Origin of the sequence: Azospirillum melinis (assembly GCF_013340935.1) — a bacterium.
Classification (GTDB): domain Bacteria; phylum Pseudomonadota; class Alphaproteobacteria; order Azospirillales; family Azospirillaceae; genus Azospirillum; species Azospirillum melinis.
In genome coordinates this window covers 1-55,768 of record NZ_WHOS01000002.1, presented here as the reverse complement: position 1 = coordinate 55,768, position 55,768 = coordinate 1, and the positions used below count along the sequence as shown (strand labels likewise).

The window sequence follows — 55,768 nt, the reverse complement described above, 5'->3', positions numbered from 1 at the left end:
ACCTCCAGCCCGTCGATGCCCGGCAGCCCGAGATCGAGGACCAGCAGATCGGGGGAGCGCCGCCGCACCTCCTCCAGGGCCTTGGTCCCGTCCTCCGCCTCGACGATGTCGTATCCCTGGGCGGTCAGGCTGGTGCGCAGAAAGCGCCGGATCGGCGGTTCGTCATCGACGACGAGCACGCGCAGCGGGATGGAGTCCGATTTCATGCGGCGGCTTCCTCTTCATATCCGGACATGTCGGCTGCCTTGGGGAGGGTCAGGGTGAAGACGGCGCCGCTCCGGTCGCGGCGGTTGCCGGCCGTGACCGTCCCGCCCATCGCCTCGACGAAGCCCCGGCAGATCGCCAGCCCCAGCCCGGTGCCGGCGCGCTGCCGGTCCTGGGCATGGACACGGTAGAACTTGTCGAAGATGCGCTCCACATCCTCGGGCGGAATGCCGCCTCCCTCGTCCAGCACCTCGATGCGGACGAGGGTGCCATCCTGCCGTCCGCGCACCGTGATCGTCGACCCGGCCGGCGCGTATTTGCCGGCATTGTCGAGCAGGTTGAACAGCGCCTGTTCGATCAATACGGCATCGATGTCCACCATCGGCAGGCCGGCGGCAAGATCGACCTCGACCCGATGGCCGGCGAGGATGCGGGACACCCGCTCCAACGCGCTGCCGACCACCTCGGACAGGTCGACCGCACCTGTGCGCGGCCGGATGGCCCCGGATTCCAGCCGCGTCATGTCCAGCAAATTGGCGATGAAGCGGTTGAGACGCTCCGCCTCCTCCTGGATGGTCGCCGCGAGGTCGCGCCGGTCGTCCTCGTCCATCATCGGTCCATAGCCGACGAGGCTGGTCGCCGAGCCCAGGATGGAGGCCAGCGGCGTGCGCAGGTCATGCGAGATCGAGGTGAGCAGGGCCGAGCGCAACCGTTCGGTTTCCGCCGCCAGCTTGCTGCGGTCGACATCTTCGGCAAGCGTCACCCGTTCGATCGCCAGGGCGGCCTGATCGATCAGCGCGTCGAGAAGCCGGCGCTCATCCGGCGTCAGGTAACCGCCGGTCCGCCCCTTTCCGCCGCCGGTGTCGATGCCGACCACCCCGACGACGCCCCGCCCGGTGCGCATCGGCAGGAACAGCCACTTGGCGCCGGGAAGCGTGTCCGCGCCCTTGCCGGTCGGCCGGTTGTTTTCCCATGCCCAGACCGCCGCGGCCAGATCGGCGTCCTCGATGACGTCCTCCGGCGGATAGCCGGCCCTGACCGCAACACTGCCATTTCCTGGGCCCTTCCCGGCACCATCCCCAGGTCCATTCTCGGGCAGCAGCAGAACGACATGGACCTTCAGCATGGCGGCGATCTGGTAGGCGGTGGCCCACAGCAAATCGTCCATGGTCACCACGCCGGCCAGCTTGCGGCTGAACTGGTAGAGGTCTTCCGTCGTCTTGGCGCGGAGCCTCGCGGTCACCGCCTGGGCGCGGACGCGGGCGGTCAGGTTGCTGGCGATCACCGAGACGACGGCGAAGACCAGCAAGGCGACGATGTTCTCCGGATCGGAAATCGTGAAGGTGTAGAGCGGCGGCAGGAAGAAATAGTTGAAGGCGAGGACGCTGATCACGCTGGCATAGAGCGACGGGGCCAGCCCGCCGGTGACGGCGCTCGCCAGCACGGCGGTCAGGAAGACCAGCGCCATGTTGTTGAGGGCCAGCACCCGGTGTAGGACATGCCCGGCGCCCAGCGCCGCCGCGACATAGCCCGTGCTGGCGACGTAGGGCCACCATGCGAAGGCCCGCTGCCGGGCCGCCTCCGTCCTGACCGTCCTGGCGGGAAGCGGGGTGCCGGAACTGGCGGCGATGACATGCACGCTGATGTCGCCCGCCCGGCGGATCAGGCTGTGCGCCACGGAGCCGTTCAGCAGTTCCGACCAGCGCGGACGGGTGGATTTGGCGATGACGATGTGCGTGACGTTGTTGGTGAGCGCATAGTCGACGACGGTGTCGGCGACATCGCTGCCGGGCAGCGTGACCGCCTCGCCGCCCAACCGCTCCACCAGACGCAGCGTGTCGGCGATGCGGTCGCGGTCGGCCTCGCTCAGGCGCAGCGCCCGGCTCGTCTCGACATGGATGGCGCCCCAGCGGGCGCGCAGCCGCTCGGCCTGACGGCGGGCGTAACGGACCAGGGCGCCGCCGCTGGCGTCCTCGTTGATGCAGACCAGCAGCCGCTCGCCGGCAGCCCAGGGGCCGGAGATGGCATGCGCCTGCATGTGGGTCAGCAGCTGCTCGTCGACGCGGTCGGCGGTGCGCCGCAGCGCAAGCTCGCGGAGTGCCGTCAGGTTTCCGGGCGAGAAATAATGCCGGATCGCCCGCTCGGCCGTGCGCGGGACATAGACCTTGCCCTGCTGGAGGCGCTGGATCAGGTCGTCGGGCGCGATGTCGATGACCTCGATGTCGTCGGCCCGGTCGAGGATCGAATCGGGCACCGTCTCGCGGACGCGGACGCGGGTGATCTTGGCGACGACGTCGTTCAGGCTTTCGACATGCTGGATGTTCAGGGTGGTGTAGACGTCGATGCCGGCAGCCAGCAGCTCCTCGACGTCGAGATACCGCTTCGGATGGCGGCCGCCGTCGGCGTTGGTGTGGGCCAGCTCGTCGACCAGCACGATTTTCGGGCGACGGGCGAGGATGGCGTCCACATCCATCTCGGTCAGGACATGGCCCTTGTGCTCGATGGTGCGGCGCGGAACCACCTCCAGCCCGGCGACCAGCGCCTCCGTCTCGCGCCGTCCGTGGGTTTCGACCACCCCGACGACGATGTCGACGCCATCGCGGCGCTTGGCCTGGGCGGTTTGCAGCATCTCGAAGGTCTTGCCGACGCCGGGGGCGGCCCCAAGAAAGATCTTGAGCCGTCCCTGCGCCTCCTTCGCCGCCTGGCGCAGCAGCGCGTCGGGAGATGGCCGGCCGGCGCGGTCGCCCTGGATGCGGTCGCCCTGTTCGTCGGTCATGGCATCGTCCCTTTCCGCTCCCGCCGCTCCAGATGCGGTCCCAAACCCGGCCTCAAGCCCGGCTATGGATTACTCCGCCGGCCGTTGCGGAGGATAGCCGATTCCGACGGTCCCATTGCACAGCACCGGCCGGCTACTTGCCTCCTGCTGCTTTGCCGGCTGCTTGGTCCAGGGCGAGGTTGAGCGCCAGGACGTTGACGGTCGGCTCGCCCAGGAAACCGAGCGGGCGCGGTTCGGTTGTATCGGCAACCAGCTTGCGTACCGCATCTTCCGTCAGGCCGCGGGCCTTGGCGACGCGAGGCACCTGGAAGTCGGCGGCTGCCGGCGACAGATCGGGGTCGAGACCACTGCCCGATGTGGTCACCAGCTCCACCGGAACCGGGACGCCGGGATTTTCGGCCTTCAGCTTTTCGGCGTCGGCCTGAACGCGGTCGACCAGTGCCTTGCTGGTCGGGCCGAGGTTGGAGCCCATCGAGTTCGCCGCGTTGTAGGGAGACGGCACGGTCTTGGCCGGGTCGGCGGGGTCGGCGCCGGTGGTGGCCGAGGGGCGCGGGTGGAAATAGCCCGCGCCGGTGAAATCCTGCCCGATCAGGCTGGAGCCGACGATTGTCCCGTTCCGTTCGATCAGGCTGCCGTTGGCCTGGTGCGGGAACAGGACTTGCGCGGCGCCGGTGACGGCCAGCGGGTAGGCGAGTCCGGTGATGGCCGTCAGCGCGACGGTCATCACCAGGGCGGGACGCAGATCCTTCAACATGACAGGCTCCTCAAACAAGACCGGCGGCGGTGACGATCAGGTCGATCGCCTTGATGCCGACGAAGGGCACCACGAGGCCGCCAAGGCCGTAGATCAGCAGGTTGCGGCGCAGCAGCGAGGCGGCACCGACGGCGCGATAGCGCACGCCGCGCAGCGCCAGCGGGATCAGCGCCACGATGATCAGCGCGTTGAAGATGATCGCCGACAGGATGGCGCTTTCCGGGCTGTGCAGCCCCATCACGTTCAGCGCCTGGAGCTGCGGGTAGAAAGCGAGGAACATCGCCGGGATGATGGCGAAATACTTCGCCACGTCATTGGCGATGGAGAAGGTGGTGAGCGCGCCGCGGGTCATCAGCAGCTGCTTGCCGATCTCGACGATCTCGATCAGCTTGGTCGGGTCGCTGTCCAGATCGACCATGTTGCCGGCCTCGCGCGCCGCGACGGTGCCGGTGTTCATCGCCACCCCGACATCGGCCTGGGCCAGTGCCGGCGCATCGTTGGTGCCGTCGCCGCACATGGCGACCAGCTTGCCCTTCGCCTGCTCGTCGCGGATCAGCTGGAGCTTGGCTTCGGGCGTCGCCTGGGCGAGGAAATCGTCCACCCCGGCCTCGGCGGCGATGGCGGCAGCGGTCATCGGGTTGTCGCCGGTGATCATCACCGTGCGGATGCCCATCTGGCGCAGGGCGGCGAAGCGTTCGCGGATGCCGCCCTTGACGATGTCCTTCAGGTGGATGATGCCGAGCAGCCGGCCGTCTCGGGCCACCGCCAGCGGCGTGCCGCCGGCCTTGGCCACCCGTTCCGCGATGGCGAGGATTTCCCGCTCCGCCGGGCCGGCGGCCGGGTGCAGCGCGGTGACGCCGCGGCCGCCGGCCACCGCGACGCGCTGCGCCCCGTTCACATGGGCCAGCACCGCGTCCACCGCACCCTTGCGGATCACCGTGCCATCGGTGTCGATGCCGCTGATGCGGGTCTGGGCGGTGAAGGGGACGAAGTAGGCGTGCATCTCCTCCATCCTGCGGGCGCGGATGCCGTATTCCTCCTTGGCGAGCACGACGATGGACCGGCCTTCCGGCGTCTCGTCGGCCAGCGAGGCGAGTTGGGCGGCGTCGGCCAGCTCTTCCTCGCCGACGCCGGCGACCGGCAGGAACTCGGCCGCCTGGCGGTTGCCCAGCGTGATGGTACCGGTCTTGTCGAGCAGCAGCGTATCCACGTCGCCCGCCGCCTCCACCGCCCGGCCTGACATGGCGAGCACGTTGAAGCGGACGAGGCGGTCCATGCCGGCGATGCCGATCGCGGACAGCAGAGCGCCGATGGTGGTCGGGATCAGCGTGACGAACAGCGCCACCAGCACCAGCACGCCGACCGACCCGCCGGCATAGGCGGCGAAGCTGGGGATCGTCGCCACCGCGATGACGAAGACGATGGTCAGCCCGGCCAGCAGGATGTTCAGTGCGATCTCGTTGGGGGTCTTCTGGCGCTGGGCGCCCTCCACCAGCGAGATCATGCGGTCGAGGAAGGTCGAGCCGGGGGCGGCGGTGATCCGGACCTTGATCTGGTCGGACAGCACCTGGGTGCCGCCGGTGACGGCCGAGCGGTCGCCGCCGCTCTCGCGGATGACGGGGGCGGATTCGCCGGTGATGGCGGCCTCGTTGACCGAGGCGACGCCTTCCACCACCTCGCCGTCGGACGGGATGATGTCGCCGGCCTCGACCAGCACGAGGTCGCCGGGCTTGAGATCGGTGGCGGGCACCGTGCGGACGGTGCCGTTCTCCAGCTTCCTGGCGCTGGTCTCGGTGCGGGTCTTGCGCAGGCTGGCGGCCTGGGCCTTGCCGCGCCCTTCCGCCACCGCCTCGGCGAAGTTGGCGAAGATCAGCGTGAACCACAGCCAGACGACGATCTGCACGGCGAAGCCGGAGACCCCGGCGCCCGTGACCGCATCGCGCAGGACCAGCAGGGTGGTGAGCGCCGCCACCACCTCGACGCAGAACATCACCGGGTTGCGGATCATCTGGCGCGGGGAGAGCTTGGCGATGGAGCCGCCGATGGCCGGCACCAGGATGGCGGGATCCAGCAGGGTGCTGGCCGCCGATCTTGCTGGCGTGCGGCCGGACCGTTTGCTTTTGGCATGCATGGGAGCGTTCCCGATCAGAAGAGGGTGCCGGCGGTCATCGCCAGATGCTCGACCACCGGGCCGAGGGCGAGAGCCGGGAAGAAGGTGAGGCCGCCGACGATCAGGATGACGCCGACCAGCAGCCCGACGAACAGCCCGTCATGGGTGGGGAAGGTGCCGGCCGAAACCGGGGCGCGGGCCTTGGACGCCAGGGAGCCGGCAATCGCCATCATCGGCACGATGACCAGGAAGCGGCCGACCAGCATGGCGACGGCCAGCGTGACGTTGTACCAGGGCGTGTTGCCGGTCAGCCCGCCGAAGGCGCTGCCGTTGTTGGCGGCTCCCGAGACATAGGCGTAGAGCGCTTCGGAGAAGCCGTGCGGCCCGGCATTGGCCATCGACGCGGTGCCGGTGTCCAGCACCACCGCGACGGCCGTGAAGCCCAGCATCATCAGCGGCAGGCAGAGGATGGCGAGCATGGTCATCTTGACCTCCTTCGCCTCCAGCTTCTTGCCGAGATATTCCGGGGTGCGGCCGACCATCAGACCGGCGACGAACAGTGCCACGATGGCGAACAGCAGCATGCCGTAGAGGCCGGCGCCGACGCCGCCGACGATGATCTCGCCCAGCATCATGTTGATCATCGGCACCATGCCGCCCAGCGGCATGAAGCTGTCGTGCATGGCGTTCACCGCGCCGCAGGAGGCAGCGGTGGTCACGGTGGCGAAGAGGGCCGTCGCGGCGATACCGAAGCGGGTCTCCTTGCCCTCCATGTTGCCGGCGCTGCCGTCGATGCCCAGCGCGGTGATGGCCGGGTTGGCCTGGGCCTCGGCCCAATAAGCGACGGCGACGCCGGCGACGAACAGCACGCCCATGGCGGCGAGGATCGCCCAGCCTTGGCGCTCGTCGCCGACCATCCGGCCGAACAGGTTGGTCAGTCCGGCGCCCAGCGCGAAGATCGACAGCATCTGGACGAGGTTGGTCAGCGCATTGGGGTTCTCGAAGGGATGGGCGGAGTTGGCGTTGAAGAAGCCGCCGCCGTTGGTCCCCAGCATCTTGATCGCCTCCTGCGAGGCGACGGGACCGAGCGAGATGGTCTGCTTCGCCCCCTCCAGCGTGGTGGCGTCGACGGCGCCCGCCAGCGTCTGCGGCACGCCCTGCCAGACCAGGAACAGCGCATAGACGAGGCACAGCGGCAGCAGGACGTAGAGGGTGCAGCGGGTGAGGTCGACCCAGAAATTGCCGACCGTGCGGGCCGAGGTGCGGGCGAACCCACGAACCAGGGCGACCGCCAGCGCAATGCCGGTGGCGGCCGAGACGTAGTTGTGGAAGGTCAGCCCGGCCATCTGAACCAGATGGCCCATGGTGGTCTCGCCGCCGTAATTCTGCCAGTTGGTGTTGGTGGTGAAGCTGGCCGCGGTGTTGAAGGCGAGATCGGCCGGCACCGCCGCCATGTCCTGCGGGTTCAGCGGCAGGACATCCTGGAGACGTTGCAGGGCATAGAGCAGCAGCATGCCGGCGGCGCTGAACAGCAGCAACGACACGGCGTAGGTCACCCAATGCTGCTCGGTGCGCTCGTCGACGCCGGCCAGACGGTAGAGGGCGCGTTCGACGGGCCCCAGGATGGGGGAGAGCAGCGTGCGCTCGCCGGTGAAGACGCGCGTCATGAAGCCGCCCAGGGGCCGCGTCATCGCGACGACCAGGGCGAGGAAGACCAGGATCTGGATCCAGCCGTTGACGGTCATGGGATGGATCTCCTCAGAACCGTTCGGGGCGGATCAGGGCATAGACCAGATAGACCAGCAGTCCGGCGGTCACGAGGCCGGCCAGGGCATAATCGAGGGACATGGCGCGGCTCCCCTCACAGCCGGTCGCAGGCATGGACATAGGCGACCGCCGCGGCGAAGAAGCCGACGGTGAGCGCAAGAAACAGCAGGTCGAGCATCGTTGGGGTCTCCGGAATTGCGTCCCCCTCGCCGTCATGGTGGCGGGGGAGGTCCGACCCTGTGAGGGTGCGCCGGAGCCGCGTATAGATTCGATGGGGGGCGGCAGGGCCGGAAAATATAAGGTTTATATATACGGCTGGCCGTGCCGGCGCCCGCGGGGCGGCCTTTGCCGGTCAGGCCCCGATCCACAAGGCCAGCACCTGCAGCGCAAATGCGATCAGCAGGAAGACGGCGATGGTGACTGCCGCCTCGCCCAGCACCGCGCGCGGAGAGGGGAACGTCTCATGGCGGGGGTCGGCCGGTGATTGCGGATCCCAGTCTTCCACCAGCGCCGGGGCAGGCATGCCCCGGTCGAGCAGTGCGTGAGGCGATTTTCCTTGCATGACAGCCTCCCAGTCCAGGGGCGGCCAATGGCCGCTATCCCACTGAGAAGAAGGCTGCGGGGCATATAAATGCGATGGGGCGCGTGATGCCTGGAAATATACGGCCGTATACGCGGCCCCGGCTCCGTTATCCGCGTCCCGACGCAGCCCGTGCCAAGCCGGCATAGTGGCGCACGTCGAAGGCGATGAACTCCACCTCGGCGTCGGTGACGTTGCGCAGATGTCTGGCCGGGCTGCCCGCCCAGAGCTGGCGGCCGGGGACGCGCTTGCGCGGAGTCAGCACCGCACCGGCCGCCAGCATGGCGCCGCTTTCCACGACCGCCCCGTCCAGCACGATTGCGCCGATGCCGACCAGACAGCCGTCCGCCAGCGTACAGCCATGCATCCGCACGCCATGGCCGATCACCACGTCGGCGCCGATGATGGTCGGGTACTCGTTCAGCATGACGTGGATGATGGTGCCGTCCTGGATGTTGGTGCGCGGTCCCACCGTGATGCTGTGGTCGTCGCCACGAAGGACGCAGCCATACCAGACGCTGGCCTCCGCCCCGATGATGACGTCGCCGACCACCACCGCGCCGGGGGCGATGTAGGCGTCGGCGGCGATGCGCGGCCATACTCCCTTGACGGGCTGGATGACGGCGCCGGGATGGCGGGCGAGCAGGGCCTCCCCGGTTTCGAAGGCCCCGGTTTCGAAGGTCGTTTCAGTTGCGCTCTCGGTGGTCATTGGTTCCTGTCCTTTTTGGCCCTGCCGGGTCTTGGTTCCGGTCGGGAAACAGCCGGTCGATGTCTGCCCGAGTGTAGCCCAGTCCGGCCGGCAGCGTCGCGCCCCGCCGGTCGCAAGCGGTCAGTCTTTCTCCCTCGGAAAGAGAAGAATCTTGCAAATGAGAATCAGTATCATTATCAAGGTTGGTGCCGTGCGGACCGTGCCGGGGGCGTCGGCATTTTGGCAGGCACAATGGCAGGGGGACCATCGCGATGAAGACTGCCGGGCAGTCCGGACGGGTTGAGGGACGGGCTGCGCCGCCGCGCCTGCGCACCGCCGCACGCGTGACGGCGGCGGTATTCGGTGCCTATGGCTTCGCCTGGGGCCTCGCCGCCTTCGGGGCGGAGTTGGGGGCGCTTGCGGGCATGGCGCCGGCGGAGGCGGTCACCGCCTCCAGCCTGCTGGCCCTGGTGGTGTTGCCGGTGGCGTCGCTGTGGGCCTTCGCGGTGCCGCGGGTCACGGTCGGCTGGGCGGTGTTGGGCGGCGGCGGGGTGCTGCTGATCGCGGCCTCGCAGTTTGCCGGGATCGTCGGGCCATGACGGCGAAGACGCGCAAGCTGATCAGCCCGGCCCTGCGCGCCGCCATGCTGTGGCCGCACACCTGGGCGGGAGTGACGCTCGGTGGGCTGCTGATGCTGATCTTCTTCATGGGATCGCTGGCGGTATTCGCATCGGAGATCGACCGCTGGATGATGCCCGCCACCCGCGTCGGTGCGGTGGAGACCGGGCCGGCCTCGCTCGACCATGCGGTGCTGCCGGCGGTGGAGAAACTCGCCGCCGGGCGGGTGGTGCGCGACTGGTATGTGCAGTTGCCGGACGAGCGGCGGCCGGTGATGGCGCTTCAGGTACGGACCGAGACCGGCAATGCCGGCGGCATGGCGACCGGCGACGGCCAGCTGCTGCCGCCGGTCGGGACGCTGGGAGGCACCTACTTCTTCTATCCGCTGCACTACAGCCTGCATCTGCGGGCGGGCTTCATCGGCTATTGGATCGTCTGCTTCGCGTCGGTGGCGATGCTGGCCGGGCTGATTTCCGGCGTCATCATCCATGCGCGGATCTTCAAGGATTTCTTCACCTTCCGCAGCTGGGGGCAGTTTCGCCGCTCCCTGCTCGATCTGCACAATCTGACGGGCGTGCTGGTCCTGCCCTTCCATCTGATGATCACGATCACCGGGATCGTCATCGTCCTGCCCATCGTATTGCCGGCCGGCGTCCAAGCGCTGTATGGCGGCGATGTGCGGCGCTTCTACGACGAGGCGCTTGGCAACTACAGCCGTCCGCGCAGCGGCATCGCCGCCCCGCTGGCGCCGCTCGATCCGATGGTGGCGGAGGCCCGCCGGCTGTGGGGCGGGGGAGAGCCGGCCGTGGTGTTCGTCTACAATGCCGGCGATGCCGCGTCGGTCGTCCGCATCAACCGCGCTCTGCGAGACCGCATCAGCCTGGATGTCCAGCCGGTCTTCTTCGACGGCGTCACCGGACAGGTGCTGAAGTACCAGCCGCCGGGGCCTGTGGTGGCGATCCACCGCGTCCTGTCGGGGCTACACTTCGCCGCCTTCGACCATTGGCCGCTGCGCTGGCTCTATTTCCTGTTCGGGCTGTCCGGCTGCGTGCTGATCGGCACCGGCATGCTGTACTGGATGGAGAAGCGGCGGGTTGCCCATGGCGTGAAGCCCGGCCCCGGCTGGCGCAGCGTCGCCGCCATCGCCTGCGGCAGTACCTCCGGCCTGCTGATCGCCACGCTGGCAATGATGGCGTCCAACCGGCTGCTGCCGGCCGGCATCCCCTCGCGGGAACTGGTCGAGGTCGGCCTCTTCTTCCTGATCTGGATCGGAAGCGCCGTCCATGCCGCCGTCCGCACCCGGACGAACCCGCCCTGGAGCGAGCAATGCACCGCGGTCGCCCTGCTGGCCGCGGCCTGCGTGGCGCTGAACTGGATCACGACGGGGGAACATCCCATCCGTGCCGTGGCCTCCGCCGACTGGGCGGTGCTGGGCGTCGATGTGGTCCTGGCGCTGACCGCCTTTGCCGCATGGCGGGTGTCGCGGCGGCTGGCCCAGCGGCCCGATCCCGAACTCTCAACCCTGGTGAAGGTGACCGACCATGCCTGATGCCCTGATGCTGCCCGGCTTGTTCGGGCTCTGCTACTTCGCCTTCGCCGCCCTTGCTCTATCGGTGGAGCGGCATTGGCGCGACCTCGTCGATCCCAGGCGGGGGCCGCCGCGCCGAACGGTGTTCCGGCTGCGGCTGGCGGCGCTGCTGTGCCTGGCGGCGGCGCTGTCGGTCGCGGTCCGCCATGACGGGACCGGCTTCGGCATTCTGCTTTGGGCACTGGCCTTGAGCGCGGGTGCGCTGGCCGTCGCTGCGACCGTCACCTGGAGGACGCGGTCCGTCCGCGGCTGAACGTCTTAACGGTGGGGCGCCGGACTCACATGCGCATCATGCGGAAAATGGCGATGAACATCACGACCACGCCCACCTCGGCGGCGGTGGCGAGCCAAGCCGGGTGAAAGAGGATGCCGAACGGCACGATCAGCAGCAGGATCAGCGACGGAAACACGATGTAAGGGGACTCGAACCGGCGGAACTTCGTCTTCGCCGCGGTGCCATCTTCTTCTAACAGGGACGGCTGCGCCAATTGCGTGGACATCGGATCGGAACCTTCGGTCTTCGGTTTGGATAAAGCCGATCCTAGGCAGCGTTATTCATCGCAAAAAGCGAAATAAACCGATGTGTTTCATCGGTTTTTTCGAAGTTATTCGCGTCTCTCCGCCGGTTCGCCCAGGATGGCCTTCAATCCGGTGAGTGCGGGGTCGATGATGGCGTCGTCGGCATCGGTCGGGTAGGCGGCGTAGATGGGTAGGCTGAGCGGCCGGGCTTCCGGCAGGATTTCCCCCTTGCCGGCATCGATCAGCGGCTGGACGAGCTGCCGGGGGAAATGCCCGGTACCGCCGCACTGTTTGACATAGTCGAGCCCAAGCGTGCCGACGCCGATCGACAACGGGGCGGCCTGCACGTCCGGGCGATGCAGCCGTACATTGCGGCGGAAATCATCGCCCCAGTCGATGTGGACATAGGGTTCCTCCAGGTAATCCGCGACCGCCGGCATGCGGAAGAGGACCAGTTCCTCCTCGAGCAGCAGGCGGATCGACAGGCCCGGCAGGGCGCGCGGCGAATAGAGGACGGCGACGTCCAGCGTCCCGTCCTGAAGCCCTTGCAGCAGCCCGTTCGGCAGGCCGACATCGCAGCGCAGGGCGATGTCGTTGGCGTTGCGCCGCATCCAGGGGATCCAGCGGTACAGCAGGCGGTTCCACAGGCCGGCCTCGCTGCCGATGCGCAGCAGCGCCTTGTGGCCGGCGGGCAGGGTGGCCTCCTGCCGGGCCTGCTCCCACAGGCGGAGGATCGCCGCGGCATGGCGCTGGAAACGCAGGCCGGCGCTGGTCAGCGTGGCGCCGGTCTTGTTGCGCACGAACAGCCGGCAGCCAAGCTGCTGCTCCAGCTGTTGAATGCGCGTGCTGACGGTCGACTGGGTCACATGGAGCCGGTCGGCCGCCGCCATGAAGCTGCCCGCCGCCGTGACCTCCAGAAATGTCCGGGCCATTTCCGTATCCATGATACCTCGCTCGAAACCCCGCCTCCACAGACGGGGAGCAAGACCTACGCCATCGGCAGCTTGATCGCGACCAGCCGGTGTGAGACGATTCGCCGCATCCACTGGATGCAGCCGCGACCGGCGGTTCTCCTAATGCGGCAGGATCGTATCGGAAAAACCGATGACAACCATCGGGTAAATTCGCTTCCTGGCCTCATTGGCCGCCATTAGCTTCCGCCTGCTCGCCGGAAGGAAGCCCGACCAATTTTCTCGGTTGGCCGGAGACAACGTTGAGAAATGGGAGTTCCGCTGTGTCCGTCATGCGCAAAATTCTGTTGGCCTCCGTCATTCTGATTTCCGGTGGAACCGCCGCCGCGCAGGCCGCGGACGGCGATGCGGCAGCAGGCAAGTCGGTGTTCAACACCTGCAAGGCCTGCCACACCATCGAGGCCGGCGGCCCCAACCGCGTCGGCCCGAACCTGCATGGCATCGTCGGCCGCAAGGCGGGCAGCGTCGATGGGTTCAGCTATTCCACGGCGGTGAAGGATGCCGGCTATGACTGGGACGAGCAGAAGCTCGACACCTATCTGAAGGATCCGAAGGCGGCGCTTCCCGGCAACAAGATGGCCTTCGCCGGCGTCAAGGACGACGCCAAGCGCGCGGACCTGATCGCCTATCTGAAGAGCGAGTCCAAGTAACCGCGGGTCTGGCTGAACCATCGTCCTGTCTGTCGCCACAGCCCCGCCGATGCGGGGCTGTGGCTGTTTCAGGATGGGCGCGCCAGCAGCCCCTCCGCCAGGGCGCGGAACGCCTCGACCGCCTTGGCGAGAACGTCCTGAGGATCGGGGCTGGCGGCCACCCAGAGCGCGGCGTTCAATGCCGCCCCATTCAAGAGCCGGGCGGCCGCTTCGGGGTCGATGGGCCTGACAACCCCCTGCGCGATCAGCCGTTCCACCGTTTGCCGCGTCATGTGAAGGCAGCCGTTCTGGCTCGGCCATTGCGAGGGATCGCCCAGGAAGGCCGGTCCGTCGAGCAGGACGATGCGCTGGACCTCGGGCTCCAACGCCATCTCGATATAGGCCACACCTTCCGCCAGCAATCCGTCCCAGCCGGTCCCGGCCCGGGCGCCGATGTCGTGTGCACGCTGCGCCATCTCGGTGTCGAGCTGGTCGACCACCGCCTGCAGAAGCCCGCGCTTGTCGCCGAAATTGTGATAGAGGGCGCCCCGCGTCAGCCCGGCCTCGGCCGTCAGATCGTCCATCGATGCGGCGGCGAACCCCTGTTCGGCGAAGGCCTTACGGGCGGACGCGATCAGCTTGGCGCGGGTTTCCTCCATCATCTCGGATCGCTTTTTTGCGGCCATGGGCCTTCTCCGGAAATTTCTACATACGTCGCGTATGTGAATTGACATACGCGACGTATGTGTGATGTGGTTCGCATACGCGGCGTATATCAACTTGCAGCCGCGCTGTGAAGCCCGATGCCGGCCATTCCGGCAGTCAAGGAGGACCACGACCATGGCCAAACGCGACGCGATCACTCCGGCCAACCGGCATGCGCTCTACGAAAAGCACCGCTATTCGGCGGCGATCCGTTCGGGCGATCTCCTGTTCGTATCGGGGCAGGTCGGCAGCCGCGCGGACGGTTCGCCGGAACCCGACTTCGAGCAGCAGGTGCGGCTGGCCTTCGACAATCTCGCCACTGTGCTGAAGACCGCCGGTTGCACCTTCGACGATGTCGTCGACGTCACCACCTTCCACACCGATCCGGCCAACCAGTTCGATGCCATCATGAAGGTGCGGGAGACGGTGATCGGCGATGCGCCCTATCCCAACTGGACCGCGGTCGGGGTGAACTGGCTGGCGGGGTTCGATTTCGAAATCAAGGTCATCGCCCGTATCCCCGAGCAGGCATGAGTTCTCGCGGCTTTTCGCCCGCCACTGTGGGCCCGCTCACAGCGGCGGTCGGATGGCCAGCGGCAGGATGGGGCCATGCCGCCCCTGGCCCCGTTCGCAGAGGAAAGCCCCGATGCGCAGCCTTGCCGCCGTTACCCTTTGCCTTTCCGTTCTCGTTGCGATCACCGCCCTTGTCCGGCCGGCCGCCGCGTTCGAGGTGCAGTCCGGTGGCGTGCCGCTTTCCGCCGCGGCGGTTTCCCTGCTGGGGAACCGGGTCGGCAACGCGCCGCCCAATGCGGCCGGTCCCGTTGGCGCTTTTCCACCCTGGATGGGGAACGGCCGGACGAACGGCCCGGCCCTGGCGAACGGCGCGATGGGCGGCGGACTGCCGCTGCCGGGGCGGGCCGGCGGTGTGGCAACTGCGGACCGGGCGGCGATGAACGAGCAACTGTTCGGGATCAAGCGCTGAAAAGGTCGCCTGCCTGTCTTCCCTGAGCCGTCCTCCCCCGCAATGGTGGGGATGGAGGCGGCGATTGTCCGCCAATTCGGAAGGGTGTGGCGCAGGAGCGGGTTGTTTTTCAACGGGATGGGATTACCCAAGAATTCGGGGGAACCCTGCTTCGCGGTCGAAGACTAAGATCGATGGCATCGGACAAAGGGCAATGAAGAATACAGGGGGAAATCATGCTGCGGACTGCCGTGATCGCAGTCGGCGCCCTGCTGCTTCTGCCGCTGTTTCTGGCTGGGCAGGGAATGGCCGACCGGGCGAAAGCACCCGATGACGCGCGTGCCTATATCCTGTGGCCTTCCAACGGGACGGTCATCACTGGCGGAAAATTCTGGGTGCGCATGGGGCTCCAGAACATGGGGATCGCACCGGCGGGTATAAGCCACGCCGACACCGGGCACCATCACCTGCTGATCGACACCGAGCTGACGAACCCGGACGAGCCGATCCCCAACGACAAGCAGCACCTGCATTTCGGCGCCGGCCAGACCGAAGCGCGGCTGGAGCTTCCGCCCGGAACCCACACGCTTCAGATGGTCCTGGGCGATGCCGACCACATTCCGCACAACCCGCCGGTGATGTCGGAAAAAGTGACCATCACCGTCCGCTGACCGGAGCCGTTCGCTTCGTCCCTGCCAGGGAGGGCACCATGACATCGAATTCGTGCGCGCTTACGACCGCTCGCCGCCTGCAACCGGTTCTGGGCGCGGTGTCTTGCGCGGTGCTGTGGGGAGTGCTGTCGCTCGCGCCGTTGACGGTCACGGCGACGCCCGCGGCTGCGGCGGATGCATCCGCCCAACAGACGACCGGCCAGAAGGACAGCCAGAACAACCCTGCCGCCACGCCGCGGACGCCCGGCCGAAAGGATGCATGGCTCTATATCGGCTGGCCCAACAACGGGCAGGTGGTGGGGACGCGCTTCAAGGTGTGGTTCGGGCTGCGCAATTTCGGCGTCGCGCCGGCCGGGGTGCGCAAGGACGGCACCGGGCACCATCATCTGCTGATCGACACCGATCTCAAGAATTTCAACGAGCCGATCCCCAGCGACAAGCAGCACCTTCATTTCGGCAAGGGCCAGACCGAAACGGTCCTGGAACTGCCGCCCGGCCGCCACACGCTGCAACTGGTCCTGGCCGATGCCGACCATGTGCCGCACGACCCGCCGATCATGTCGAAGAAGATCACCATCACGGTCCGCGCCGACCGCAGCCCGCAATTGTCGGCGCGGTGACCGGTCCCGAGCCGGCCTGACGGCGCAGGCAGCAAGCCGGACCACAACCCCACAGGAGACAGCGCCGATGAGCATGGTCCGGTTCCTTGGTTCCGCCGTGGTTTCCGTCGGCCTGACGCTGGCGCTCGGCGGCTGCTTCACCTCCGGCGAGATGGCGCGCGTGGTGCAGCAGCCGAAGACCCCGGCCGTCCGCACCATCAGCAGCTTCAGCGAGGCGCTGCGCTGCATGGACACGCTGCTGTGGACCCATGGCAAGCACGACATCTACATCACCGCCAACGGCCTGCCCGACGCCACCGGCCGGGTTGCCGGCGGCACGAAGGAGATGCTGATCACCGCCGTCTCGCGGATGTCGGAAACCTCCAGCGCCTTCCGCTTCGTGGATTTCGAGCCGGCGCTGGACGACGTCAACGCGCTATACTGGATGATCGGCGTGCAGCCGAACTTCCGCGCGCCCTCCTACTACATCCGCGGCGCCATCACCCAGCTGGACGACAATGTGGTCAGCGAGGCGGCGGGAGCCGGGCTGTCGCTACCCAAGCTGGACCTCAGCGTGTCGGCCGATCAGGTGGTGTCGATGGTCTCGGTCGACCTCAATGTCGGGGAACTGGTGACGCGCCAGATCATCCCGGGCATGTCGGCGTCCAACACGCTGGCGGTGGTGTCGTCGGGACGCGGAGCCGATGCTGGCGGGGTGATCGGCAAAGCCGGCCTGTCCTTCAACATTTCGCTGAACCGGTCGGAGGGGCTGCACCAGGGGGTGCGCACGCTGGTCGAACTCAGCACCATCGAGGTGCTGGGCAAGCTGACCCGCGTGCCCTACTGGCAATGCCTGGGCATCGACCAGACCAATCCCGCCTTCATGGCGGAGGCGCGCGGCTGGTTCGACGGCATGGCTCCGTCGGAGCGCGTGACCTTCACCCAGCGCGCGCTGTCGGCGCAGGGCTATTACGACGGGCCGGTCAACGGGCAGCTCGACCAGCGGACCGCCGAAGCGGTCGGCCGCTTCCAGGCTGACAGCGACCTGATCGCCACCGGCCGCATCGATTTCGACCTCTACCAGCGCCTGCTCGCCAAGCCGCCCGGCCAGGGTGGGGCACCGCCGGCCCGGCTGCAGAGCGTCAGCAATGCCGGGGGCGAAGGGTTGCCCCGCGCCCAGCCGTCGCCGTCCCGGCTCGACCTGCTGCTGTCGTCGGACCGCGGGCCGGCACCGCGCTACCGCGCCGGCGAAGCGCTGGTGGTGCGGATGCGGCCGACGGCGGACGGCTTCGTCTATTGCTACTACCGCGATGCCGCCGGCACGGTATCCCGCATCTTCCCCAACCGCTTCCAGCCCGACGCCTTCGTCGAGGCCGGCCGGCAGGTGGAAATCCCGCCCGGCGTGCAGAAGCCCTTCAACCTGCGCATGGACCGGCCCAATGCCGAGGAGACGGTCGCCTGCGTCCTGTCGCACGACGAGATCGGCGTGCGGATCCCCGAAGCGTTCAAGAGCGAGGATCTGCAGCCCATTCCCGGTGCCGCCCTGGATGACGTGATCAATGCCTTCGCGACCGCCAAGGGCAGCGATGCCCGCGCCAAGCGGCTGACGGTGAAGGTGCTGCCCGGCACGCTGGCACAGGGGGAGTAACCTCGGGCGAACCGCCGGAATCGGGGGCCGACTGTTGTCCGGCTCACAGCGCGGGGCAGGGTGGTGGCGATAGAACCAGGGCAACGCCGTTCCTTCTCCTGCTCATGGAGCCTGACATGACCAAGTCCATCCTGTCCCACGCCCTGGCCCATACGCTGGTCGCCACCCTGCCGATTCTGGCCGCCGCCTGGGCCGGTCCGGTATCCGCCCAGACGGTGGAAGGGTCGGGTTCGTCGAAGGTGATGATGTTCGACCGGCCGCCCAGCGTGGAGGAACTGCGCGAGGTGGTGGCACCGGAACCCAAAATCCGCACCCGCAGCATCGAGATCATCGGCGGTGCGGCCGGTGCCGCCGCCAAGCGGCCCCGGCCCATCGACGAAATCAACTACGGCACGGCACCGATCCCGTCCGCAGCGCAGCCGGCTCCCCAGCCCGAGGTGCAGCCCGTGGCCCAACCGGCGTCCCAACCCGCTCAGCAGGCCAGCCGCCCGGTCCACAAGCAGCGCCGGCAGGAGGTGCGCACGGAGGCCCCGGCTGCCCAGATGGCCACCGCCGAGCCGCCCGCCGCTCCCGTCGCTCAGCAGCAGGACGCCGCACCGCAGGCCTTCGGTTTCCGCATCAACTTCGCGCTCAATTCCGCCGAAATCCCGGCCGAGTCCGCCTCCTACATCGACGCCGTCGGGGCGCTGATGAAGGAGGATCCGACCCTGGGCCTGACGGTGGAGGGCCACACCGACGCCAGCGGCAGCCTTTCCCACAACATGCTGCTGTCGCAGCGCCGCGCGGTGTCGGTCGGCGAGTATCTGGTCCGCGTCCATCGGATCGATCCCAAGCGCATCACGGTGGACGGCAAGGGGCCGACGGCGCCGATCGCCGCCAACCCCTATGACGGCCGCAACCGGCGCGTCGAATTCAAGCCGACCCATTGAGTGCGGCCCGAACGGAGGAGGATGCCATGAAGCACGCTCTGCTCCTCGCGGCCTGCCTCGGTCTTGCCGCCCTATGGCTCGCCGGTGTTGCCGATGCCACGGTTGTCCGCAAGAAGGGGGCCGACACGTCGGGCGCCACCAGCGGCGGTGTCGCGGGCGGCGTGGATGTCGCCCCATCCGGCAAGCGGGTCCGTGTCCAGTGCTGGCAGGACGGCCACAAGATCATCGACGAAGAGGATCTTGCCGTCGTCTCGCTCAGCATCGCCAGCCAGATGAACGGGCTGCGCTTCCGCCGCAACGGTGGGACGGACGGAGCGGTGTCAGTGGTGACGCAGTCCCGCACCGCCTGCCTGCTCGCGCCCGATGACGGGGCCGCCACCGGCAAGGGCCGGAACCGCGACTGATCCTTTCAAATCCAGGAGGTGACCATCATGCCGAAGAGACGCTTTTCTTCTTTGCTGGGCGCCGCCGCCGTCCTCGCCCTGGGCTTCGGCCAGGAGGCTGCGGCGGAGGCCGTGGTCGTGGCGTCCAGTGCGCCCGGCTATGTCCAGGGCCAGCTCGTTACCGACGGGCAGGCGGTCAGGCTTCCCGACGGGGCGAATGCGACGCTGTTGTTCGCCAACGGCCGCCTGCTGCGGCTGCGCGGTCCCTATGACGGGATTCCCGGCCAGACGGCGGACGGAGCCGTGTCGGCCCGTGCCGGTCCCGGCGACGACCGGTTCATGCAGAGCGACCTCGGTGCCGCGCGTGCTTTGGGAAATCCGCTGGATGCGGCGCTGGAGAAGGCGCTGGCCATCGACCCGTCGGCATCCGGCACGCAATGCGTCAAGGCCGGCAGCCTGCCCCTGCTACGGCGTCCGGCGGAGCCGGGACTGGACCGGCTGACGGTGCAGGCCGGCGGGGAACGTGCGGCGGTCGAATGGATGAACGGCAGCCCGGCCCCCTGGCCGCGGAGCCTGCCGCTCGCGGATGGGACGGACATCGGCATGCTGCGGGCGGATGGAACACCCATCGGCACCTTGCATGTCCGCACGGTGGAGGCCACGGGCGGGGCGGCGCTGGCGGTCGGCCTGGCGTCGGCCGGCTGCGCCGGGCAGATCGGGGCGGCGATGGCGTCCTTGCGCGACGCGATGGTGCCGCTCGACGTCTTTCTTTCCGCCGATCCGGGCGGCAATGCCGCCTACCGGCCGGGCGAGGACATCCGGCTGCTGGTGCAGACCGACCGCGACGCCCATCTTTATTGCTATCTGCGCAACGCGCGCGGCCAGTTGATCCCGATCTTCCCGTCCGGTGCCACGATGAGCGCCCGGGTGATGGGTAATGTGCCGATCAGCCTGTCCGGCGACCGCATGCCGCTGCGTGCCGGGGACGCTCCGGCCGATCTGGAGGTGCGCTGCATCGCCACCAGCCGCAATCTGGACGGCGAGATTCCCGGCCGCGATGCCGCCTTCCGCCCCTTGGCCGAGGATGCCGCGGGCCAACTTGACCGCGCGGTGTCCCGCCTGCGCGAGACGGAGGTGGCCTCCGCCCAGCTGATCCTGAAGGTTCGGTGAGGAGCGGATGGACGGCCCGCCGGCGAACCCCAGGGAAGGGCCGGAGCCTCCCGTCGTGGCGAAACCGGTGGTGTGCGACCCGCCGCCGGACCGTCGCGGCTGGTCGCGCCGGTGGCTGCCGGTGGCCGTCATGCTGGCGAGTGCGGTGCTGGCGCTTGCCGCCACGCGGCTGGTGCCGCCGCTGCGCACCGCCGACGAGAGCTTGAGCGACCGGCTGATCGCCGCCGCTGCTCCCGCGCAGCCACAGCATGCGGCCATCGCGCTGGTGCTGTTCGGCGAGGACAGCTTCGCCGGCCTTGCCTGCCGGTCGCCGGTGGATCGCGGCATGCTGGCCGACATCGTCGGCGTTCTGGCGGCGGCCGGGGTCCGCGCCATCGGCATCGACGTGCTGTTCGACCAGCCGAGCCTTCCGGCGCTGGACGAGCGGCTGCGCCGCGCCATGCTTGGCGCACCGGTTCCGGTGGTGGCGATCACCGCCCTGGAGCAGACGCCACTGACCGAGCGGCAGCGCCGTTTCCTCGACGGCTTCACCGACGGGATGCCGCGCGGCCATGCCAATCTGGCGAAGGACCGGCTGGATGCCGCCGTGCGCTGGCATGTCCCCTTCGGCGGCGACGGCACGCCGAGCCTGCCGGTTCAGCTTGCCCGCCTGGGCGGTGTGCCGGTTGTGCCGGGTGAGCCCTTCCGCATCGACTGGCATGGCCGGCCGGACGGCTCGACCGCCCCTTTTCCGATCTATCCCGCGGAGACTGTCGCCGTTCTGCCGAAAAGCTGGCTGGCCGGGCGGATGGTGCTGGTGGGCACGGCGCTGGCCGGCATCGATCAGCATCGGACGCCGCTGTCGTCGGCCGGTGCATCAACGCCGGGGGTGGAGATCGAGGCGCATGTGCTGGCCCAGCTTCTCGATGGGCGGAGCAGCCCGCGCCTGCCATTCGCGGGAGAAGCGGCGCTGGCGCTGCTGATGGCGGCGGCCGGGGTGGCGGTGGCGCTGGCGGGATTGCCCTTGTGGCTGGTGGCGGCGGCCGGGCTGCTTGTGCCGGCTGCCGCCTGGACAGGTGCCAATGCGCTGTTCGCGGCGGGCGGGCCGCTGGTGCCGCTGGTGGCGCCGTCATTGGCCTGGGGGGCGGGGCTTGCGGCCATGACCGTGCAGATGTCGCTGCGCGAACGGGCGGACCGGCGCGTCATGATGCAGCTGTTCGCCAACCATGTCTCCCAGCCGGTCGCGGAGGAGATCTGGCGCGAACGCGCGACCTTCATGGCCGGCAACCGCCCGCGTCCGCAGCAACTGACTGCCACCGTGCTGTTTTCCGATATCGAAGGCTTCACCACCATCTGCGAGGCCCTGGAGCCGGAACCGCTGATCCGCTGGCTGGAGGGCTATCTGGATGCCATGGTCCACATCGTCACCGCCAATGACGGGGTGGTTCTGCGCTTCGTCGGCGATGCGATTCTGGCGGTGTTCGGCGCGCCGGTCGCCCGCAGCGCGCAGGACGAGATCGACGCCGACGCCCGCCGTGCGGTCTGTTGCGCCTTGCAAATGGGCCGGGACCTGGTGGCGTTGAACCGGCGGTGGCAGGCGGAAGGGCTGCCGCCGGTCGGCATCCGGGTCGGCGTGCACACCGGCCCGCTCGTCGCCGGCAGCCTTGGCGGGTTGCGGCACAGCGAATACTCGCTTCTCGGTGACACCGCGAACACCGCCGCCCGGCTGGAGGCCTATGGCAAGCTGGTCGATGCCCGCACGTCGCGCCATTGCCGGATCATCGTCGGCGATCCGACTTGGCAGGCGGTGCGGGAGCAGCAGGCGGCGGGCGTCCGCTGCACGGCGCTGCCGGTGGGCGAGGTCGCGCTGAAGGGCAAGGTGAAGGCGGTGCGGATCTGGCTGTTGATCGACGATGAAGACGCCGATAGCCGTCGGTGATAATCATCAGCATTAATCCTCGATACAGGAAGTAATCACTTCGGCCTGCCACCCCCTCTTTTGCCGGGTTCAGGCTCAAGGGGCGGCTTGGAATGGATCTTAGCCATGGTATGCTTCCTTCCATCCATGGCGGGCTGCCGGCAATTTCCGAAATCGATTCGAACAGCCATCCGCTATGCGCCGCAAACTTCGCCGGTGAGCCTACAGGTCGCATGCGACCGACGACGGAGTGCGGCGCCTCTTTGCACGGGTACGGAGGCGGGGATGGTGAAACCGGTCGGACCCTGCCGGACGATGGTCGCGGTGCTGCTCCTATTGCTGGCGGCTGGGCTGCTGGCGGTCATGGGCCTCGGCGGGGGAGCGCTTGCGGCCGGTCCGGCCACCACCGGACAGACGCCGGCCGGTGCCGCGGCGGAAAGCCGGTTGGCGCTGGTGATCGGGGTCAGCAACTACCGCAATGCGCCGGAACTGGTGAATCCGCGCAACGATGCGAAAGCCATCGGCGAGGCGTTGCGGGCACTGAACTTCACGGTGGACGAGCAGTACGACCTGGACGCCCGCGGCTTCGCCACCGCCTTGCGCCAGTTCGGCCTGAAGGCGTCGCAGGCCGACGTGGCGGTGATCTTCTATGCCGGGCACGGCATTCAGGTGAACGGCGTCAACTATCTGCTGCCGGCCGACGCCCAGCTGGAACGCGAACGCGATCTGGTCTATGAGGCGATCCCGCTGAACCTGCCGATGGGTGAACTGGCGGGAGCACGCAAGCTCGGCATCCTCATCCTCGACGCCTGCCGCAACAATCCCTTCGTCGACCGCCTGACCCGCAGCGGGTCGAACCGCAACCAGGCGCATCCCGGCTTCGGCAGCGTCGACGACACGCCGAGCGACACGCTGGTGGCGATGGCGACCCGCGCCGACCAGCTGGCGGAGGACGGCACCGGCGACCACAGTCCCTTCAGCGCGGCGCTGCTCCAGCATCTCCAGACGCCGGGGCTGGAACTGAGCCTGTTCTTCCGCAATGTGCGCGATACGGTGAAGCAGGCCACCAACGGCCGGCAGGAGCCGTTCGTCTACGGGTCGCTGGGGGCGACGCCCTTCTACTTCAACCCGCGCCCGCCCAACCGGCCGCCGGTGCTGGGCGAGTTGCGGGCGCTGACCGTGCTGGATCGTGCCGGCGCGGAGCCGCTGGGGGCCGGCAAGCCGACCGATCCCGACGACGACCAGATGTATGCCCGCGTCACCGGACTGCCGCGCGGCGGCACCGTCCGTGTCGGGGAACGCAGCGTGCTGATTGGCGACTATCTGACGGTGGAACAGCTGGCGGCCACCAGCTTCAAGCCCGACGGCAGTTTCCGCGGCGATGCCGGCGCCTTCGAGTTCCTGGTGGCCGACGGGCGCGGCGGCATGACCACCGGTGCCGTCCCCGTGACGATCAAGCCGAGCAACCAGCCTCCGGCGGTGGTGGCGGAGCGCAAGCTGCGCGTCGCCGGCAACCCGATGGGGATTGACGCGCCGTCCGATCCGGACGGCGACCCGCTGACCGTCACCGTCACCGCCGTGCCCGAGCGCGGCAGCGTCCACAATGGGGCGGCGGTGGTGAAGTCGGGCGACCGGCTGACCGTCCAGGCGCTGACCGGCCTGACCTTCGACCCGGAAGCCGCCGCCCCCGGTCCGGCCGGCACCCTTCGCTACAGCGTCGATGATGGGCGCGGCGGCACCGCCACGGCGAGCGTCAGCGTGGAGATCGCGGCACCCGGCACCGCCCCGGTGGCCGAACTGGAGGACAGCCTGTGGAAGCGCATCCAGTCCAGCAAGGAGCCCGGCGACTATCAGGCCTTCCTGCAACTGTTCGGCAGCGGCAATTACGCCCCACTGGCCCGCCGCCAGCTTGAGGCGCTGAAGCTCGCCGGCAAACCGGCGGAGCCGCCGCCAAAAGCGGAAGCCAAGCCGGAAACGGCGATGGGGCCGGGCCTGGAGCCGGCGGAGCCCGGACGCTACACCGTCACGGCGGACGGCATCCTGCGGGCGACCCCGGCCAATGCCGGCGCGCGGGTCGGCCGAGTGGCGCGCGGGGCCGTGGTGCAGGTTCTCGGCCGCGTGCCGGATGGCGGGTGGTACCGCATCGCGCTGGAGGACGGGACCCAGGGCTTCGTCGCCGCCGCTCTGTTGAAGCGTGAAGCGCCCCCGGCGCCGGCACCGGTCCAGGCCACGGCACCACCACCGGCCGAGCCGCAGGTGGCGGCGGCCGTGCCGCCGGCAGCACCGCAGCCAGCAACGCCGACCGGGCCGCCGGCTGCGCCCTCAACCACCCCATCCGGGCCGACGAACGGCACGGCGCGCAATCATGGCTCGGGCAACAGCTTCCAGGATTGTCCGACCTGCCCGGTGCTGGTGCGGGTGCCGGCCGGCAATTTCATGATGGGGAACGACAAGGGCGACCCGTCGGAACGGCCGGTCCACCGCGTCACCATCGCCAAGCCCTTCGCGCTCGGCATGTATGAGGTGACGGTCGGCGAATGGCGCGCCTGCATCCAGGAGGGTGGCTGCACCGACATGCCGCGCATGACCAACCCGACCGATGGAACCCCCGTCCACAACCTGCATTGGCAGGATGCGCAGGCCTATGTGGCCTGGCTCAGCCGCAAGACCGGGCAGCGCTATCGCCTGCCGAGCGAGGCGGAATGGGAGTTCGCAGCGCGGGCCGGCACCACCACGCCCTATTGGTGGGGGGCGGAGGAGGGGAACCACGCCGACTGCGACGATTGCGGCGGTCCGCACGAACATCTGACCCCGGCCGCCGCCGGCAGCTACAAGGCCAATCCGCTCGGTCTGCACGACATGAACGGTGGCGTGGCGGAATGGGTGGCCGACTGCTGGAACAAGAACTACCAGGGCGCCCCGGCCGACGGCAGCGCCTGGACTCAGGGGAACTGCCGCAAGCGGGTTCTGCGCGGCGGATCCTGGCGCGACAAGCTGGAAGCCATCAATGGAACGATGCGCAACAGTTACGACATCGACGTGCGCTATCTCACCAACGGCTTCCGGGTGGCGCGGGAAGTGAACTGACGGAGGTCAGCGCTGGACCGTAACCGTCGTCTGGGTCGCCCGGTTGCCCTTGCCGACGGCGGTGTTGGTGGTGGTGTTCACGTTGTTGAACTGCACGCCGCCATTGGCCAGCGCCGCGGGCAGGTGCGGCAGCGGCCCGGCGGTGCTCATCAGCAGGTCCAGCGTCGAAGGCCCGGCGGGCTTGGCGGTTGGGGCGGGAGCCGGCTCCGGCGCCGGGGCGGCGGTCTCCACCGGGCCGGCGCTGCCCGCCGCGGTTCCGTCGCCGAGCTGCTGCTGGCTGATGTTGCCGTCGCCGAAGGCGAAGTTCAGCGCGCTGTTGAAATTGTTCACGATGAAGGGCGCATCGATGATGGTGAAGCTGGGGTCGACCGGCTGCACCGGCGGCTGACGGCTGGCGGCCAGCGGCTGCCCCTTGTTGAAGCCGGCGAGATATCCGGCGTCGCCACGGATGCGGGTGATCGCCTGCTGGTTCACGGAAGACCGGCGCACGGACGGGTTGGTGACCATCGCACCGGGAGGGGCGCCGCGGGGCGTCGGATTCACCGACACCGGCAGCCGGGGTGTCTGGGCGAAGGCCTGCGCCATCGCCGCACCGGGGATCGGACCGGGCGGAAAGGCGATGCCGCCGGTGACCTGGGCCGCGGCCGTCCCGGCGGTCAGCAGCAGGGCGGCGAATGCAGGCAGTAAGACGGTGCGGGACGATTTCATCGCTGGCTCCCTCATTGGCTGACGGCCGGGTGTGGGGAGCATCTTGAGGCTGATCGTAAAAGCGCGCTGTGGCGCGGCTCACAAGCGGCGCCGGATTGACGTCTCAGCCGCAGGAGTCGGCGATGTCGTCCAGGGCGTCGGTGTCGCGGATGACGATGTAGCCGGCGTCCATCTCGATCACGCCGGCACGCTGCCATTCGTTCAGCAGCTTGTTGACGCTCTCGCGCGAGACGCCGACGAGGCAGCCCAACTGCTGCTGCGACAGCTTGATGTCCAGCCGCAGCCCCTCGGGCCCCCGTTTGCCGAAGGCGTCGCCCAGCCGCTTCAGGGCGCGGGCGAAACGGGAGGGTGCTTCCAAAAAGAGAGTGTCCTCCAGATGCTCGCTGGTCTGGCGCAGCCGCTGGCAAAGCACGCTGATGATGCGGAAGGCCAAATCCGGCCTTGCCGTCAGCACCGGCATCAGCTGCGACCGGTCCAGAACCAGAAGGTCGGTTTCCTCCAGGGCCACCGCGTCGGCGGTGCGCGGTTCGCCATCCAGCAGGGCGATCTCGCCGAACAGGCCGCCCTTGTTGATGATGCTCAGCACCAGTTCCTTGCCGTCCATGGAATGGCAGCAGATCTTCACCCGGCCGCGGATGACCGCCATCATGCTGTCGCCGGGGTCGCCCTTCTGGAAGATCATGGCGCCGCGCGCGTGGTGGGACAGCCGCGCAGCGGTCGCCAGACGATGCCTTTCCTCCCGCTCCAGATGCTTGAGCAGGAAATGTCCGGCAAGGACGAGATCCTTGTCGAAATTGATCCTTATCGCGGTCATGGCTGCCTCTTGGCTGAGCTTAGGCTGACGGCGCGGGTGTGACGACTTCGGTGTGACGATGCGGGGAATGGTACCCCGGCAACCGACCCGACCCCCGCCGTCAAAGGCGGTACGCCGTCGTCGGAGCTTCTGCCCCGTTCGTGCACGGGTCGGATACGAAAAGGGCGACCGGCGTCTGCCGGCCGCCCTTCGATTGCGGGATGGTGCAATAAATCGACCTTAGCGGAAGATTTCCTTCGGTGGCAGCGGCTGTGGATTGAGGGCGCGGTCGCTGCCGTAGGCGGGACCCGGGGTGAAGCCCGGCAAGGTTGTCTTCCCGCAGGTCAGGCAGGGTGGCGGCTTCGGAATGCCGGGAGCCGGCTGGAGGATCAGCGGGCCAAGCGTGGTGGTGCGCGTATAGGACAAAGGCGGTGACGCGGCGAAGGCCGGTGCCGTGGCAATGGCGGCGAGCGTCAGGGTCAAGGTCAGGGTCGGCAGGCGGGACATGGCGGTATCTCCGGTGGAGGTTTCTCCGGTTACGCGGCTCGGTGGGGATCAGTCGATGTCCGGATCGTCATCGTCCTCCAGGGTCAGGGAGTGGGCCCGATGGTCGAAGGGGAACCCCCGGCGCTCGAGCAGGCTGTGCAGATCGGGAGTGATCGGACGGGGAAGCCGTTGGATTTCCGCGTCGGGAACGGCTTCCGACTGCGGGTCGGACGGGGTGGCCGAACAGCGGGTCCGGCCGTTGTGCGTCACGCAGCTCAGCGTCCCCGACCCCCGCATGCAGACGGTCTTGCCGTTGACCGTCTGGCAGGAGAGGGAGTCGGCCTGCACCGGGGCCGAAACGGCCAGGACCAGCAGGGCGGATGCGGCAAGGGCTGGGAGTGTCGGGAGCTTCGGCATCAGTAGCCTCCGGGATTGGAGGGAAAAGAGCGCTCAGCGGCGAAGGCCGGTCAGCGATTGGGCGGCGCTGTTGCCGATCCCGGCGGTGACGTTGGTGCCGACCCCGACATTGGTGCTGACCAGGGGGCCGCGGCCGCTGAAGTTCAGCCCGACCTGCACGCCGCTGCCCTGGATGCCCAGCAGCCTCTGACCGGCGCTGTTGCCGATGCCGGCGGCGACGTTGGTGGCGGTGCCGACATTGGTGCTGACCAGCGGGCTGACGCCGCGGATAGGAGCGCCGCCCCCGCCCTGGAGGAAAACACCCTGCTGCTGTGCCGAGTTGCCGATGCCGGCGCCAACATTGGTGGCGTTGCCGACGTTGGTGCTGACCAGTCCGGGAACCGCCGTCATCGACGGCATGCCGGGACCGGTCATGGGACCGACGGGCTTGTTTTGCGCCAGGGCGGGAGTGGCGAGCAGCATGGCGGCGAGGGTGCCCAGAACACAGGTGCGGATCATGGCGGGATATCCTTCGGTTGGGAATGGGGTGAGGTGGCGTCCTTGTGGAAAGCTTAAGTGAAGTGCCGGAACCGCTTCTGTGAGCTGCCCCACAACTGCGGGCGGATTTCCCGCTGGAGTGCGGAGCGGGCCTCAGGGGCTGCCGGCGGGCAGAAAAAAGCTCCGGCCGTTGCCGGCCGGAGCGAGGTCAGGGAGGAAGCCGGGAGAAGGGGATGGTCAGCGCTGCTTCACCAGGGCGCTCTGTCCGGCGAAGTTGCCGACGCCGGCCGACAGGTTCTGCATGTTGCTGCGATTGAAGGGGCCGACCAGCCCGCCCGAACGCTGCAGCACCGTGCCGCTCTGCAGGGCGGTGTTGCCGATGCCGGCCGCCGTGTTGCCGACGTTGGCGACGTTACCGCCGCTCAGCAGGCCGCCGCTCCGCTGCATCACCGTCGCCATCTGGCCGGCGTTGTTGCCGATGCCCGCCGCGGTGTTGCCGATGGTGGCCGCCGAGCCGCCGTTGAACAGGCCGCCGCTCCGCTGCTTCACGAATGCTTCCTGGTTGGCCGTGTTGCCGATGCCGGCGGCGAGGTTGGACACGGTGGCGCTGTTCGGGCCGGCGAAGGGGCCCTTGGACTTCTGCATGACCAGCGCGCTCTGGTTGGCGGTGTTGCCGATGCCGGCCGCGGTGTTGGAGATGTCGGAGATGTTCTGGGCCATCGCCGGGGCGGCGAACAGGGCGAACGAAGCGAAGCCGGTCAGCAGGGCGGTGCGGATCATGGTCTGTCTCCTGTTTTCGGGGCCGCGGGGCGCGGCGTGTTGCCGATGGACAGACCCTATCCAAGCGCCGGATTCCCGGATGTGAGCCGCACCACAAACACCGGCGTTTTGTCGATCAGCGCTGTTTTGTGGCGGGATGCGCCTCCTGCCAGTGCGGATGGGTGACATAGGCGGTGAGGGCGCCCTGCGCGTGCGAGCGGATGGTGACGGTTGAGCCCTTGGGCATATAGACGATCTCGCCCGGACCGGCGGTGACCGTGCCGGCGCCGGAGGTGACGGAGACCCAGCCTTCCAGCACCACCATCACATCGTCGACGACGATCTGCTCGTCGATGCTCTGGTCGGGTGCGTAACGGCCGTAACCGATGGTGACGGGCCCGCCATGGCGCTGGTCGACGGCGTTGCCGACGAACACGTCGGCCTGCTGGCCGGGCGTGCGTTCAAGCTGGATATCGGTGACGGCGAATTTGCGAACGGTCATTTGTGTCTTCCTGGAATGGTGGGTGCGATCACCCTCAGCTAGTATCCAGGGCGCTCTGTCATAAGGCGGCTGCGGTGCAACAGGGTGGTGGGTGGCATTCAGCAATGCGAAGGCGATTGAAGCCGGGGGAGTATGCGGAGGTGCGGGCGTTCGTCGCTGTGGCGGAGGCGTGCAGCTTTCGCCGGGCGGCTGCCGAACTGGGGCTGACGCCGTCGACGCTGAGCCATGCGATCCGCGCCTTCGAGGATCGGCTGGGCCTGCGGTTGCTGAACCGCACCACGCGGGCCGTGACGGTGACGGAAGCCGGTGCCAGGCTGTTGCAGGATCTGCGCCCGGCGCTGGCGCTGCTGGACGAGGCCGTCGCCGCGGCCGGCATCCCGGAGGACGCGCCGGTCGGGACCGTCCGGCTTGCGGCACCACGGCTGGCGATCCAGATGCTGGTGGGGCCGGCGATCCGCCGGCTTGCACACGAGTGTCCGCATGTGACGCTGGACGTGCGCACGGTCGAATGGCCGGGCGACCTGACCGACGGGTTCGATCTGGGCATCCAGTATGGCAACGAGGTGGCACAGGACATGGTGGCGGTGGCGCTGACCAAGCCCTTCACCACCGCGGTCGTCGGCTCGCCCGGCTATTTCGCCGACCATCCGGCCCCGTTCCATCCGTCCGATCTGGTGCGTCACCGTTGCATCGGCTGCCTCAGCGGCCCCGGCGGAGCGCTCTATCGCTGGGCCTTCGAGCGCGACGGGGAAACGGTGGTGCTCGACGTCGACGGCACGCTGGTCACCGATGATGCCGACCTGATGCTAGATGCGGCAATCGGCGGCGTCGGCCTGTGGCACGGCATCGATCAGGTCGTGCAGCCGATGATCGACGACGGGCTGTTGCTGAGGGTGCTGGCCGACTGGTCGCCGAGCTATCCCGGCTTCCACCTCTATTACGCGGCGGGCGCGCCGCTGTCCCCGGCCGTGCGCGCCGTCGTGGATGCGTTGCGGGGCAAAGACTGAGCGCCGTCCGGGCCTGGAACGGTCCGGAAGCGCCGCGGGTTTACTCTGCCGCGGTCATCACCCGTGCTGCCGGCTGCGGCAGCTTGCCGGACCGGAAGACCAGGACGGAGAACAGTCCAAGCGAGCCGAGCAGGAGCAGCGCGCTGACCGCGGCGACGGGTTCGAACGCGGCATGGCCGAGATGCAGCGCTGCGACCGCGACCGTGAGGAAGGCGGTGCCGACGCTCCAGACGACGATCTGGGTCATCGCAAGACGGCTGGTTTCCAATGCCGGATGCAGGCGGTAAAAGACGCCGAACAGGAACAGCGACACCCAGCCCAGAAGATTGAGGTGCGCATGGGCCGGCATCAGGGTGTGATCCTGCGATGCCGCCATTCCAATGCCCATGCTGAGACCGGCGATTGCGAACAGGCAAGCCACCTTGAAACTTGTGGATGAAGTTTTCATTGCCCTGACTCCGATTTCCTGCCCTGTAAAGGTTCGTGTTCGAACGATGTCAGAGCACGAATCGGGAGTCCATGGAAAATCCACTTATAACCATTCAGATATCGCAGGCTGTTATTTTAAAAAATCCCGAATATCATCCGGGATACTGCGCTCCATCAAGTTATGGCTCGCCACAACAACTTGAGCCATGGGGCCAGATGATAAGTAAGCCGATACCGCGAAACGAGTGCTTGGCAGCACCGGTCGATTGCCGAGGGCCGTGCGTTCAGCGACTGCGGTTGGTCCCAATTGCGTGCCCAGCCTATCGGCGGGCATGGTTCCCCCCGAACGCTGTGCGATACGGGGCACCATGAAGCGGGTATGGGTCGCCACGACCCTCGGACTGATCATCCTGTTGAACGGCGTGCTCGGCGGCCTGCTCTCGGCGGAGCGCAGCGCCGACATCCGGTCCATGGTCGATTTGGCCTCGCTCACCACCGCTCACAGCGCCGAGCATATGGACGAGGTGCTGGAGATCGCGGACCGCACCATTTCCGTGGTGTCGGAATTCATGCGGGTTTCCGAACGGATCGCGGACCTTGAAGAGTTCGACATCCATCGTCTTCTGGTGCATCAGCACCGGGTCACACCGATCCTGCGAAGCCTTTTCGTCGTCAAACCGGACGGGCAGTTGACCCACGATTCCCGGACGCCGCATCCCGTTGGCGTCGATCTGCATGACCGCGATTATGTCCAGTATCATTTGAACGGCGGTGCGGACATCCTGTTCATCGGAAAGCCGGTCGTCAGCCGGACCGACTGCCAGTGGATGGTGCCGGTCAGCCGCCGGGTCGAGGACCGGTTCGGCCGCCTTGTCGGAATCGTCACTGCGGCGCTCGATCCGGAAGTCTTCTCCGCGATGCTCAAGGCATTCCCGCTGCCGGAGGGCATGCAGGCGGCAATCGTTTCGCCGTCCGGTTTCGTGTTCGGATGCCTGCCCAGCATGGACTGCCTTGGCCGCTCGGCCGGCGGCTGGCCGCTGTTCCTCCACCATGGGCAGGAACCGGGGACGACCACCAGCACGACGCGAGGCTCCATCCTGCCGGGTGTGGCCGGTCCCGGCGCCTATCAGGTCAGTCCCCGCTACGGCATCATCGCGGCGGCGAACATCGAAACCAGGGAGGCGATCGGCGGCTGGCTCGGCCGCCTGCCCGTCTTTTTCCTGCTGGACCTGGTGCTGAGCGGCGGTGGGGCGGTGCTATCCGCCACTCTCTACCGTCAGGTCGCCCGGCGGCGGCGGGCGATGTTCCAGCTGGCCGAAGCCAACGCCCGGCTGGAACAGCGTGTGGTGGAGCGCACGGCCGCCTTGCAGCGCAGCGAAGAGCGGCTGACCGCCTTTGTCTCCACTGCGCGCGATGCGATGCTGGTGGTAGACGGCTCCGGCACCATCCAGTTTCTCAACCCTGCCGCAACGTCTCTGTTCGGCTATGCCGCCGAGGATTTGATCGGCCGGACCATCGACCTGCTGCTGCCTTGCCAATTGAGCGACCTGCAGGATCCCGGTCACTTCGCGCGCCACGGACCGGCCGGGCAGGCCGGTGTCCGTGAACTGGTGGCGCGCCATCGCAGCGGCGTGGAATTTCCGGTCGAACTCACGCTCGGCGCGTCGCACAGCGAGGGAGAGGCGATCTATGTCGGCGTGCTTCGCGACATCCGCGAGCGCAAGCTGCAGGAAGAGAGGCTGTGGGAACTGGCCAACCTGGATCCGCTGACCGGGCTGCTGAACCGCCGTGCCTTCATGGGGCGCGGCGCCGAATTGCTGGAGGGGGTCTGGCGGCAGGGCCGGCCGGTCAGCGTCCTGATGATCGACGCCGACCATTTCAAATCGATCAACGACGGCTTCGGGCATCAGGCCGGCGACGATGTGCTGCGCATGCTGGCCGACATCCTCCAGGCGGCGGTGCGCGGCGGCGATCTGCTGGGACGGCTGGGCGGCGAGGAATTCGCCATCATCCTGCCGGGCGCCGACGGTCCCGACGCCGACCGTATCGCCGAGCGGCTTCTGGCGGACGTCCGGCAGGCGCGGGTGACCGTGCCGGGCCGTATGCTGGGCATTACCGTCAGCATCGGCATCAGCGTGATGCGGCGGCGCAGCACGCTGGACGACCTGCTGGCGGCTGCGGATCAGGCGCTGTATGCGGCCAAGATCGCAGGGCGGGACCGGCGGGCCATCGCGGCCTGAGGGAACGCACCAGGGTGCTGCGCAGGGGGGCTGTCCTAGGAGGCAACCTGAAAGCGCAAGTCCGAAGCGACGGGCGATGCGCATCCTGGTCATCCGGGCCTGAGCGCAGGCTTTGCGGGAACGCAGGTGGGGGCCACGGGGTTACCCTCGGGCACCTCAACGAACGGAGCCCAGATGACCCTTCAGCAGTTCATGTCCTTCGCGCTGGTGGGCATCGTGGTGGCGATGCTGGTCTGGAACAGGTGGCGGTTCGACGTGGTTGCGGTGCTGGCCCTGCTGGCCGGCGTGTTCCTGGGGCTGATCCCCGCGAAGGAGGCCTTTTCCGGCTTTGCCGACGACATCGTCATCATCATCGCCTCCGCCCTGATCGTCAGCGCCGGGATCGCCCGCTCCGGGGTGATCGACGCGCTGGTGCGTCCGGTGGCGGCGAAGCTCAGCACGCCGACGAGTCAGATCGCCTTCCTGTGCGGATCGGTGGCCTTCATGTCCGCGCTGATGAAGAACATCGGCGCGCTCGCCATCTTCCTGCCGATCACCATGCAGCTGGCGCGGCGGCACCGGACGGGGGCGCACCGGGTGCTGATGCCGATGGCTTTCGCCTCGCTGATGGGCGGGCTGATGACGCTGGTCGGCACCTCCCCCAACATCATCGTCTCGCGGGTGCGGACCGAGATCGTCGGCCAGCCATTTTCCATGTTCGACTACCTGCCGGTCGGGCTGGGCATCACGGTCGTCGGGCTGCTGTTCCTGATGGTCGGCTGGCGCCTGCTGCCCCAGGACCGCAGCGGCGCGCGCTCGGCGGAGGAGACCTTCGCGGTCGAGAATTACGCCAGCGAGATGAGGCTGCCGGCCGGGTCCTCCTTCGTCGGGCGCACCGTCCGCGACGTGGAAGCCCTGGCGGAGGGCGAGGCGCAGGTGATCGGCCTGATCCGCGAACGCTTCCGCCGCTATGTGCCGGACAAGCACTGGACCCTGATGGCCGACGACGTGCTGGTGCTGGAGGGTGACGCTCCCGCCCTTCAGCGCCTCGTCCAGGGCGCGTCGCTGGAGCCGCTGGGCATCCTGGAGGGGGCGGAAGGCGAAATGCTGGCGGTGGAGGCGGTGGTGACGCCTGACTCTCCGCTGGCCGGCAAATCGGATCGCTATCTGGATTTGCGGCGGCGCTTCGGCGTCAGTCTGCTGGCGGTCAGCCGGACCGGCGAGCGGCTTGCCCGGCGTCTGCACCATGTGACGTTCAAGGAGGGCGACCTGCTGCTGTTGCAGGTGCCGGCGGAGCGCTATCCGGATGCGCTGGCCGACGCCAGCCTGATCCCGCTGGCGGAGCGCAGGCTGCAGCTCGGCCGGCGCCGTCCGGTCTGGGTGCCGGTCGGCATCCTGGTCGTCACGATGCTGGTCCTCGCCTTCCATCTGGCGCCGCTGGCGGTCACCTTCCTGGCGGCTGCCGCCGCGATGATCGTCACCGGCGTGCTGAGCGTCGAGGATGCCTACCACGCGGTGGAATGGCCGATCCTCGTCCTGCTGGCGGCACTGATCCCGGTCAGCGGCACGCTGGAAAGCACAGGGGCGACGCAGGTGATCTCCACCCTGCTGGCTGACGCCGCGCGCGGCCTGCCGGCGGTGGCCTGCGTGGCGCTGATCATGGCGGCGGCAATGGCGGTGACGCCGTTCCTGAACAACGCCGCGACGGTGCTGGTGATGGCGCCCATCGGCGCGGGCGTGGCGCAGCAGCTGGGGCTCAGCCCCGACCCCTTCCTGATGGCGGTCGCGGTCGGTGCCGGCAGCGATTTCCTGACGCCCATCGGCCACCAGTGCAACACGCTGGTGATGGGACCGGGCGGCTACCGGTTCGGCGATTATCCGCGGCTGGGCGTGCCGCTGTCGCTGATCATCCTGGCGCTGGGCACCTGGCTGATCGTCATGGTCTGGCCGCTTGGTGGCTGAGAGGAGCGGCTGAGCGGGGAGGGGAACAACGGGAAGCCGGCCTCCGTTCCCCAAGCCTGATGTCCGGATGGCCTGAACAACGAGGATCACGACCGTGCTGGTTTCCGAGATCATGGCGAAGGCGCTGGAGTTCATTTCACCGGACGCCACCGTGCAGGACGCCGCGACGCTGATGGGGGAACTGGATGTCGGTGCCCTGCCGGTCGGAGCGGCCGACGACATCGTCGGCATCCTGACGGACCGCGACATCCTGTTCCGCGTGGTTGCGGAGGGCGGTGACAACACGCGGGTGCGGGTGCGCGACGTGATGTCGAGCGCGCTGTTCAGCTGCCGCGACACCGACACGCTGGCCACCGCCATGGACATCATGGGTGCCTATCATGTGCGCCGCCTGCCGGTGCTGGACGAGGGCGGGGTGGTCGTCGGCTGGCTGACGCTGAGCGACATCTCGCGCCGCATGCTGCTGGACACCGACACAATCCGCGAAGCGCTGAGCGAACTCAGCGCCAGCGGGCAGGATGTGTGAGAGGACAAAGGAAGTCCCCCGCCATTCCCTTTACAGCCGCAGCCCCATCTGCCGGTTGAGGCGGACCACCAGATCGGCGGGCAGGCCAAGGCGCTGGGCGAGATAGCGCAGGTAGGAGCGGTTGATCGCCGCGTTCTTGTCGACCGTCGCCAGGGATACGGCGTAGAAACGCGCGGCCAGCCGCGGGGTCTCGACCCGGCGGACCAGCTCCTCCAGGCATTGTGGTTGGTCCACCAACTGCTCCAGCCGGCTCCGGGCGTCCTCGTCGAGGCTGCTGGTGCCGAGCCTGCTCCGGATCCGGCCACGTTCGATCGCATCCAGTTCGCCGTCGGCCTGGGCGGCGGCCGACATGGCAAGGACCAGCAGATGGGTCTCTTCCGCGTCGGAGGTCCGGAAGTCGGTGGGCGCACGGTCGAGCAGCTGGTGGCGGTTGCGCAGATGGGCGTCGAGGATCTGCCGGCCCAGCATCGCATGCAGCGCCGGCTCGTGGCCCAGGCGGGACTTCGGCGGAACGGGATCGGCCCCGAGGGCGGCATCCGGTGCGGCATCCGGGCCGGGTGCCTCGGGCACTCCGGCGAAAAGGCGTTTCAGCAGGCCGAGGGGGGCTTGGGTCATTCCGCGGTTACTCCCCGGCCGTTTGCGGGCGGCGCTGCATGGCGGTGTCGATCTGCGTCAGCAGGCGGGAGAAATCGACCGGCTTGGGGTGATAGTCGTCGCAGCCCGCCTGCAAGGTCTTCTCGCGGTCGCCGGACATGGCGTGAGCGGTCAGTGCGATGATCGGGATGCCGGCGGTCTCCTGCCCCGCCTTCAGCTCGCGGGCAGCGGTCCAGCCGTCGATGATGGGCAGGTTCATGTCGAGCAGGATGACGTCGGGCTGTTCGCTGCGCGCCATGTCCACCCCCTGCCGTCCGTCGAAGGCGAGAACGACGTCGAACCCGCGCCGTTTCAGCCGGCGCGACAGGAAGTCCCAGATTTCCTCATGATCCTCGACCAGCAGCAGCTTAGCCATCGGTACCTCCTGTTCCGTTCGTCGCGCCGGCGTCCATGCCCCGGTCCTGGGGGCCCCGTTCCTGGGGGGGCCGGTCGGGCGGAGCGGGCCGCAGGCGGGCGATCGCTTCCTTCAACTCCTCGATCACCCCATCCGCTCCGTCCTCTGCCATCGGGATGATGTCCTGCACCCGGCCGCGCAGTTCCTCCGTCTCGTCGCGCCCGATCGGCTGGGCGACGACGACGATGACGGGGATGTCGCGCCAGTCCGGGTTGCGGTCCAGCGCCTTGAGAAAGGCGAAGCCGTCCAGCCCGGCCATGACGGGGTCGAGCAGGATGACCGTCGGCAGGGTGGTGGCGAGACGGCTGAACGCCTCCTCCTCCGTTTCGGTCTCGGCGATCTGCCAGCCGTCGCGGCCCAGTTCGGCGGCCAGGAGGGTGCGGGTCTCGTCCGCTTCCATCATCACCAACGCTGTGCCCGGCGCCTGCCCGCCGAGGCCGCTCAGCACCCGGTGCAGGCGCTGCCAGTCCACCGGCTTGGTGAAGTAGTCGGCAGCGCCCAGCGACAGGGCCAGCCCCTTTTCCCGGCGCGACGAGATGATGATGACGGGAATGTCGGCGAGGTCGGGCTCGGCCTTCAGCACCGACAGCACCGACCAGCCGTCGGTCCGCGGCATCATCACGTCCAGCAGGATGGCGCGCGGGCGGATTTGCCGGGCAATCGACAGGCCGGTCTGCCCATCGGCGGCCAGAGCGACGCCGAACCCTTCGCGGTGCAGGAAACGGGCGAGCAGCTCGCGCATCGCCTGTTCGTCGTCGATGATCAGGATCGTCTCGCGGGCGGCCTGGGACGGCGTGACCTCCTCCACCCGCAACGGGTCGGCATCGGCCGTGCCGGCCAGACGGCCATGCCGCAGGTCGGCGGGAAGGCGGAGCGTGAAGCCGGTGCCCTGGCCCGATGCGGTGTCGACGGATATCTCGCCGCCCAGCATGTTGGCGAAGGCCTTGGTGATCGCCAGTCCGAGCCCGGTCCCGCCGAAGCGCCGGGTGGTGGAGCTGTCGGCCTGCATGAAGCGTTCGAACAGCCGGCGGACCTGTTCCGGCGTCATGCCGATCCCGGTGTCGGTGACGCGGAAGACGACCATGTCGGCGGAGGTGGTCTCCTCCGCGCCCTGCGGGCCGGGGGCAGCCCGCTCCACCGACAGGGTGATGGTGCCGTCCTCGGTGAATTTCGCGGCGTTGCTCAACAGGTTGAAGAGGCACTGGCGCACCTTCACCACGTCGGTGTGCATGGTGCCGAGCCCGTCCGCCACCTCTACGGCCAGCCGGTTGCCCTTCTTCGACACCAGCGCCTCCACCGTCGCGGCGACCTCGCGCGTCAGCTCGGCGATGTCGGCGTCCTCGCCATGCACCTCCATCTTGCCGGCCTCGATCTTCGAGATGTCGAGGACGCCGTTGATGAGGTTCAGCAGGTGGCGGGCGTTCGCCTCTATCTTCTCCAGATCGGGCAGCATGCTGTCGACGCCGAGGTCGGCCAGTTCCTCCTCCAGCATTTCGGTGTAGCCGATGACGGCGCTGAGCGGTGTGCGCAGCTCGTGGCTCATGTTGGCGATGAACAGGCTCTTGGCCCGGTTGGCCTCCTCCGCGGTGAAACGGGCGGCCTCCAGCTCCTCCTCCACCCGCTTGCGCACGCTGATGTCCTGCATGGCGCCGATCATGCGCAGGGGCTGGCCGATGGGACTGCGCAGAACGAAGCCGCGGTCGAGGATGCTGGCATAGCTGCCGTCGGCACGGCGGAAGCGGTATTCGTCGTTCCAGCGCGTGCCGCCGCCGTCGATCACCGCATGGATGCCGGTGACCACATGGTCCTGGTCGTCGGGGTGGATGTGGTCCATCCACCAGGAGGCGGAGGTCTCGCCGGTGTCCGCGCCGTAGCCGAAGAGGGTGCGCACCGCCTCGTTCCAATGGATGCGGTCGGACGACAGGTTCCAGTCCCAGATGGCGTCGTTGGTTGCCTGCGCCGCCAGCCGGTAGCGCTCCTCCGTCTCGCGCAGCGCCTCCTCGGCGCGACGGCGGGTGGTGATGTCGGTATGGACGCCGACCCATTCCTGAACCGCGCCACCGGCGTCGAGGAGCGGCACGGCGCGCACCAGCATGTCGCGATAGACGCCGTCATAGCGGCGCAGGCGGTGTTCCGTCTTGTAGATCGTCCGCCCCGCCCGCGCCGCACGCCAGGCTTCCGAGGTGTGGGGGCGGTCGTCGGGGTGGATCGCCTCGACCCAGCCGATGCCCTTCAACTCGTCGAAGGTCTGGCCGGTGAAACTGCTCCAACTCGGCTGCGGGGTCTCGAAACGGCCGGCGCCGGAGGTGTACCAGACGATGGCGGCGGTCGCCTCCACCAGCGAGCGGAAGCGCTCCTCGCTGAGGCGCAACTTCTCCTCCGCCCGCTTGGCGTCGGTGGTGTCCCAGGTCACGCCGATCAGCGTCAGGCTGCGTTCCGGCGTGCTGTCGGTCACCACCCCGCGCGCCACCGCCCAGCGGACCTCGCCGGACGGCAGCAGGATGCGGAATTCGGCGTCATATTCGCCGCGCTCCCGCCGGGCGGTTTCGATGATCCCGCCGATCCGCGGCTGGTCGTCGGGATGGACGCGGCCGGTCACGTCGGAGCCGCCGATCGGCTGGTCCGCGGTGAAGTCGAAGATCTCGCGCAGCCGGCCGTCTGCCTCGATGCGGTCCTCCTCCAAATTCCACGACCATGCGCCGATCCGCGCGGCGCGCAGCGCCAGTTGCAGCCGACGCTCCGCCTCCATGATCCGGGATTCGGCCTTGCGCTGCTCGGTCACGTCGGTGTTGGTGCCCAGCCAGCGCAGGATCCGCCCATCTTGGCCGCGCACCGGCACGGCGCGCGACAGGAACCAGCGGTACTGTCCATCCTTGCCGCGCAAGGGAAAGGTATCCTCCCACGGCTCGCCGGTGCGGATGGCGCGGAAGAAACCGTCGGAGGCGCGGTCGACATGGTCGGGGTGGTGGACGCTCCGCCAGTTCCAGCCCTCCGTCTCGCCCGGCCTGGCGCCGGTATAGTCGTACCAGCGCCGGTTGTACCAATAGATCGCGCCGCTGGCATCGGCCATCCAGGTCAGCTGCGGGATCAGGTCGGCGAGGCCGCGGAACTGGGCCTCGTTCTCGCGCAGCAGGGCTTCGGTGCGGCGGCGCGCGGCGGCATCGTTGGCGCGGTCGATGGCGCCCCCCAGCAGGTTGGCGACCCCCTGGAGGAAGGCGGCGTCGGCGGCGTCGAAGCGGCCCTCCCGGCTGCTGTCGACCTCCAGCACGCCGAATGGCGCGCCCTCGCCGCGGATGATGACGTTGACGGCGCGCGTCACCCCATGTTCGGCCAGCAGGGCGGGGCAGCGGAAGCGGGACTCGGCGCCGAGGTCGTTGGTGATGACCGGCTCGCCGGTCTTCAGTGCATAACCGGCAGGAGAGGTGAGGTCGGCGCCGACAGACCGCCGGCCGACCACAGCGGGATGCCAGCCGACACCGGCGCGGACCAGCAGACGCTCGGAGCCATCCGCGTCCTTCACCCATTCCAGCGCCTTGCAGAGTTCGGCCTCCAGCGCTTCGGCGCAGAGGGCGGTTGCCTGCTGCAACAGCTCGGCGATGTCGGTGCTTTTCAGGGCGGCCATGCCGAAACGGGCCAGCAGGTCGTGCTGCCTCTCCCTGCGGGTGAGGCTGGCGGCAAGCTGGCTGCTGGACGGGGTGTCGGTCTGGGACGCTTGGTCGGGGGGCATGAACCATGGTCGGACGGGGATGGACAGCAATGGAAACAGCAGTCGGCGCCATTCGTTCACGGCGGCGTGTTGGGTTACCGCTCACGACCTGAGCCGTCGTGGTTGGGGCAGGCGGTCGATTGCTTTTTCCGCTCGTCCCCGTCCTCTCGGCAGTCTTTCGCCGGTCCCGGACATGGGCGGCGTGTTGCGGCTTCCGGTCCGTCGTGCAGAGGGCTATTTTCCTTCGACCTGCGGAGCGGCTGCTCCGGTCCCTGGTCAGGCAGCCGTTCCCGCCACTGTACGAACACGAGGCATGGATGTCGAACAGCCTGAAATTCTACATCGACGGCGCCTGGGTGGATCCGGCGAACGGGCCCGCGACCGGGACGGCGGGCGGCACGACGCTCGACGTGATCGATCCGGCGACGGAGGAGGCCTTCGCCACCATCGCGATGGGCTCAGCGGAGGATATCGACCGGGCGGTCGCCGCGGCCCGCGCCGCCTTCCCGGCCTTCGCCGCCACCTCGCGCGAGGAGCGGCTTGCCCTGATGCGGCGCCTGCTGGAGTGCTACAAGGCGCGCTACGACGCCGTCGCGGACATCCTGTCGCGTGAGATGGGGGCGCCGAAGACGCTGGCCCACCGTTCGCAGGCCGCCATGGGAACCGCCCATCTCTCCCGGATGATCGAGACGCTGGAAGGCTTCGCGTTCGAGGAACTGCGCGGATCCACCCTGATCAGCAAGGAGCCGATCGGCGTCGTCGGCATGATCACGCCGTGGAACTGGCCGATCAACCAGATCATGTGCAAGGTGGCGCCGGCGCTGGCCGCCGGCTGCACCATGGTGCTGAAGCCGAGCGAGATCGCCCCGCTCAACGCCATCCTCTTCGCCGAAGCCGTCCATGAGGCCGGCGTGCCGAAGGGCGTCTTCAACCTCATCAACGGCGACGGCCCGACGGTGGGCGAGGCCATCGCCCGCCATTCGGGCGTCGACATGGTGTCCTTCACCGGATCGACGCGGGCCGGCATCCTCGTCGCCAAGGCGGCGGCCGACACGGTCAAGCGCGTGCATCAGGAACTGGGCGGCAAGTCCGCCAACATCATCCTGGACGATGCCGACCTGAACCGCGCCGTGAAGCTGGGCGTCGAGGGCTGCATGAACAACAGCGGCCAGTCGTGCAACGCCCCGACCCGGATGTTCGTGCCGGCCGCCCTCCACGGCCAGGCGGTGGAGATCGCCAGGACCACGGCCGAACGGTTGAAGGTCGGTGCGCCGTCCGCCGCCGACACCCGGCTCGGTCCGGTCGTCAGCCAGGTCCAGTACGACAAGATCCAGCGCCTGATCGAGACCGGCATCGCCGAGGGCGCCGACCTCGTCACCGGCGGTCCCGGCCGCCCCGAGGGGCTGAACCGCGGCTATTATGTCCGGCCGACGGTCTTCGCCAACGTCACCGACGACATGACCATCGCGCGCGAGGAGATCTTCGGCCCGGTGCTGGCGATCCTCCCCTATGGCAGCGAGGAAGAGGCGATCCGCCGGGCCAACGACACGCCCTACGGCCTCGCCTCCTATGTGCAGTCGGGCTCGCTGGAGCGTGCCCGCAAGGTGGCGGCGCAGATGCGCAGCGGGAACGTCTACATCAACCACCCGGCCTGGGACGCCGGCGCGCCCTTCGGCGGCTACAAGCAGTCCGGCAACGGGCGCGAATATGCCGATTTCGGGCTGGAGGAGTTCCTGGAGATCAAGGGGACCGTCGGCTACGCGCCCTGAAATCCATCCTTGATGGAGCCGTGTGCTCCACCATTCCCGGTGAGGCCGGCCGCCCATGGTTGGGTGGCCGGCCAGGGTGGCGCTGCCCCGCGTGCCTCAGAACGACCGGATCATGGAAACGAGCATCCCTATCTAGGCTCCGGCCTCATCGTCGGCCGGAGGGGCCTCGCATGTAGTGGCGTTCGGGCCGGTAGGACGGGCGGAACCAGGACGAGAAGCGGGCCCGGACCCATGCGCGCAACGCGGCGAGCATGTCGTTCATCTCCTTGTCGTTTTCATCTCGTTCGGTTGCGTCAGGTTGCGTCACTTCAGGCCCAGCGCCGTGCGGACGGCGGCGGCGCCGTCCTTGCCGTCGCGGGTCGACACGCCGGCCAGCCAGGGGCCGAGCAGGTCGGGATGCGCCTTCAGATGGTCGGCCGCCGCGTCCTTGGGGGCCTTCTTGTCGTCCGTGATGGCGGCCATGATTTCGTTCTCCATCCCGACGGTGAAGGCGAGCTGGCTGAACAGGCGGTGGACATTCGTGCAGTCGGTGCCGTAGCCGCGCCGGGACAGGGTGTTGACCGTGGTACTGCCATAGTTCGGGCCGAAATAGGCGTCGCCGCCGCTGAGATAGGCCATGTCGATCCGGGTGTTCATCGGGTGCGGCTGCCAGCCGAGGAAGACCACCCAGTCCTTGCTGCGCGTCCGGCGCACCGCCTGGGCCAGCATGGCCTGCTCGCTCGATTCGACCAGGGTCCAGCCCTCCAGCCCGAAATCCTTCTTGTCGAGCATGCGCTGGATATTCTGGTTCGCTGGCGCCCCCGGTTCGATCCCGTAGATCTTCTTTTCGAACCGGTCGCCGAATTTGGCGAGGTCGGCGAAGCTGTGCACGCCGGCATCGGCCACCGCCTTCGGCACAGCCAGGGTGAATTTGGCATTCTCCAGGTTCGGGCGCACGATCTCGACGGATTTCTCGGCGATCAGCTTGTCGAGGAAGGTGGATTGGGCCGGCATCCAGTTGCCGAGGAAGACATCGATCTGCGCGGTCTTCAGCCCCTGGAAAATGATCGGCACGGCGACCGTCTCGATCTTCTGCTGGTAGCCCAGCGCGCTCAGCAGGGTGCCCGCCACCGCATTGGTCGCGGTGATGTCGGTCCAGCCGGGGTCCGCCATCCTCACCGTCTGGCAGCTGGCCGGTTCCGCCGCCACCGCCGAAGAGGGCAGCGAGCCGGCCGCCATCCCGAACACGGCCATCAGGCCGGCCAGCGCCGCACGCCCTGCCGTCAAACCGCCCATTGCAACCCCGGGTCCATGCATGCTGCTTTCCCTCCTGTCGGTTGACGGTCGAGGTCCGACGCGCCGTCGCGCCGTCCTACTGCGCAGGGGCGCCGGGACGCGGGAAGCGCGCCATGGCTTCCAGATCGTCGAGATCCAGATGGTTGCGCATATAGCTGGTGCCTGCATCGGTGAAAGGCTGGAAATCCCAGGAGCGATGCTGCCCCTGCCGCAGCGCATCGGCCACCAGGAGGCGCAGCTGCTGGCTGGCGACGACCTCCCCATGCAGGCGCGCCAGATCCCAGCGCCGGTCCACCTCGGCGCGGTAGTCTTTCACGGCATCGGCCGCCGCCGAGCCGGCGGCAGGCCGCTCCGCCCGGTTGGTCAGCTCGTCCGGGTCGTCGGACAGGTCGTAGAGCTGGTCGGGATCGGTCGGCGAATGGATGAATTTTTCGCTGCCGCGCCGGATCATCACAATCGGGGCCACGGCGCCTTCGCCCAGATATTCGCCGATCACCTCGTCGTGGCCGCCGCTGCGCTGAAGGTGCGGCAGCAGGCTGCGCCCGTCGATCGGCGTCCGCAGGCCCGGCGCCGCCCCGTCATGAGCGAGGTCGACCAGGGTCGGCAGCAGATCCATCGACGAGACCGAGGCGGCGACCCGTCCGGCCTGGAACCAGCCCGGCGTCCGGACGATCAGCGGGATGCGGCAGGCGGACTCGAAGAAGCTCATCTTGTACCACAGGCCGCGTTCGCCCAGCATGTCGCCATGGTCGGACAACAGGACGACGATGGTGTCCTCGGCCAGCCCGGTTTCCTCCAGCACGGTCATGAGCCGGCCGATCTGGTCGTCCACATAGGCGACGGACCCGTAATAGGCGCGGCGGGCATTGCGGATCTGCCGTTCGCTGAGCGGCATCTCGTCCATGGCGCAGACGCGGCGCAGCCGCTGCGAATGCGGGTCCATCTCCTCCGGCGCCAGGGTGACGCGCGGCAGCGGCACCTCCGCGTCGGTGTGGCGGTTCCAGTAGCGCTCGGTGATGGCGTAAGGGTCGTGCGGGTGGGTCAGCGACACCACGAAGCAGAAGGGGCGTTCCCGCCGGCCGCGGGCGATGTCGTACAGCTTGCGCTCCGAGGCGAAGACCACCTCCTCGTCGAAGTCGAGCTGGTTGGTGCGCAGGCAGGGGCCGGCATCGCGCACCGAACTCATGTTGTGGTACCAGCTCGGCCGTTCATCGGGGCGGGTCCAGTCCGGCGTCCAGCCGAAATCGGCCGGATAGATGTCGGTGGTCAACCGTTCCTCGAAGCCGTGAAGCTGGTCGGCGCCGCAGAAATGCATCTTGCCCGACAGGATCGTCCGGTAGCCGGCCAGCCGCAGATAATGGGCGAAGGTGGGGACGGTCGACGGGAATTCGGCGGCGTTGTCGTAAGCGCCGATGGCCGAGGGCAGCCGTCCCGACAGGAAGACATAGCGCGATGGCGCACAGAGCGGGCTGTTGCAATAGGCGCTGTCGAACACCACGCCGCTCTCCGCCAGCCGGTCGATGTGCGGTGTCCGCACCGTCGGGTTGCCGTAGGCGCCGAGCGCCTGCGGGATCATCTGGTCGGCCATGAGAATGAGGATGTTGGGACGCCGCGCCATATCCGCCTGCTTCATACCGTCTGTGGACAGATCGTTCGAGGAGGATAGAATTGACGAAGCGGGCAGGGAGCGTGAAGCCCCTGTCTGATCATGCTGGCATGAAGGGTGCTCATGGGAAAGGACCGTCTGCCGCCGCTGCGCACCCTGCTTTTCTTCGAGGCCGCCGGCCGGCTGCTCAGCTTCAGCGCTGCCGCCCGCGAGCTTGCCTGCACCCAGTCGGCCGTCAGCCACCAGATCGGCTGGCTGGAGGCCGATCTGGGGACGGCGCTGTTCCGCCGCCTGCACCGCGGCGTGGCGCTGACGCCGGACGGCGTACGGCTCTACGAGGCGACGCGCGACGCGCTGGACGGCATTGGCGATGCGGTGACTCGCATCCGTGACCGGCGCCGGCCGGGCGTGCTGAACGTCGCCACCGATTTCGGTTTCGCCGCCGGCTGGCTGCTGCCGCGTCTCAGCGCCCTGCGCCAGCTTCTGCCCGAGCTGGACGTGCGGATCGTGACGATGCAGACCGCAATCGACCTGCGCCGCGAGGCTGCGGACATCGCCATCACCTTCGGGCACGGCCATTGGCCCGGCTGCGAGGCGGAACTGCTGTTCCCGGAACGGGTGCTGCCGGTCTGCAGCCCGGCCTTCCGGGCGAGCCGCGCTCCGCTTGCCGCCGGGGGCGCCGGCAACCCGGCCGACCTGTCATCGCTGCCGCTCCTGCATCTGGAAAGCGTCGGGCCGGCCGCGTGGCTGTCCTGGGGCGACTGGTTCACCCTGTACGGGCTGCCGATGCCGGCCGGCGGCCAGGAGCTGACCTTCAACAACTATCCGCTGGTCTTGCAGGCCGCCCTGATGGGCCAGGGTGTGGCGCTGGGATGGAGCCCGCTGATTGACGACCTGATGCGGGACGGGCATCTGGTCTCGCTGCTCGACCGGCCGATCCAGACGGAGAGAGGCTATTTCCTCGTCGTCCCCAGCCGGCGCCGGACGGACGAGCGCCATGACCGCTTCCGCCGCTGGGTGGTCGAGGAAAGCCGGCGGGATGGAGCCGCAGCCGGCCCGTGATCGCGGGCATCACCCGTCACAGCAGCCCGCCCTCGCGCAGCCGCCCGTCCAGTTCCTCGTTGTAGCGCTTCAGCGCGTGCTGTTCGGTGAGCAGCCCGATCACCCGCATCCGGTCGCTGCCGTCCACCACTGCCAGCACGTCGCTCTCCGCCGTCGCGAAGCTTTTCATCGCCTCGCGGATGTTGACGTTGGGCAGCAGCATTTCGGTCTTGAGGCGGATGAGGTCGGCGAGTTCGACCGTTTCCGCCGTCTCGCGGTGGGCATCGGAGACGAAGACGATCCCGGCATAGCGGTCGGCCTGATCGACGACGATCACCCTCTGCGTCGCTCCCAGCGGGAAGTTGCGGCGGAACTGGGCGAGCGTCTGGTCGTCGCGCACAGTGCGGACATCCTTGCGCATCATGCGCCCGACCGTCAGGTCGCGGATCCAGCCGACGTCGGCGGCGCTGCGGATCGACTCGCCGCGCAGATGGAAGCGCCATGTGGCGAAGGAATAGCCGAAGACCCGCCGGACGGTGATGGACGACACCACCGCGGCGGCCAGCACCGCGATGGTCAGGGGCAGGCTGCCGGTGATCTCCAGGGCGAGGAAGGCCATGGTCAGCGGCGCGCCGAGCACTGCGGTCGCCATGGCGCACATGCCGACGATGCCGATCACCACCGCCGGGATGGTCAGCCCGACCGCCAGCATCCAGCCGATGGCGACCAGCTTGCCCAGCATCGCCCCCAGGAACAGCGAGGCGAAGAACAGGCCGCCGCGGAAGCCGGACCCGATGGAAATCGACGAGGCCAGCGCCTTCAGCCCGATCAGCGCCAGCAGGACGGGGGCGGTGTAATAGGCGTTGAAGCCGACATGCAGCGCCCCGTGGCCCGACGACAGCACCGCCGGCGTGGCGAGCGCCAGCAGCCCGATGCAGCATCCGCCGACCACCGGGCGGGCCCAGACCGGAACGCGGCTGCGGTTGAAGACCGCCTCCACCAGCGCGACCGTCCGCATCATGGCGATGCCGAGCAGGGCGCACAGCACGCCCATCAGGCAGACCAGCGCGTAATCGGCCGCCCCGAGACTGCCGGCGAAGCCGACCTGCAACGACGGCTGCGGCAGGATCAGCCGCATGACGCCGACCCCGGTCATCGCGGCGACGCCGACCGGGGCCAGGGTGGAGATCGAATAGCTGGCGATCACCAGCTCGAAGGCATAGAAGGCGCCGGTCAGCGGCGCGTCGAAGGCCGCCGCGATTGCCGCCGCGGTGCCGCAGCCGACCAGCGTGCGCAGATCGCCGCGCCGGACATGGAAGATGCGGCCGAGCTTGGACGCCACCATCGCGCCGGCCTGGGCATAGCCGGCCTCCATGCCGACCGAGGCGCCGAAGCCGTTGGACAGCATGGTTTGCAGGACCAGCAGCAGGCTGCCGTGGATGGGGATGCGCCCGCCGTGCAGGGCATTCGCCTCCACCGGATCGATGATCGACAGGCGGGGAAGCCGGGCGAGCAGCCAGCCGAGCCCCGCCATCAGGCCGCCCCCGGCGACCGGGACCAGCGCCGCCCGCCACGGATCGACAGAGGCGGCCCCGCTGACGTCGTGCCCCTCCACCGCGAACAGGACGTGATGGAGCGACTGCACCGCTGTGACGATGGCGGCGACCAAGCAGGCGGCGACGATGCCGATGCCGGCAGCCAGCACCGCCAGCCAGATCTCGTCGCCGCGTACGAAGGCGCGCAGCCAAGCCGGGGCCCTGATGCCCGGATCCTGCTGTTCCGGACGGGACAGCCTGGCTTTCAGCGATTGGAACATGCGTCGGCGGGCCGCCTTGGGCGTTGGGGACTGGGACGGTCCCGCCGTCAGCCGAGCATCGCCCGGGTATACAGCTCGGCGATGTGCGCGGTGACCGGCCCCGGCTTGCCGTCGCCGATCTGCCGGCCGTCGATCCGCACCACCGGCGTGATGCCGCCCAGCGTGCCGGTGACGAAGGCCTCGTCGGCAGCATAGACCTCCGCCAGGGTGAAGTCGTGCTCGCGCACCGTGCGGCCGTCCTTGCGGTAGAGATCGATGGTCTTGGCGCGGGTGATGCCCTTGAAGTTGAAACGGCCGGTGGAGGTCCAGAGTTCGCCCTTCCGGACGATGAAGAAGTTGGTCGAGTTGCAGCTCGCCACGAAGCCGTGGGGATCGAGCATCAGCGCCTCGTCGGCCCCGGCATTGATCGCCTGTATCAGCGCCTGGATGAAGTTGAGCCGGCTGTGCGAGTTGAGGCGCAGGTCGAAGACGTCGGGGCCGCTGCACCGGATGGTCGAGGTGAACAGCGTCAGCCCCCTGGCCTTCGATTCCGGCTTCGGCGCCTTGTATTCGGCGATGATGACGATGGTCGCCTGACCAAGGGCAAAGCGCGGATCCTGGTTGGGCGTCTTCTTGCGGCCGCGGGTGACCATCAGGCGGATGTGGGCGCCGTCGGTCATGCCGTTGCAGTCCAGCGTGGCCTGGATCGCCGCGACCAGCTCCTGGCGCGTCATGCCGATGTCGAGCTGGATGGCGTTGGCGCCCTCATACAGCCGGTCCATATGGTCGTCCAGCGCCAGGATACGACCCTTGACCAGCCGCAACCCTTCCCACACGCCGTCGCCCAGCACGAAGCCGGCGTCGAAGACCGAGATCTTCGCCTCGTCGCGCCGGAAGAACGCGCCGTTCACATAGATCAGCACCTCGTCGTTGCGGCTGTCGTCGACATAGCCCTGCGAACTCGTCTGGCTGACCGCGCTGTTCGAAACCATCGTATGTGCCCTTTCCCGGCGGCCACCAGCTTTGCGCCGCCTGTTTTTACGGATGCTCTCAGAAGGAAAATTCGGTGAAACGTTCCAGGAAGGCGCGCGTGCGCTCCTGTCTGGGATGCTTCAGCACCTCGTCCGGCGTCCCGACCTCGTGGAAGACGCCGTCGGCGAGGAAGATCACCTTGGTGGCGAAATGATAGGCGAAGCCAAGCTCGTGGGTGACAAGCAGCATGGTCCGCCCTTCCTCCGCCAGTTGCCGGATGACGCGCAGGACCTCGCCCACCAGCTCGGGGTCGAGCGAGGAGGTCGGTTCGTCGAACAGCAGGATCTCCGGCTCCATGGCGAGCGCGCGGGCGATGGCCACCCGCTGCTGCTGGCCGCCAGACAGCCGTCCGGGATAGACGTCGGTCTTGTTACCCAGCCCGACCTTGTCCAGTTCGCGCAGGGCCCGCTCGCGCGCCTCCGCCTTCTTCATCCGCTTGACGGTGACCAGCCCTTCCATGGCGTTCTCCAGCACGGTCATGTGCGGGAACAGGTTGAATTGCTGGAACACCATGCCGACGCGCTCGCGGACCCGGCAAAGCTCGCTTTCGGGATAGCGCACCTCGTCGGGCTTGCCGGCGGATGCGCGGCCGAGCGGCGTGCCGTCGAGCGCAATGCGGCCGGAGGTCGGCATCTCCATGAAATTGAGGCAGCGCAGGAAAGTGCTCTTGCCCGACCCACTGCCGCCGATGATGGCGACGCGCTCGCCGGCGGCCACGGAGAAATCGATCCCCTGCAGCACATGCAGCGTACCGAACCATTTGTGGAGGCCGGACACTTGGAGGATCGGCGGTGCCGGGACCTGCGAAGCCGGCAGGATCGACACCGGCATTATGGGATCTTGCATGGACGGGGTCTCCGCTTGCATGACGGTCAGCCCTTGCCGGCCATGCGGCGTTCGAGGGTCATCGACAGGAAGGTGGCCGGATAGATCAGGACGAAATAGACGACCGCCACGGTCGTGAGGATTTCGAAGGGGCGGTAGTAGGTCGAGCTCAGCAGCCGGCCCTGGTACATCAACTCATGGACCGAGAGCACGGAGGCCAGCGACGACATCTTCGCCACCTCCACCGCGCGGTTGGTGAAGGCCGGCAACATCAGCTTGAAGACCTGCGGCAGGATGATCCGGCGCAACATGTCGGCATGCCGCATGCCCAGCGCCTTCGCCCCTTCCCATTGGCCGCGGGCGATGGACTGGATGCCGCCGCGGAAGATCTCCGCCCCATAGGCCGAGGTGTTCAGCGCCAGCCCGAGCAGCGCCGCCGTGAAGGGCGACAGCTGCACCCCGATCAGGATGGGGAAGGCATAGTAGAACCAGATCAGCTGGATCAGCACCGGCGTGTCGCGGAACAGCTCGATGTAGACGAGGCTGCCGCCGCGCAGCAGCCTGCTGCGCGACAGCCGGGCGAGCGCCAGGACGAGCCCGGCGGCCAGCCCGATTGCGAGGCTGGGCAGCCAAAGCTCCAGCGTCACCAGGAAGCCGCGCATCAGGATCGGGAAGGTCTCCACCACCAGGGCGAAGTCGAAGGCGTAGTCCATCTCTTCGTGTCCTCAGCGGTAGGCGGTCAGCCGCGCTTCGGCGACCCGGGCCAGCGCGCTGCACGAGACCAGCAGCACGAGATAGAGCAGGGCGACGGTGGAGTAGACCTCCAGCGGCCGGAAGGTTTCGCTGTTCACCATCATCGCCTGATAGAGAAGTTCCCCATAAGCCAGCGTGGAGGCGAGCGCCGTGGTCTTGATCAGCTCGAAGGAGCGTTCGACGAAGGGGGCGACCATGCGCGTCGCCGCCTGCGGCACCACGATGCGCCGCATCAGCTGCGTGTGGGTCATCCCCAGCGCCTTGGCTCCCTCCCATTGGCCGCGCTCGATGGAGCGGATGCCGCCGCGGAACACCTCGGCATAGAAGGCGCCGGACTGGGTGGACAGGGCGAGCACGGCGGCGACCAGCGGATCGAGGCTGATGTTAAGCACCACCGGCAGGGCATAGAAGAACCAGAAGAAATGCACGATGGGCGGCGTGTTCCGGTAGAACTCGACGAAGACTGCCGCCGGCAGGCGCAGAGACCGGCGCGGCGAGAGCCGCAGCAGAGCCAGGACCAGCCCGACGAGGACGCCGAAGACGATGGCGATTGCAGCGATCTTCACCGTGTTGAGCAGACCGTCGAGCAGCAGCGGCCATCGCGTCAGGACCGGCGAGAAATCCCATTGGTAGCTCATGCGGCGTCCTTGTGGATGGCCACTTCCGACAAACGGACCGATGCGGAATGGCGGCGGACCGGCATCGCTCCGCCGCCTCGTGCTGTCAGTGCCAGGCTTCCTTGATCAGGCCCGGGATCTTCGAGGCGTCGACGTTCTTCGACTTCAGATAGCCGGCGAACAGCTGGTCGGGGACGCCGTCGGCGTAGAGCGTCTTGAGCTGCCCGTCCAGCCAGTCGCGGAAGGCCGGGTTCTCCTCCTTGCGCAGGCCGACGCTGGTGGCCACCGGCTCCACCGGTTCGGGCAGGATCACCTTGCCCAGGCGCAGGCGGGTCTGCTGCACGACGAGCGCCGGATGAAACTGGACGGCGACGTCGATGCGCTTGGCGGCGAAGGCGGCGATGGTCTCGTCGTTGTTGGAGAAGCGGTTGATCGCCGCCTGCTTCACCATTGCCGTCACGTTCTTGTCGAGCGAGGTGCCGAGCGTCACGCCGATGCGCAGGCCCGGCTTGTCGATGTCCGCCCAGCTCTTGATGGTCGAATCGCCGGCGACCAGCGCGCCCATGGCATAGTAGAACAGCGGGGCATCGGGGAAGTCGATGGCCTTGCGCCGCTCCTCGGTCGGGTCGAGAACGAACATCAGGTCGATCTGGTCGGCCTGGAGCGCGCCCACCGCGTTTGCCCAGGTCGTCTCCACCGGAACCAGGGTGGCGCCCAGGCTGGCGGCCAGCCGCTGCCCCATCGCCACGCCGACGCCTGTCCAGGTCTCGGTCATCGGATCCTTGAAGAACCAGGGCTCGGCCGAGGTCACGCCGATGCGCAGGCGCTTGCTCTCCTTGACCCTGTCGAGCGTGGAGGGCGAGGCGGCGAATGCCGGCAAAGCCGACAGTCCGACAGCGGCGCCAGCGGCGGCGCCGGCAGCAAGGCCGAGCAGGGTCCTGCGGCCGATTTTTCCCTGGTCGATGGTCATCTCAAAGCCTCCTCTGTCTGTTCGTCGTCTTTTTGTCGGTTCGGTCGGCGGCGGTCCCGTCAGGAGCCTTGGACAGCGCGGGCCTCGCGGCCCCGCAGGAAATCTTCGGTCTGCCGGCCGCCACGGGCCATGTGGTCGGTGATTTCGGACTTCAGCGCGTCGAAATCGTCGGAGAGCGCCATCTCCACATAGCGGTCATGGCCGTCGCGGCGCGGACCGCGGATGCCGTGCGCCCGGTGGTGCGCCGCCCAATAGAGCTGCAAGCGTCCACGGATGCTGTCCCAGGTCCGGATCAGCAGCTTGTGCCCGGTCGCCTCATAGACGAAGCCGTGCAATTGCAGCTCGGCGACGATGCTGGCGGCATCGTCCTCGGCGTCGATGCAGGCGGTGAGCGCATCGCGCCGGGCGACGAGGCCCTGGCGGAACGCCTGGTCCCGGCGCGCCCAGATCTGCTCGAAGGCGAAGATCTCCAGAGTGACGCGCATCGAATAGATCTCGCGCACGTCATCGACCGACAGGCCGACGACATGGGTGCCGGTGTAGGGCACGGCGACCAGCAGCCCCTCGTCGATCAACTGCCGCATGGCTTCGCGCAAGGGACCGCGGCTGACCCCGAACTGGTCGGCGAGCGCGGTCTCGACAAGCTGCGCACCGGGCTCAATGTCGCCATTCAGGATCGCGGCCCGCAGTCCGTCCGCGATGTGGGCGCGGAAGGTCGCCTTCGGCACGCGCGCCAGGACCGATCCCAAAGCCTTGCCCTTCGCTCCGTCAGCCATGCGACCTCGCCGTAGACAGTCGATTGTTGACAATGTGAGCCGCGATGACGGACCTGTCAACCGTCATTGCTTCGTAGTCGAAGGACCATGGTACGGTGGCCTTGATCCTTTGCACGGCATCGCCGCCGGTGGAGCGTCAGTAGCCCAGCGCGCACCCGTCCTTCCGGTGGTCGGAGCCGCCCAGCAGGGTTCCGCGCTCCCAGTCGATGGCGATGGCCTGGGCGCCGCCGATGGCCCCGGCGGGCGCCGTCACGGTGAAGCCACGGCGGGCCAACTCCGCCCCCGCCCTGCTGCGGATGGCCGTCTCCGCCTCCACGGTGAGGGTGCCGGGCAGGGGGAACAGGCGCGGCAGATCAATGGCGCTCTGGATGTCCAGCCCATGGTCGAACAGCTTCGACAGGAAATGAGCGTGGCCCATCGCCTGGTAATGCCCGCCCATGACGCCGAAGGTCAGGCTGACGCGCCCGTTTTCGCTGACCATGCCGGGAATGATGGTGTGCATCGGCCGCTTGCGCGGCGCTACCATGTTGGGATGCCCGTCGACCAGGGAGAAGCTCTGGCCCCGGTTGTGGAACAGCACGCCGGAGCGCGGCGCCATCAGCCCGCTGCCATAGGGATGGAAGATCGAGCTGATGAAGCTGACCGCCGTGCGCTGCTTGTCGACCACGGCGATGTAGACGGTGTCCTTGTGCTCGACAGCGTCGAACACCTCGCCGATCTCCAGCGCGCGGGCGGTGTCGATGCGGGCGGCCAGTTCGTCGGCCAGCGCATCGGACAGCAGATGCTCCACCATCGACGGTCCGGGTTGCGCCGGATCGGCCAGGAAAGCGTCGCGCGCGGCATAGGCGAGCCGCGTCGCCTCGATCTCCACATGCAGACTGTCGGGGTCGAGCGGATCGCCGGCGGGCTGGAAGCGCTTGAGGATGTTCAGGATCATCAGGGCGATGATGCCCTGTCCGTTCGGCGGGCATTCATGGATTGTGCGGCCGCGATAGTCGGTCCGGATCGGCGTCACATACTCGCCCCTGGCCCCGGCGAAATCCTCCAGGTTGTGGAAGCCGCCCGCCGCCCGCAGGCACTCCACCATGTCCTCGGCGACGCCGCCGCGGTAAAAGGCGTCCGGCCCTTCGCGCCCGATGGCCTCCAGCGTGTCGGCTAACAGCGGCTGGGTCTGGACGGTGCCGGCCGTGGGGGCTTCTCCATCCACCAGGAAGGTGGCCGCCGCCGCCGGGCTCTGGCGCAGCAGATCGGTTTGCTTGGCGAGGTCGTGCGACACCCGCGGCGTGATGGCATAGCCTTCGCGTGCCATGGCGATGGCCGGGGCGAAGATCTCGCTCAGGGGCAGGCGGCCATGGTCGACGACCAGCCGCGCCCAGGCATCCACCGCGCCCGGCACCGTGACCGCGTGAGGGGAATGGCGGTCGAGCGCTGTGACGCCCGCCGCCCGCAGGCGCTCCAGCGTCATCGCCGCCGGGGTGCGGCCGGAGCCGTTGTAGGCGCGGATGTCGGTCCCGCCCTGCGGAGCGACCATGGCGAAGCAGTCGCCGCCGATCCCGGTCGAACCGGCTTCGACCACGCTCTGGACCGCGCAGGCCGCCACCGCGGCATCGATTGCCGTGCCGCCGGCCTTGAGGATCTCAACCGCCGTCAGGGTTGCCGCCGGATGCGAGGTGGCGGCCATGCCGTTGCGCCCCATGGCGAGCGACCGGCCCGGTTCTTCGAAGTTGCGCATGGTCTCCGTCGACTCCCCGATGTTGGCTTTTTGCGGTGAAGGGCCGGACGCGCGGGCATCCTCCACCGTTCTGCCGATATGGTATACCAAATCCCATCATGCCGAGGAGATCTGACGGGGCATCAGCGGCGGCCAATCAGCGGCTGGCGATCTCCTCCCGCGTCAGGGTCATGAACAGATCGACCACCGGCGTCCTGGCCCGGTCGCTGTGGACGGCGATCTGGAAGGGCGAGTGATAGGACAGCACCCGTGGCAACAGGGCGCGCAGCCGTCCGGCCTGGACGAAGGGGGCGGCATAATGGTCGGGCAGATAGCCGAGATAGCGGCCGGACAGGATCAGCCGGGCGGCGCCTTCCATGTCGCTAACGGTCGCATGCGGGGCGCTGATGGCGAAGATCTTGATGTCACGCGCGCCCCAATAGCTGCGGGCGACCAGCCGGTGCCGACGCACTTCGTCCAGATCGACCATGCTGTCCGGACGGTCGAACAGCGGATGGCCGGTCCCGCAATAGAACAGGTTGGTTTCCGTGTAGAGGTCGATGTAGGAGAGGCCGGGCACGATCCGCGGAAAGCTGGCGATGGCGAGGTGCAGCTCGCCGCCGACCACGTCGCGCAGCAGCTCGTTGGGCGGCCGGGTGGCGATGGCGAGGTTGACCTCGGGGGCGGCGTCGGCGAAGCGGGTGATCACGCGCTCCAGCGGGAAATTGGCGTCGGTCAGCGTGTTGTCCACCAGCCCGATGCTGAGGGTTCCGGTCAGGCGGTCGCGCAGCCCCCGCACGCGGGCGCCGAACCGGTCCAGCGTGTCGAACACCCGCCGCAGCTCGTCATAGACCGCCTGCCCCTCCTCCGTCAGCTTGAAGCCGGAGCGGCCGCGCCGGCACAGCCGCACCCCCAGCCGCCCTTCCAGTTCGGCGAAATGGGTGGAGATGGTGGAAAGCGACAGGTTCAGTTCGCCTTGCGCCGCAGTAAAGCCGCCGGCCTCGACCACCGTCATGAACAGGCGAAAGAGCCGCAGATCGGCGGTCTCGATAGTCATCCGGCTCATGCGATCGGCAGCTCTCCGGCCTGGATGGGGTTCGGGCCGGGCTTACTTCGGCTCCTGTCGAAGTAAGATACAAAAAATTCCGGATGTGTGGGAACGCAAAGTCGCCGTCTACTTCCGTCATGCACTTCCATCGGGGCTGACCAACGACGAGAGGGAGACACGCTATGACGATCGGCGCGGGACTGGGCAGGGGATTGGGCAGGCGGGCGGTGCTGGCGGGGGCGGCCGCAGCTGCGGCG

General features: G+C 68.3%; 53 protein-coding genes (1 of these 53 cut by a window edge). 20 read left to right on the top strand and 33 right to left on the bottom strand.

The window, feature by feature from the left end:
* From GBZ48_RS01940 to GBZ48_RS01905, 8 genes are all read right to left on the bottom strand, one after another.
* Positions 1-206 carry the start of a response regulator gene (locus GBZ48_RS01940; RefSeq protein WP_174469466.1) on the bottom strand. It extends 493 nt beyond the left edge of the window, so only the first 206 of its 699 coding nucleotides appear in the window; the start codon lies at positions 204-206; its stop codon lies off the left edge, out of view.
* Positions 203-2,980: a sensor histidine kinase gene (locus tag GBZ48_RS01935; protein ID WP_174469465.1), complete on the bottom strand. Its 2,778-nt coding sequence runs from the start codon at positions 2,978-2,980 to the stop codon at positions 203-205. The genes GBZ48_RS01940 and GBZ48_RS01935 overlap by 4 nt, the downstream gene beginning before the upstream one ends.
* Before the next feature lie 133 nt (positions 2,981-3,113).
* Positions 3,114-3,734, bottom strand: coding sequence for a K(+)-transporting ATPase subunit C (locus tag GBZ48_RS01930; RefSeq protein ID WP_174469464.1), 621 nt, complete (start codon positions 3,732-3,734; stop codon positions 3,114-3,116).
* A gap of 10 nt (positions 3,735-3,744) precedes the next feature.
* Positions 3,745-5,865, bottom strand: a complete 2,121-nt coding sequence (gene kdpB / locus GBZ48_RS01925) for a potassium-transporting ATPase subunit KdpB (RefSeq protein ID WP_174469463.1) — start codon at positions 5,863-5,865, stop codon at positions 3,745-3,747.
* A gap of 14 nt (positions 5,866-5,879) precedes the next feature.
* Entirely contained in the window at positions 5,880-7,589 is a 1,710-nt protein-coding gene (gene kdpA / locus GBZ48_RS01920; RefSeq protein WP_174469462.1) for a potassium-transporting ATPase subunit KdpA, read from the bottom strand.
* Positions 7,590-7,602: 13 nt separating this feature from the next.
* Complete coding sequence (locus tag GBZ48_RS01915; protein ID WP_109448108.1) at positions 7,603-7,692, bottom strand: K(+)-transporting ATPase subunit F; 90 nt, start codon at positions 7,690-7,692, stop codon at positions 7,603-7,605.
* Positions 7,693-7,963: 271 nt separating this feature from the next.
* Positions 7,964-8,173 carry a hypothetical protein gene (locus GBZ48_RS01910; RefSeq protein WP_174469461.1) on the bottom strand — a complete coding sequence of 70 codons (210 nt, stop codon included), beginning with the start codon at positions 8,171-8,173 and terminating at the stop codon, positions 7,964-7,966.
* Between the two features lie 127 nt (positions 8,174-8,300).
* Complete coding sequence (locus tag GBZ48_RS01905) at positions 8,301-8,900, bottom strand: gamma carbonic anhydrase family protein (protein WP_174469460.1); 600 nt, start codon at positions 8,898-8,900, stop codon at positions 8,301-8,303.
* Between the two features lie 251 nt (positions 8,901-9,151).
* On the opposite strand from GBZ48_RS01905, the gene GBZ48_RS01900 reads away from it, so the two are divergent.
* Genes GBZ48_RS01900 through GBZ48_RS01890 form a run of 3 tightly spaced genes read left to right on the top strand, consistent with a single transcriptional unit; the run spans position 9,152 to position 11,338 of the window.
* Complete coding sequence (locus GBZ48_RS01900) at positions 9,152-9,478, top strand: iron uptake protein (protein ID WP_174469459.1); 327 nt, start codon at positions 9,152-9,154, stop codon at positions 9,476-9,478.
* Positions 9,475-11,046, top strand: a complete 1,572-nt coding sequence (locus tag GBZ48_RS01895) for a PepSY-associated TM helix domain-containing protein (protein ID WP_174469458.1) — start codon at positions 9,475-9,477, stop codon at positions 11,044-11,046. Before GBZ48_RS01900 ends, GBZ48_RS01895 begins: the two co-directional genes overlap by 4 nt.
* Positions 11,039-11,338, top strand: coding sequence for a DUF3325 family protein (locus GBZ48_RS01890; protein ID WP_174469457.1), 300 nt, complete (start codon positions 11,039-11,041; stop codon positions 11,336-11,338). Before GBZ48_RS01895 ends, GBZ48_RS01890 begins: the two co-directional genes overlap by 8 nt.
* Positions 11,339-11,363: 25 nt before the next feature.
* Here GBZ48_RS01890 and GBZ48_RS01885 read toward each other — a convergent pair whose 3' ends face one another.
* Complete coding sequence (locus tag GBZ48_RS01885; protein WP_174469456.1) at positions 11,364-11,585, bottom strand: hypothetical protein; 222 nt, start codon at positions 11,583-11,585, stop codon at positions 11,364-11,366.
* A 105-nt stretch (positions 11,586-11,690) separates the two neighbouring features.
* Positions 11,691-12,536, bottom strand: coding sequence for a LysR family transcriptional regulator (locus GBZ48_RS01880; protein ID WP_174469455.1), 846 nt, complete (start codon positions 12,534-12,536; stop codon positions 11,691-11,693).
* 311 nt (positions 12,537-12,847) lie between these two features.
* Between GBZ48_RS01880 and GBZ48_RS01875 the strand changes: the two genes are divergently transcribed.
* Positions 12,848-13,225: a c-type cytochrome gene (locus GBZ48_RS01875; RefSeq protein ID WP_174469454.1), complete on the top strand. Its 378-nt coding sequence runs from the start codon at positions 12,848-12,850 to the stop codon at positions 13,223-13,225.
* Positions 13,226-13,293: 68 nt separating this feature from the next.
* Here GBZ48_RS01875 and GBZ48_RS01870 read toward each other — a convergent pair whose 3' ends face one another.
* The gene (locus tag GBZ48_RS01870; protein ID WP_174469453.1) at positions 13,294-13,890 is read right to left on the bottom strand and encodes a TetR/AcrR family transcriptional regulator; all 597 of its coding nucleotides are present in this window, start codon (positions 13,888-13,890) and stop codon (positions 13,294-13,296) included.
* 154 nt (positions 13,891-14,044) lie between these two features.
* On the opposite strand from GBZ48_RS01870, the gene GBZ48_RS01865 reads away from it, so the two are divergent.
* The 10 genes from GBZ48_RS01865 (at position 14,045) to GBZ48_RS01820 (ending at position 25,254) form a co-directional block, all read left to right on the top strand.
* Positions 14,045-14,443 carry a RidA family protein gene (locus GBZ48_RS01865; RefSeq protein WP_174469452.1) on the top strand — a complete coding sequence of 133 codons (399 nt, stop codon included), beginning with the start codon at positions 14,045-14,047 and terminating at the stop codon, positions 14,441-14,443.
* Positions 14,444-14,555: 112 nt separating this feature from the next.
* Positions 14,556-14,891 (top strand): hypothetical protein, encoded by a 336-nt coding sequence (locus GBZ48_RS01860; RefSeq protein ID WP_174469451.1) that lies wholly within the window; start codon positions 14,556-14,558, stop codon positions 14,889-14,891.
* 215 nt (positions 14,892-15,106) lie between these two features.
* Complete coding sequence (locus GBZ48_RS01855; RefSeq protein ID WP_174469450.1) at positions 15,107-15,541, top strand: DUF4399 domain-containing protein; 435 nt, start codon at positions 15,107-15,109, stop codon at positions 15,539-15,541.
* A gap of 38 nt (positions 15,542-15,579) precedes the next feature.
* Entirely contained in the window at positions 15,580-16,161 is a 582-nt protein-coding gene (locus GBZ48_RS01850) for a DUF4399 domain-containing protein (protein WP_174469449.1), read from the top strand.
* A gap of 67 nt (positions 16,162-16,228) precedes the next feature.
* Complete coding sequence (locus GBZ48_RS01845; protein ID WP_174469448.1) at positions 16,229-17,788, top strand: DUF4384 domain-containing protein; 1,560 nt, start codon at positions 16,229-16,231, stop codon at positions 17,786-17,788.
* A gap of 116 nt (positions 17,789-17,904) precedes the next feature.
* Positions 17,905-18,717 carry an OmpA family protein gene (locus tag GBZ48_RS01840; RefSeq protein WP_174469447.1) on the top strand — a complete coding sequence of 271 codons (813 nt, stop codon included), beginning with the start codon at positions 17,905-17,907 and terminating at the stop codon, positions 18,715-18,717.
* 26 nt (positions 18,718-18,743) lie between these two features.
* On the top strand, positions 18,744-19,121 hold the full coding sequence (locus tag GBZ48_RS01835; protein WP_174469446.1) for a hypothetical protein: 378 nt from the start codon (positions 18,744-18,746) through the stop codon (positions 19,119-19,121).
* Positions 19,122-19,148: 27 nt separating this feature from the next.
* Positions 19,149-20,270, top strand: coding sequence for a DUF4384 domain-containing protein (locus tag GBZ48_RS01830; RefSeq protein WP_174469445.1), 1,122 nt, complete (start codon positions 19,149-19,151; stop codon positions 20,268-20,270).
* Between the two features lie 55 nt (positions 20,271-20,325).
* The gene (locus GBZ48_RS01825) at positions 20,326-22,188 is read left to right on the top strand and encodes a CHASE2 domain-containing protein (protein ID WP_174469444.1); all 1,863 of its coding nucleotides are present in this window, start codon (positions 20,326-20,328) and stop codon (positions 22,186-22,188) included.
* Positions 22,189-22,452: 264 nt separating this feature from the next.
* On the top strand, positions 22,453-25,254 hold the full coding sequence (locus GBZ48_RS01820; RefSeq protein WP_174469443.1) for an SUMF1/EgtB/PvdO family nonheme iron enzyme: 2,802 nt from the start codon (positions 22,453-22,455) through the stop codon (positions 25,252-25,254).
* Positions 25,255-25,260: 6 nt separating this feature from the next.
* Here the strand turns inward: GBZ48_RS01820 and GBZ48_RS01815 are convergent, their stop codons facing one another.
* The 7 genes from GBZ48_RS01815 to GBZ48_RS01785 all read right to left on the bottom strand — a co-directional run bounded on the left by GBZ48_RS01815 (position 25,261) and on the right by GBZ48_RS01785 (position 29,396).
* A complete protein-coding gene (locus GBZ48_RS01815; protein WP_174469442.1) occupies positions 25,261-25,962 on the bottom strand; it encodes a hypothetical protein in 702 nt (233 codons plus the stop codon).
* Between the two features lie 103 nt (positions 25,963-26,065).
* The gene (locus GBZ48_RS01810) at positions 26,066-26,776 is read right to left on the bottom strand and encodes a Crp/Fnr family transcriptional regulator (protein ID WP_174469441.1); all 711 of its coding nucleotides are present in this window, start codon (positions 26,774-26,776) and stop codon (positions 26,066-26,068) included.
* Between the two features lie 219 nt (positions 26,777-26,995).
* Positions 26,996-27,262 (bottom strand): hypothetical protein, encoded by a 267-nt coding sequence (locus GBZ48_RS01805; RefSeq protein ID WP_174469440.1) that lies wholly within the window; start codon positions 27,260-27,262, stop codon positions 26,996-26,998.
* Positions 27,263-27,310: 48 nt separating this feature from the next.
* Positions 27,311-27,658, bottom strand: coding sequence for a hypothetical protein (locus tag GBZ48_RS01800; protein WP_174469439.1), 348 nt, complete (start codon positions 27,656-27,658; stop codon positions 27,311-27,313).
* Between the two features lie 33 nt (positions 27,659-27,691).
* Entirely contained in the window at positions 27,692-28,156 is a 465-nt protein-coding gene (locus tag GBZ48_RS01795) for a hypothetical protein (RefSeq protein WP_174469438.1), read from the bottom strand.
* Positions 28,157-28,372: 216 nt separating this feature from the next.
* A complete protein-coding gene (locus GBZ48_RS01790) occupies positions 28,373-28,915 on the bottom strand; it encodes a hypothetical protein (RefSeq protein ID WP_174469437.1) in 543 nt (180 codons plus the stop codon).
* A 115-nt stretch (positions 28,916-29,030) separates the two neighbouring features.
* Positions 29,031-29,396 (bottom strand): cupin domain-containing protein, encoded by a 366-nt coding sequence (locus GBZ48_RS01785; protein WP_174469436.1) that lies wholly within the window; start codon positions 29,394-29,396, stop codon positions 29,031-29,033.
* 140 nt (positions 29,397-29,536) lie between these two features.
* On the opposite strand from GBZ48_RS01785, the gene GBZ48_RS01780 reads away from it, so the two are divergent.
* Complete coding sequence (locus tag GBZ48_RS01780; RefSeq protein ID WP_174469435.1) at positions 29,537-30,403, top strand: LysR substrate-binding domain-containing protein; 867 nt, start codon at positions 29,537-29,539, stop codon at positions 30,401-30,403.
* A 40-nt stretch (positions 30,404-30,443) separates the two neighbouring features.
* Here GBZ48_RS01780 and GBZ48_RS01775 read toward each other — a convergent pair whose 3' ends face one another.
* A complete protein-coding gene (locus GBZ48_RS01775) occupies positions 30,444-30,851 on the bottom strand; it encodes a hypothetical protein (protein ID WP_174469434.1) in 408 nt (135 codons plus the stop codon).
* Positions 30,852-31,200: 349 nt separating this feature from the next.
* On the opposite strand from GBZ48_RS01775, the gene GBZ48_RS01770 reads away from it, so the two are divergent.
* The 3 genes from GBZ48_RS01770 (at position 31,201) to GBZ48_RS01760 (ending at position 35,539) form a co-directional block, all read left to right on the top strand.
* Positions 31,201-33,072, top strand: coding sequence for a sensor domain-containing diguanylate cyclase (locus tag GBZ48_RS01770; RefSeq protein ID WP_174469433.1), 1,872 nt, complete (start codon positions 31,201-31,203; stop codon positions 33,070-33,072).
* Between the two features lie 174 nt (positions 33,073-33,246).
* Positions 33,247-35,013 carry an SLC13 family permease gene (locus GBZ48_RS01765; protein ID WP_174469432.1) on the top strand — a complete coding sequence of 589 codons (1,767 nt, stop codon included), beginning with the start codon at positions 33,247-33,249 and terminating at the stop codon, positions 35,011-35,013.
* A gap of 94 nt (positions 35,014-35,107) precedes the next feature.
* Positions 35,108-35,539, top strand: a complete 432-nt coding sequence (locus GBZ48_RS01760; RefSeq protein WP_343049109.1) for a CBS domain-containing protein — start codon at positions 35,108-35,110, stop codon at positions 35,537-35,539.
* A gap of 30 nt (positions 35,540-35,569) precedes the next feature.
* Here GBZ48_RS01760 and GBZ48_RS01755 read toward each other — a convergent pair whose 3' ends face one another.
* The 3 genes from GBZ48_RS01755 to GBZ48_RS01745 are packed head-to-tail and all read right to left on the bottom strand — an operon-like array spanning position 35,570 to position 40,314.
* Positions 35,570-36,154 (bottom strand): DUF533 domain-containing protein, encoded by a 585-nt coding sequence (locus GBZ48_RS01755; protein ID WP_174469431.1) that lies wholly within the window; start codon positions 36,152-36,154, stop codon positions 35,570-35,572.
* Positions 36,155-36,161: 7 nt separating this feature from the next.
* A complete protein-coding gene (locus tag GBZ48_RS01750) occupies positions 36,162-36,548 on the bottom strand; it encodes a response regulator (RefSeq protein WP_174469430.1) in 387 nt (128 codons plus the stop codon).
* Positions 36,541-40,314, bottom strand: coding sequence for a PAS domain-containing protein (locus GBZ48_RS01745; protein ID WP_174469429.1), 3,774 nt, complete (start codon positions 40,312-40,314; stop codon positions 36,541-36,543). Before GBZ48_RS01745 ends, GBZ48_RS01750 begins: the two co-directional genes overlap by 8 nt.
* 296 nt (positions 40,315-40,610) lie before the next feature.
* Here GBZ48_RS01745 and GBZ48_RS01740 point away from each other — a divergent pair, with 296 nt between their 5' ends.
* Entirely contained in the window at positions 40,611-42,062 is a 1,452-nt protein-coding gene (locus GBZ48_RS01740; RefSeq protein WP_174469428.1) for an aldehyde dehydrogenase family protein, read from the top strand.
* Positions 42,063-42,365: 303 nt separating this feature from the next.
* On the opposite strand, the gene GBZ48_RS01735 is transcribed toward GBZ48_RS01740, so the two are convergent.
* Positions 42,366-43,358: a choline ABC transporter substrate-binding protein gene (locus tag GBZ48_RS01735; protein WP_246306931.1), complete on the bottom strand. Its 993-nt coding sequence runs from the start codon at positions 43,356-43,358 to the stop codon at positions 42,366-42,368.
* Positions 43,359-43,413: 55 nt separating this feature from the next.
* Entirely contained in the window at positions 43,414-44,955 is a 1,542-nt protein-coding gene (gene betC, locus GBZ48_RS01730) for a choline-sulfatase (RefSeq protein WP_174469427.1), read from the bottom strand.
* 111 nt (positions 44,956-45,066) lie between these two features.
* Between betC and GBZ48_RS01725 the strand changes: the two genes are divergently transcribed.
* Positions 45,067-46,005, top strand: coding sequence for a choline sulfate utilization transcriptional regulator (locus GBZ48_RS01725; protein WP_174469426.1), 939 nt, complete (start codon positions 45,067-45,069; stop codon positions 46,003-46,005).
* 16 nt (positions 46,006-46,021) lie between these two features.
* On the opposite strand, the gene GBZ48_RS01720 is transcribed toward GBZ48_RS01725, so the two are convergent.
* The 9 genes from GBZ48_RS01720 to GBZ48_RS01680 form a co-directional block, all read right to left on the bottom strand.
* A complete protein-coding gene (locus GBZ48_RS01720) occupies positions 46,022-47,800 on the bottom strand; it encodes a chloride channel protein (RefSeq protein ID WP_174469425.1) in 1,779 nt (592 codons plus the stop codon).
* A 47-nt stretch (positions 47,801-47,847) separates the two neighbouring features.
* Positions 47,848-48,771: an aminotransferase class IV gene (locus GBZ48_RS01715; protein ID WP_174469424.1), complete on the bottom strand. Its 924-nt coding sequence runs from the start codon at positions 48,769-48,771 to the stop codon at positions 47,848-47,850.
* A gap of 58 nt (positions 48,772-48,829) precedes the next feature.
* Positions 48,830-49,657: an amino acid ABC transporter ATP-binding protein gene (locus tag GBZ48_RS01710; RefSeq protein WP_281362354.1), complete on the bottom strand. Its 828-nt coding sequence runs from the start codon at positions 49,655-49,657 to the stop codon at positions 48,830-48,832.
* Positions 49,658-49,683: 26 nt separating this feature from the next.
* Complete coding sequence (locus GBZ48_RS01705; RefSeq protein WP_174469423.1) at positions 49,684-50,349, bottom strand: amino acid ABC transporter permease; 666 nt, start codon at positions 50,347-50,349, stop codon at positions 49,684-49,686.
* Positions 50,350-50,361: 12 nt separating this feature from the next.
* The gene (locus tag GBZ48_RS01700) at positions 50,362-51,027 is read right to left on the bottom strand and encodes an amino acid ABC transporter permease (protein WP_174469422.1); all 666 of its coding nucleotides are present in this window, start codon (positions 51,025-51,027) and stop codon (positions 50,362-50,364) included.
* Between the two features lie 85 nt (positions 51,028-51,112).
* Positions 51,113-51,976 carry a transporter substrate-binding domain-containing protein gene (locus tag GBZ48_RS01695; RefSeq protein ID WP_174469421.1) on the bottom strand — a complete coding sequence of 288 codons (864 nt, stop codon included), beginning with the start codon at positions 51,974-51,976 and terminating at the stop codon, positions 51,113-51,115.
* Positions 51,977-52,035: 59 nt separating this feature from the next.
* Positions 52,036-52,752, bottom strand: coding sequence for a GntR family transcriptional regulator (locus GBZ48_RS01690; RefSeq protein WP_174469420.1), 717 nt, complete (start codon positions 52,750-52,752; stop codon positions 52,036-52,038).
* Between the two features lie 136 nt (positions 52,753-52,888).
* Entirely contained in the window at positions 52,889-54,484 is a 1,596-nt protein-coding gene (locus GBZ48_RS01685; RefSeq protein ID WP_174469419.1) for a gamma-glutamyltransferase family protein, read from the bottom strand.
* Positions 54,485-54,620: 136 nt separating this feature from the next.
* Entirely contained in the window at positions 54,621-55,529 is a 909-nt protein-coding gene (locus GBZ48_RS01680) for a LysR family transcriptional regulator (protein WP_174469418.1), read from the bottom strand.
* Positions 55,530-55,768 lie beyond the last annotated feature (239 nt).

Excerpts from the sequence above, each read along its gene's own strand:
- GBZ48_RS01810 (WP_174469441.1), bottom strand. The coding sequence starts at position 26,776 with ATGACCGCGATAAGGATCAATTTCGACAAGGATCTCGTCCTTGCCGGA.
- GBZ48_RS01685 (WP_174469419.1), bottom strand. The coding sequence starts at position 54,484 with ATGCGCAACTTCGAAGAACCGGGCCGGTCGCTCGCCATGGGGCGCAAC.
- GBZ48_RS01840 (WP_174469447.1), top strand. The coding sequence starts at position 17,905 with ATGACCAAGTCCATCCTGTCCCACGCCCTGGCCCATACGCTGGTCGCC.
- GBZ48_RS01905 (WP_174469460.1), bottom strand. The coding sequence starts at position 8,900 with ATGACCACCGAGAGCGCAACTGAAACGACCTTCGAAACCGGGGCCTTC.
- betC (WP_174469427.1), bottom strand. The coding sequence starts at position 44,955 with ATGGCGCGGCGTCCCAACATCCTCATTCTCATGGCCGACCAGATGATC.
- GBZ48_RS01865 (WP_174469452.1), top strand. The coding sequence starts at position 14,045 with ATGGCCAAACGCGACGCGATCACTCCGGCCAACCGGCATGCGCTCTAC.
- GBZ48_RS01790 (WP_174469437.1), bottom strand. The coding sequence starts at position 28,915 with ATGATCCGCACCGCCCTGCTGACCGGCTTCGCTTCGTTCGCCCTGTTC.
- GBZ48_RS01715 (WP_174469424.1), bottom strand. The coding sequence starts at position 48,771 with ATGGTTTCGAACAGCGCGGTCAGCCAGACGAGTTCGCAGGGCTATGTC.
- GBZ48_RS01930 (WP_174469464.1), bottom strand. The coding sequence starts at position 3,734 with ATGTTGAAGGATCTGCGTCCCGCCCTGGTGATGACCGTCGCGCTGACG.
- GBZ48_RS01800 (WP_174469439.1), bottom strand. The coding sequence starts at position 27,658 with ATGCCGAAGCTCCCGACACTCCCAGCCCTTGCCGCATCCGCCCTGCTG.
- GBZ48_RS01710 (WP_281362354.1), bottom strand. The coding sequence starts at position 49,657 with ATGCAAGATCCCATAATGCCGGTGTCGATCCTGCCGGCTTCGCAGGTC.
- GBZ48_RS01870 (WP_174469453.1), bottom strand. The coding sequence starts at position 13,890 with ATGGCCGCAAAAAAGCGATCCGAGATGATGGAGGAAACCCGCGCCAAG.
- GBZ48_RS01695 (WP_174469421.1), bottom strand. The coding sequence starts at position 51,976 with ATGACCATCGACCAGGGAAAAATCGGCCGCAGGACCCTGCTCGGCCTT.
- GBZ48_RS01875 (WP_174469454.1), top strand. The coding sequence starts at position 12,848 with ATGCGCAAAATTCTGTTGGCCTCCGTCATTCTGATTTCCGGTGGAACC.
- GBZ48_RS01785 (WP_174469436.1), bottom strand. The coding sequence starts at position 29,396 with ATGACCGTTCGCAAATTCGCCGTCACCGATATCCAGCTTGAACGCACG.
- GBZ48_RS01820 (WP_174469443.1), top strand. The coding sequence starts at position 22,453 with ATGGTGAAACCGGTCGGACCCTGCCGGACGATGGTCGCGGTGCTGCTC.
- GBZ48_RS01725 (WP_174469426.1), top strand. The coding sequence starts at position 45,067 with ATGGGAAAGGACCGTCTGCCGCCGCTGCGCACCCTGCTTTTCTTCGAG.
- GBZ48_RS01755 (WP_174469431.1), bottom strand. The coding sequence starts at position 36,154 with ATGACCCAAGCCCCCCTCGGCCTGCTGAAACGCCTTTTCGCCGGAGTG.
- GBZ48_RS01735 (WP_246306931.1), bottom strand. The coding sequence starts at position 43,358 with ATGCATGGACCCGGGGTTGCAATGGGCGGTTTGACGGCAGGGCGTGCG.
- GBZ48_RS01850 (WP_174469449.1), top strand. The coding sequence starts at position 15,580 with ATGACATCGAATTCGTGCGCGCTTACGACCGCTCGCCGCCTGCAACCG.
- GBZ48_RS01890 (WP_174469457.1), top strand. The coding sequence starts at position 11,039 with ATGCCTGATGCCCTGATGCTGCCCGGCTTGTTCGGGCTCTGCTACTTC.
- GBZ48_RS01830 (WP_174469445.1), top strand. The coding sequence starts at position 19,149 with ATGCCGAAGAGACGCTTTTCTTCTTTGCTGGGCGCCGCCGCCGTCCTC.
- GBZ48_RS01845 (WP_174469448.1), top strand. The coding sequence starts at position 16,229 with ATGAGCATGGTCCGGTTCCTTGGTTCCGCCGTGGTTTCCGTCGGCCTG.
- GBZ48_RS01895 (WP_174469458.1), top strand. The coding sequence starts at position 9,475 with ATGACGGCGAAGACGCGCAAGCTGATCAGCCCGGCCCTGCGCGCCGCC.
- GBZ48_RS01680 (WP_174469418.1), bottom strand. The coding sequence starts at position 55,529 with ATGAGCCGGATGACTATCGAGACCGCCGATCTGCGGCTCTTTCGCCTG.
- GBZ48_RS01815 (WP_174469442.1), bottom strand. The coding sequence starts at position 25,962 with ATGAAATCGTCCCGCACCGTCTTACTGCCTGCATTCGCCGCCCTGCTG.
- GBZ48_RS01765 (WP_174469432.1), top strand. The coding sequence starts at position 33,247 with ATGACCCTTCAGCAGTTCATGTCCTTCGCGCTGGTGGGCATCGTGGTG.
- GBZ48_RS01880 (WP_174469455.1), bottom strand. The coding sequence starts at position 12,536 with ATGGCCCGGACATTTCTGGAGGTCACGGCGGCGGGCAGCTTCATGGCG.
- GBZ48_RS01860 (WP_174469451.1), top strand. The coding sequence starts at position 14,556 with ATGCGCAGCCTTGCCGCCGTTACCCTTTGCCTTTCCGTTCTCGTTGCG.
- GBZ48_RS01750 (WP_174469430.1), bottom strand. The coding sequence starts at position 36,548 with ATGGCTAAGCTGCTGCTGGTCGAGGATCATGAGGAAATCTGGGACTTC.
- GBZ48_RS01855 (WP_174469450.1), top strand. The coding sequence starts at position 15,107 with ATGCTGCGGACTGCCGTGATCGCAGTCGGCGCCCTGCTGCTTCTGCCG.
- GBZ48_RS01690 (WP_174469420.1), bottom strand. The coding sequence starts at position 52,752 with ATGGCTGACGGAGCGAAGGGCAAGGCTTTGGGATCGGTCCTGGCGCGC.
- GBZ48_RS01775 (WP_174469434.1), bottom strand. The coding sequence starts at position 30,851 with ATGAAAACTTCATCCACAAGTTTCAAGGTGGCTTGCCTGTTCGCAATC.
- GBZ48_RS01705 (WP_174469423.1), bottom strand. The coding sequence starts at position 50,349 with ATGGACTACGCCTTCGACTTCGCCCTGGTGGTGGAGACCTTCCCGATC.
- GBZ48_RS01745 (WP_174469429.1), bottom strand. The coding sequence starts at position 40,314 with ATGCCCCCCGACCAAGCGTCCCAGACCGACACCCCGTCCAGCAGCCAG.
- GBZ48_RS01720 (WP_174469425.1), bottom strand. The coding sequence starts at position 47,800 with ATGTTCCAATCGCTGAAAGCCAGGCTGTCCCGTCCGGAACAGCAGGAT.
- kdpB (WP_174469463.1), bottom strand. The coding sequence starts at position 5,865 with ATGCATGCCAAAAGCAAACGGTCCGGCCGCACGCCAGCAAGATCGGCG.
- GBZ48_RS01700 (WP_174469422.1), bottom strand. The coding sequence starts at position 51,027 with ATGAGCTACCAATGGGATTTCTCGCCGGTCCTGACGCGATGGCCGCTG.
- GBZ48_RS01795 (WP_174469438.1), bottom strand. The coding sequence starts at position 28,156 with ATGATCCGCACCTGTGTTCTGGGCACCCTCGCCGCCATGCTGCTCGCC.
- GBZ48_RS01915 (WP_109448108.1), bottom strand. The coding sequence starts at position 7,692 with ATGTCCCTCGATTATGCCCTGGCCGGCCTCGTGACCGCCGGACTGCTG.
- GBZ48_RS01935 (WP_174469465.1), bottom strand. The coding sequence starts at position 2,980 with ATGACCGACGAACAGGGCGACCGCATCCAGGGCGACCGCGCCGGCCGG.
- GBZ48_RS01885 (WP_174469456.1), bottom strand. The coding sequence starts at position 11,585 with ATGTCCACGCAATTGGCGCAGCCGTCCCTGTTAGAAGAAGATGGCACC.
- GBZ48_RS01740 (WP_174469428.1), top strand. The coding sequence starts at position 40,611 with ATGTCGAACAGCCTGAAATTCTACATCGACGGCGCCTGGGTGGATCCG.
- GBZ48_RS01910 (WP_174469461.1), bottom strand. The coding sequence starts at position 8,173 with ATGCAAGGAAAATCGCCTCACGCACTGCTCGACCGGGGCATGCCTGCC.
- GBZ48_RS01835 (WP_174469446.1), top strand. The coding sequence starts at position 18,744 with ATGAAGCACGCTCTGCTCCTCGCGGCCTGCCTCGGTCTTGCCGCCCTA.
- GBZ48_RS01770 (WP_174469433.1), top strand. The coding sequence starts at position 31,201 with ATGAAGCGGGTATGGGTCGCCACGACCCTCGGACTGATCATCCTGTTG.
- kdpA (WP_174469462.1), bottom strand. The coding sequence starts at position 7,589 with ATGACCGTCAACGGCTGGATCCAGATCCTGGTCTTCCTCGCCCTGGTC.
- GBZ48_RS01805 (WP_174469440.1), bottom strand. The coding sequence starts at position 27,262 with ATGTCCCGCCTGCCGACCCTGACCTTGACCCTGACGCTCGCCGCCATT.
- GBZ48_RS01900 (WP_174469459.1), top strand. The coding sequence starts at position 9,152 with ATGAAGACTGCCGGGCAGTCCGGACGGGTTGAGGGACGGGCTGCGCCG.